Origin of the sequence: Streptomyces sp. NPDC018610 (genome assembly GCF_044391765.1) — a bacterium.
Taxonomy (GTDB): domain Bacteria; phylum Actinomycetota; class Actinomycetes; order Streptomycetales; family Streptomycetaceae; genus Streptomyces.
In genome coordinates, this window is record NZ_JBISAL010000021.1 from 1 (window position 1) to 54046 (window position 54046).

The window sequence follows — 54046 nt, forward strand, 5'->3', positions numbered from 1 at the left end:
CTGCGTTGTCGCCCCTCGCTGTGGGTGTGTCTCATGGGTGTGGGGTTGGGGGTGGTGCGCGGTGCTCGCCGTCGCCGGCGAACGGGCCCGGGCGCGCGCCGGGTCAGGAACCGGATGCCGACGCCTCCGGCGGCTCGGGTGTCGCGAGCCGTTCGGGTGTCTCCGACACCTCGCCGGCCCCGAGCGGTTCGAGCTCGTCGGGCCGGAAGTAGTGGAAGCGGCCGTACCAGGTGTGCAGTTCGGCCGCCGGGTCGTCCTCCAGGGTGACGGCCAGGTGTGTGCTGCCGTCCACGTCGTGGAAGACGGCGGCGACCCGTGCGCTGCGTCCCGCGAGGAACATGTCCTGGGCGTCCGCGCCACGGCCCCGCGGCCGCAGCAGCACCCGGCTGCCGCCGCCCAGGCGAACCCCGTCCACGAGCACCGTGTCGGTCGACGGGGACAGGCCGTCGTCACCGCCCTCCTGCCACCAGGCGGGCCGCTCGGCGCCGACGGCGGCCTCTCCCGCCGGTCCGGCCGGAGAGGCCGGTCGGGCCGGGGCCAGCGAGCGGATGGCGCCGTGCAGACGGGCGAAGACCTCCGGGGGCATGCTGTCGACGCGGTCGATGATCTCGGCGGCGCGCGGGTCGGTGGCGCGGGCCTCGGCCTTCTCCTCGTCGGTCAGGAGCATCGTGCGCAGCGTCAGGATCTCGTCGATCTCCCCGGCGTCGTGCAGATCGCCGGGGCTCTCCGGCGCGATCCGAGGACGGTCGGGCAGGATGATCGGCGCGGACAGCAGCGCCGGCCCCGTGCTCCCGTCCGCCGCCGCGGGGACGTCGTACGGCGGCTCTCCGTGCGGGGCCGGGGGGCCGCCGAGGACCGGGAAGGTGAACTCGCTGCGGCACTCGGCAGCCTGCCGCGCCAGTGCGCCGGGCGGGTCGATCAGCGACACGAACTCCACGTCCGTACCGCCGACGAGCGTGTGTGTGGCGATGAGCGACCGGCGCAGCACCTCGTCCCGCAGAGCGCCGGGCTCCGTCGCCCGGCCCGTGTTCTCGGTCCGCACCCGCAGCCGCACCAGGCCGTCGGCGAGCCGCTTTGCCGTGAGCGTCGTGCCCGCCCGGATCTCCTCCCGCCGCCGCACCACCCGCCCGGCGCCCGAGGGCAGCGGCTCGGTCGTCTCGCCGGCCGGCGCCCCGGACCAGGTGGTGTGCTCCCGCCCGAGCAGGTCGTCCACCGCGACGGCGAGGTCCGTCTCGCAGGGCACCGCCTCGTCGAAGGTCAGCCACGTCGTGCCGTCGTCCGCCCGCAGCGACGCGACCGGGCGGTGACTCCCGTCCGAGCCGGCGGCCTCCACCTGCTTGTGCTGCATCTGCAGGTACCGCACCCGCACCCGCAGGACGGCACCCGCCCGCCGCACCCGCACCAGGCACTCGGTCTGCTGGTACCAGGAGTCGGCGGAGCCGGACACGCCGACCGTGACCGGGCCGTCCCGTTCCACCCAGTCGCGCGGCAGCAGCACCCCGAACTGCCACCGCACCCGGTTCTTGGGCGACGAGCGGCGGTAGGGGTACAGCAGATAGCCCTCGTAGAGGACGGCGTCGGCCACCGCGCTCAGCTGCTCGAATCCCTCCGGGCCGCCGTCGCTCCCCGGGTCTTGGCCGGCCACGGGGGCACGGTCCTCGCCGGCGCGGGCGACGTCGTCCTCGGCCACGGCATCGGGCATCCGGCCTCCTCGGGTTGGCGTGTGCGCCATCCCTTCCCCCACCGCCGCACCGCTCACGCGCCCCGCCCCCCTTGGGCCCAGCGGGTTCGACCGGGCGGCGCAACGCCACACGCACACGTGCCGCGTACGCCGGCCCGCCACCGGGTGTGAGCCGCCCGTTCGGCCCCGGGTGCGGGCACTCCTCCGCTCAGTCCCCGGGTGTGACCGCCTCACGGTCCGACGCCGGCCACACGTACGGCAGGTCGTCCGGCACACCCGGGAACAGCGGGGCGTACCGCTCCGGGTCCTTGCGCACCAGGGCCGACCGGTGGCTCAGGTGCAGGGCCTCGTCGCCCAGCCAGGGCGGCAGCTCGCCCGCCGCCTCCAGCTCCCTCTGGCCGCGCACCTGCGCGCCGGGCCGGTGGACGGCGAGGTCGGCGACGAGCGTGGCCGCGCAGCTGTCCTGGTGGCCGTGATCACGCCAGACCCGGCACACGTCCAGCCCGTACCGCACCAGCGCCTCCTCGTAGCCGGCCCACATCCGCACCGCCGGATGGTGACGCCACCCGTAACCGGGGACGGTCAGGCCGCGCAGCACCTGCAACGCCTCCACCCGCTGCTTGCCGAGGCGCCGGCGGTCGAGCACCAGCGCGGAGTCGGTGAAGCCGGGATACGGCAGGAAGGTCTGCATGGTTCCGCCCGCGACGCGTCGAAGGGTGGGGGGAGGGGGCCGGGCGCCGCCGACCGGAGACGACGTGAGGCGCCGACCGGAGGCGACGGAAGGCGAGGAGCGGAGGCGACGGAAGGCGAGGAGCGGTGGCCCGGGGGGCGGGGAACGGAAGCGGTGGTCCGGGGGAACGCCAGCCCGTCAGTCCTCGCCGTCGTCGTCCCCCGTCCCCGGCTCGGCCATCCTCCGGTGCGCGGCGGCCTTGGCGCTGTCCGGCAGCACCTTGTTCGCCGCGCCCTGCGCCTTCGTCTTGAGCGACCCGGTTACCACCTTCTTGCGGCCCTTCACCACCGCCTCGTACGCCTGCTCGGCGACCTGCGCCGGGTCGTCCTTGGGGCCGCTGCCGATCTTGGTGTCGCCCATGTCGGCCCGCCGGAAGAAGTCCGTCTCGGTCGGCCCCGGCATGAACGCGGTGACGGTCACCCCGGTGTCCTTCACCTCGTCCTGCAGGGCCTGCGCGAACGACTGCACGAAGGACTTGGAGGCGTTGTAGACCGACTGGAACGGGCCCGGCATGGTGGCGGCGATGGAGGACGTGAAGACCACGCTGCCCTCGCCCCGCGCCACCATGTCCCGCAGCAGCGGCTTGGCGAGTCGGACCGTGGAGGTCACGTTCAGGTCGATCACGGACAGGTCGTCGGCGAGGTCGGTGTCGACGAAGGCGCCGCCCTGTCCCACCCCCGCGTTGAGCGCCGCCACGTCCACCGTCAGTCCCGTCGTGGCGGCCACCAGGTGGTCCACCCCCGCGGGGTCGCTGAGATCGCAGCGCACGGCCCGCACCTCGGCCCCGGTCTCCCGCAGCCGCTGCGCCGCGTGGTCGAGACGGTCGTCCTCGGCGTTGACCAGGAGATCGTATCCGTGCTCCGCGAACTGCCGGGCCAGTTCGTATCCGATACCGCTGGATGCGCCGGTCACCAGCGCGAGCGGCCTGCTGTCGTCATTGGCGTCCATGGGGACGGAGTAACCGCGTACACCGCGTCCAACCACCCCCCACCGGCCCGCCGCCCAGCCCGCGGCACGCACGGAACGCCCTGGCCAGGACGCATGGAACGCCCTGGCCAGGGCACCTGGAAGCGGTGGCGACCGGCGCGAGCGGCGCCACGGCCGACGGCGTGGGAGAGCCGCATGGACGTGCTGGCCCGACTGGATGCCTACCAGCGGCGGCACCGCTGGGCGGGACTGCCGCTGGCCGTCGTCTACAAGTTCTACGACGACCAGGCCGCCTACCTGGCCGCGCTGCTCACGTACTACGGGTTCCTGGCGCTGTTCCCGCTGCTGCTGCTCCTCGTCGCGGTCCTCAGCGCCGTCCTCAGCAGCAGCCCGCACCTCCAGCAGGCCGTGCTGAACTCGGCCCTGAGCGAGTTCCCGGTGATCGGGGACCAGATCGGCCACAACATCCACTCCTTCCGCGGCAACACCGTCGCCGTCGCGGTGGGTGTGGCCGGCAGCGCCTACGGAGCGCTGAACGTCGCCCAGGCCGCCCAGCACGCCCTGAACAAGATCTTCGCGGTGCCCCGGCACGCCCGCCCCGACCCGTTCCGCTCGCGTCTGAAGGGGCTGAAGTTCCTGACCCTCCTCGCGGCCGCGCTGCTCGTGACCACCGGCCTGTCCACCGCCGCGGAGTGGGCCTCCGGCCTGTTCGGCGCCCGGCTGGAGTCGGGGGTGCAAGTCGCCGCAGGGCTCCTGTCCGTCCTGCTCTACGCCGCCCTGCTGGTCGGCAGCTACCGCGTGCTGACCCGCCGCCGGCTGCCGCTGCGCGTGATGTACGGCCCGGCGCTGGGCGCCGCGTGCGCCTGGCAGGGCCTGCTGTGGGGCGGCACGTACTACGTCGGCCACGTGCTCCAGGGGGCCACCGCCACGTACGGCCTGTTCGGGATCGTGCTCGGCCTGCTGGCGTGGATCTACCTGGGGGCGCTGGTGTACGTCTTCACGGCCGAGGTCAGCGCGGTACGGTGCATGCGGCTGTGGCCCCGCAGCCTGCTCACCCCGTTCACCGACCGCGTCCACCTCACCCCGGGCGACCAGCGGGCCTACCGCTCCTACGCCGCCACGGAGTCCTTCAAGGGCTTCCAGAAGGTCACCGTCCACTTCGACCCGCCGCCGCACGCGGACGCGGGAGACCGGCCGGACTCCCGCGGCAGGCCGGACGCCGGAGACGGACCACAGACCGGCGGCCGATCGGACCCCGGGGACCCCGGCTGTCCCTACTGACGACCGCCGCTCCGACGACCGCCGCCCACCGACCGGACGAACGGAGGCACCCCATGGCCGAGGACATCACCTACCGACGCGTCTACGAGGACACCTCGCCGCAGGACGGCAAACGCGTGCTCGTCGACCGGGTCTGGCCGCGCGGGATGCGCAAGGAGGACGCCCACCTGGACGAGTGGCTGCGCGACGTCGCGCCCTCCACCGACCTGCGCCGCTGGTACGGCCACGAGCCCGCCCGGTTCGACGAGTTCCGCCGCCGCTACCTCGCCGAACTGCGCGACGCCGGACACCGCGAGGCGGTCGGACACCTGCGCGACCTCGCGGCCCACGACCGGCTCACCCTGCTGACCGCCACCAAGGACGTGGACCACAGCCAGGCCGCGGTCCTGGCCGAATGGCTCACCACCGGCAGGCGCTCCCCGGCCTGACGCGTGCGGTCGGCCCGCTCCGACCCGGCCGAAGCGTGTCCGCGGGCGTACCGCCTCCCGCCGGCGACGGCCACTCGGGCCGGCCGGTGGGGACGGCCGTCGAGGGGAGGGCAAGGGCGGACCGCTGGGGCGGTCGGCAAACGCCTGCGAGGGCCGGCTGTCGTGGGGATCCGCCGTTCGCGCGCCGATTCGCGCGATTGGCCGCTTGCGACCGCGCGGCAGGCGGCCAAAACTGGCCATGGCCGGTTTCACCCCCGTCCGGCGGGCTCCCCGCGGCGCCGGCCTCCGCCCGGCCCGCGGATCCCCTTCACGACATGCGTCCACGAACTTGCGGCACCGCGCGTCCCACGCGTCATGGCGCAGAGAGGCGAGGGTGTGAGCACCGACCGCTCTGGTGAGGCGCTGGACCGGCTGATGCGTTCGGCCCAGTACTTCTTCCCCGGGAGGCAGTCGCCCGACCGGCGGGTCCTGTACCGGGACGGAGGCCGGTCGGCGGAGGAGTTCTACCGGGAGCGGTGGCGGCACGACCGCGAGGTGCGCTCCACCCACGGGGTGAACTGCACCGGCTCGTGCTCCTGGCGGGTGTTCGTCAAGGACGGCATCATCACCTGGGAGACCCAGGCGACCGACTATCCGAGCGTGGGACCCGACTCGCCCGAGTACGAGCCCCGGGGCTGTCCGCGGGGCGCCTCGTTCTCCTGGTACACCTACTCGCCCACCCGGATCCGCTACCCCTACGTGCGCAGCCCGCTGCTCCAGCTGTGGCGGCAGGCCCGCGCCCGCCACGCCGACCCCGTCGAGGCCTGGCAGTGGCTGACCTCCGACCCGGAGCGGTGCGCCACGTACAAGCGGGCCCGCGGCAAGGGCGGCTTCGTGCGCTGCACCTGGCCGGAGGTCACCGAGCTCGTCGCGGCGGCCCAGGTGGACACGGTCAAGCGGTACGGCCCCGACCGCATCGTCGGCTTCTCCCCGATCCCGGCGATGTCGATCGCCTCGTACGCGGCGGGCACCCGCTACCTGTCGATGATCGGCGGGACCATCTCCTCGTTCTACGACTGGTACGCCGACCTGCCGATGGCCTCGCCGCAGGTGTTCGGCGACCAGACGGACGTGCCGGAGGCCGGCGACTGGTGGAACGCCGGGTACCTGATCGTGTGGGGCACCAACCTGCCGATCACCCGCACACCCGACGCGCACTTCATGACCGAGGCCCGCTACCGGGGCCAGAAGGTCGTCGTGGTCTCCCCGGACTACGGCGACCACACCAAGTTCGCCGACGACTGGCTCGCCGCGGCCCCCGGCACCGACGGCGCGCTGGCCATGGCCATGGGCCATGTGATCCTCGCCGAGTTCTACCGCGACCGGCAGGTGCCCCGCTTCACCGAGTACGCGAAGACCTACACCGACCTGCCGTTCCTCGTCCGGCTGCGCGAGCGGGACGAGGACGGGGCCAAGGCCGGCGGCGCGTACGTGCCCGACAGGTTCCTCACCGCCGCCGACCTGCCCGGCGCCGACGGGGAGGCGGCCGAGTTCAAGACCGTGCTGCTGGACGCGGCCACCGGCGAGCCGGTCGTGCCGAACGGCTCGCTGGGATTTCGCTGGACCTCGCCCGAGGACGCCCCGCGCTGGAACCTGAGACTGGACGGCGTCGACCCGCTGCTGACCCTGTACGGCCGCCCGGGCGGTGAGGCGGTGGCGGTGGACCTGCCGCGCTTCGACGCCGGACCGGGGGAGTCCGGCGGCTCCGTCCGGCGCGGCGTGCCCGCGACCCGGATCGGCGGACACCTGGTGACGACGGTGTTCGACCTGGTCATGGCCCAGTACGCGGTGGCACGCGAGGGGCTGCCCGGCCGGTGGCCCACCGGCTACGACGACGCGAGCGCGCCCTGCACACCCGCCTGGCAGCAGGCGATCACCTCGGTGCCCGCCCGGGCCGCGGCCCGGGTGGCCCGCGAGTTCGCGCGCAACGCCGAACGCACCGGCGGCCGCTCCATGATCGCGATGGGCGCGGGCACCAACCACTGGTTCCACTCCGACCAGATCTACCGCGCCTTCCTCTCCCTGACCATGCTGACCGGCAGCCAGGGCGTCAACGGCGGCGGCTGGGCGCACTACGTCGGGCAGGAGAAGGTGCGCCCCCTCACCGGCTGGTTCCACCTCGCCTTCGGCCTGGACTGGCAGCGCCCCACCCGGCACATGGTGGGCACCCCGCTGTTCTGGCTCGCCACCGACCAGTGGCGCTACGAGGCGTTCCCCGCCGACGTGCTCACCAGCCCGCTCGGCCCGGGCAGCCTCGACGGCCGCACCCTGCCCGACCTCAACGCGCTCGCCGCCCGCCTGGGCTGGATGCCCTCCCACCCGGCCTTCGACCGCAACCCGCTCGACATCTGCGACGACGCCCAGCGGGCCGGCAAGGAGGTCGCCGACCACGTCGTGGACGAACTGAAGGCCGGCCGGCTGCGGTTCGCCGCCGAGGACCCCGACGATCCGGCCAACTTCCCCCGCGTGCTGCTCATCTGGCGCGCCAACCTCTTCGCGTCGTCCATGAAGGGCCACGAGTACATGCTCCGGCACCTGCTCGGCACCGACGACGCGATGACCGCCCCCGAGACCCCGCCCCACCTGCGGCCCAGGGACGTCACCTGGCGCGAGCGGGCGCCCGTGGGCAAACTCGACCTGTCGGTCGCCGTCGACTTCCGGATGACCAGCACCTGCCTGTTCTCCGACGTGGTGCTGCCCGCCGCCACCTGGTACGAGAAGTTCGACCTGTCCACCACCGACATGCACCCCTTCGTGCACGCCTTCAACCCGGCCATCGCACCGCCCTGGCAGACCCGCAGCGACTTCGACACCTTCCACACCATCGCCGCGGAGTTCTCCCGCCTGGCCACGACACACCTGGGGGTGCGCCGCGACGTCATCGCCGCCCCCCTCGCCCACGACACCCCCGACGAACTGGCCCAGCCGCACGGCGCGGTGCGCGACTGGAGGGCCGGCGAGTGCGAACCCGTGCCCGGCCGCACCATGCCGAAGCTGACCGTGATCGAGCGCGACTACACCAAGGTCGCCGAGAAGATGGCCGCCGTGGGCCCGCTGCTCGACACCCTCGGCACCGCCACCAAGGGCGTCACCTGGAACCCCGGCGAGGAGATCGATCACCTGCGCGCCCGCAACGGCACCGTGCGCGGCGGTGTCGCCGACGGCCGGCCCTCCATCGCCCGCGACGACCAGTTCTGCGAGGCGGTCCTCGCCCTGTCCGGCACCACCAACGGCCGCCTGGCCGTCGCATCGCTGCGGGCGCTGGAGAAACGCACCGGCCTCCGCCTCGCCGACCTCGCCGAGGAGCGCTCCGGCGACCGCATCACCTTCGAGGACACCCGCACCCAGCCCCGCGCGGTGATCACCTCGGCCGAGTGGTCGGGCACCGAGTCCGGCGGCCGGCGCTACTCGCCGTTCACCGTCAACGTCGAACGCCTCAAACCCTGGCACACCCTCACCGGCCGCCAGCACTTCTTCCTCGACCACGACTGGATGGCCGAGTTCGGCGAACAACTCCCCGTCTACCGGCCGCCGTTGAACATGCTCGCCCATGTCGGCGACCCCCGCCGCAGCCCGGCCGGGCGCCCCGAGCTGGTGGTGCGCTACCTGACCCCGCACTCGAAGTGGTCCATCCACTCCGAGTACCAGGAGAACCTGCACATGCTCACCCTCTTCCGCGGCGGGCCGGGCATCTGGATGAGCCCCCTGGACGCCGAGAAGATCGGGGTCGCCGACAACGACTGGATCGAGGCGTACAACCGCAACGGCGTGGTCGCCTGCCGGGCCGTGGTCACCCACCGCATGCCGGAGGGCACCGTGTTCATGTACCACACCATGGACCGGCACCTGAACGTGCCGCGCACCGAGACCTCCGGACTGCACGGCGGCGGCGACAACTCCCTCACCCGCCTGCTGATCAAACCCACCCATCTCATCGGCGGCTACGCCCAGTTCACCTACGCCTTCAACTACATCGGTCCCACCGGCAACCAACGGGACGAGATCACCGTCATCCGCCGCCGCGCCCAGGAGGTCGACTTCAAGTGAAGGTGATGGCCCAGGTGGCCATGGTGATGAACCTCGACAAGTGCATCGGCTGCCACACCTGCTCGGTGACCTGCAAACAGACCTGGACCAACCGGCCGGGCGCCGAATACGTCTGGTTCAACAACGTCGAGACCAAGCCCGGCTCCGGATACCCGCGCCGCTACGAGGACCAGGACAGGTGGAAGGGCGGCTGGACCCTGGACCGCCGGGGCCGGCTGAAGCTCAGGGCCGGCGGCCGGTTGCGCAAGCTGCTCACCCTCTTCCACAACCCCGACATGCCCTCGCTCGACGACTTCTACGAGCCGTGGACGTACGACTACCGGGGCCTGACCACCGCGTCGCTGTCCGACTCCTTTCCCAGCGCCCGCCCCAAGTCGCAGCTCACCGGCCGCGACATGCGTCCGGTGCACGGCCCCAACTGGGACGACGACCTCGCCGGTGCCGCCGAGTACGCCGCCGCCGACCCGAACCTGAGGGGCCTGGCCGAACGGGTGCGCCTGGAGTTCGAGCACACCTTCATGTTCTACCTGCCGCGCATCTGCGAGCACTGCCTCAACCCGTCCTGCGTGGCCTCCTGCCCCTCGGGCGCGATGTACAAGCGCGAGGAGGACGGCATCGTCCTGGTCGACCAGGACCGCTGCCGCGGCTGGCGGTTCTGCGTCTCCGGCTGCCCCTACAAGAAGGTCTACTTCAACCACCGCACCGGCAAGGCCGAGAAGTGCACCTTCTGCTACCCGCGCATCGAGGCCGGGCAGCCCACGATCTGCTCGGAGACGTGCGTGGGCCGGCTGCGCCACCTCGGCGTGCTGCTCTACGACGCCGACGCCGTCCTCGACGCCGCCTCCGTCAAGGACGACAAGGACCTCTACGAGGCCCAGCTGTCCGTCTTCCTCGACCCGCGCGAGGAGTGGGTGCGCGAGGCCGCCGCCCGGGACGGCATCGCCCACGACTGGATCCTGGCCGCGCAGCGCTCCCCGGTGTACGCCCTGATCAAGGAGCACCGGGTGGCACTGCCCCTGCACCCGGAGTACCGCACCATGCCCATGGTCTGGTACGTGCCCCCGCTCTCCCCGGTCGCCGACGCCGTGCACGCCACCGGCTACCACGACGACGACCCCGACCGGATCTTCGCCGCCATCGACGCGCTGCGCATCCCCGTGGAGTACCTGGCGAACCTGTTCACCGCGGGCGACACCGCGGTGGTCGAGACGGTGCTGCGCAAACTCACCGCCATGCGCGCCCACATGCGGGCCGGACAACTCGGCGACCCGGTCGACCACGGCCTGCTGGAGCGGGCCGGCGTCACCGCCGACGGCATCGAGGACCTCTACCGGCTGCTCGCCGTCGCCAAGTACGACGACCGCTACGTCGTCCCCAAGGCGCACGCCGAAGGCTCCGGCGCCCTGATGGCCCAGCACTGCTCCCTGGACCGCCCGGGCGGCGTCGGCGACCTCGCGTCCCACGACGAGACCGGCCCCGTACCTCCCGCGCTGCCCGGCCTGGCCGCGCCGGGCGGCGGCGGCCACTTCCGCGACAGCGACGGGCAGGTCCGCTTCAACCTCCTCGGCTGGAACGGCAGCGGCCCGGCCCCGGGCCTCTTCGGCTCCGGGGGGAACGCCCCGTGAACCGCCGGCCCGCCCCCGACACCCCCGCGCTGCACCGCGTCGCCGCCGTCCTGCTGCGCTACCCCGACGCGGTGACGCGGGCCTGCCTCGACGACGTCGGCGCCGCGCTGCCGGCCGTCCACGACGCCGCCGACCGGGCCCGGCTCGCCGCCGTCGCCGAGCACCTGCGCGGCCTTTCCGCGGCCGAGGCCGCCGAGCGCTACGTCGACACCTTCGACCACACCCGCCGCCGCTGCCTGCACCTGACGTACTACCGGCACGGCGACACCCGGGCCCGCGGCATGGCGCTGCTCGCCCTCAAACACACCTACCGGCAGGCCGGACAGGAACCGCCCGAGGACGAACTGCCCGACTTCCTGCCGCTGGTGCTGGAGTTCGCCGCCCTCGCCCCCGAGCCCGGCCGCCGGGTGCTGCTCCAGTGCCGGGCCGGACTCGAACTGCTGCGGGAGGCGCTGGCCGAGCGCTCCGATCCGTACACACCGGTCCTGGACGCGGTCTGCGGACGCCTGCCCCGGCCGGGCCGCCGCGAACGCGACACCTGGCGACGGCTGGCCGCCGAGGGACCCCCGCGCGAACACGTGGGAGCGGGAGGGGCGGGCACGGAGCCCTTCGCACCGCCCGCATACCTGGCCTCCGCGCACATGACACCGCCGACGACGACCGGAGAGGACCGATGAACTCCTGGGACCTGTGGTGGTGGGTCATCCTGCCCTACCTCGCCCTCGCCACCTTCGTCGTCGGCCACGTCTGGCGCTGGCGCTACGACCAGTTCGGCTGGACCAGCCGCTCCACCCAGCTCCAGGAGGGCCGCCTGCTCAAATGGGGCGGTCCGCTCTTCCACTACGGCACCTTCGCCGCCATCGCCGGACACGTGCTCGGCATCCTCGTCCCGGAGTCGTTCACCCGCCGGCTCGGCATCCCGGAGGAGACCTACCGCTGGTTCTCCTCCGTCGGCGGCGCCGTCGCCGCCCTCGCGGTGCTCGCCGGGGTCGCCGTGCTCGCCTTCCGCCGCACGACGGTGCCCCGGGTGCGCGCCACCACCAGCCCGGTGGACTGGCTCGCCCTGATCCTGCTGGCGGTCGTGATCGTACTGGGCATCATCCCGACCATGGGCGTCAACCTGTTCGGCACGGGCTACGACTACCGGCAGAGCGTGTCCCTGTGGTTCCGCGGCCTGTTCGCCGGGGACCCCGACGTGGCGGCGATCTCCCACGCGCCGCTGATCTACCGTGTCCACGCCACCGCCGCCTGGGCCATCCTCGCCGTATGGCCCTTCACCCGGCTCGTGCACGCCTGGAGCGTGCCGCTGTGGTATCTGTGGCGTCCCTACGTCCTCTACCGCCGCCGCGTCCCCGCCCACCCCACCGAGCCGGGCACCGGCGGACGCCGCTGGCGCCGCATCGGCGTCCGCTACTGACGCCGTCGCCGCCTGACCGACCGAGGAGCCGAAGTCATGCAGAAGATCTCCCTCGACGCCCGGGCCCGTGAGCACCTGGAACGCGCCGGGACGGCGAGCACCGGCCGCAGCGCCGAGACCGTCTACGGCGGTCACGAGCACGTCCTGCGGCAGACCCTCATCACCCTGCGCGCCGGCACCGCCCTCACCGAGCACGAGAACCCCGGCGAGGCCACGGTCCTGGTGCTGCGCGGCCGGGTCCGGCTGCGCAGCGGCGAGGACTCCTGGGACGGCAGGGCCGGCGACCTGCTCGTCGTGCCCGAGGCCCGGCACAGCCTGGAGGCCGTCGAGGACGCCGCGACCCTGCTCACCGTCGCCGAGAAGCCCTGACCGCCGGCGTCGGAGGCGGTGAGGAGGCCGAGATGGGCGGCACGGACGGACCGGACCGGGAGAAGGAACCGGCACGACGGCTGCGCGCGGCGGCCGCCGAGGTGTTCGGCTGGGACACGCTGCGGCCGGAGCAGCTGACGGCCATGCGGTGGGTGCTGGCCGGCGACGACGCCCTGGTGGTGATGCCGACCGGGTCCGGCAAGTCCGCCGTCTTCCAGGTCCCCGCGGTGCTGCTGCCGGGGCCGGTCGTGGTGGTCTCGCCGCTGCTGGCCCTGCAACGCGACCAGATCGCCGGGCTCCCCGAGGAGGCGCCGGGCGCGGTCGCGCTGAACTCCGCCCTCACCGCGGCCCAGGAACAGGCCGCCTGGCAGGCGGTGGACGAGGGTGCCGCACGCCTCCTCTACCTCGCGCCCGAGCAACTGGCCAAGGACGAGGTCGTGGAGCGGCTGGCCGAGGCGCACCCGGCCCTGTTCGTGGTGGACGAGGCCCAGTGCGTCTCCTCCTGGGGCCACGACTTCCGGCCCGACTATCTGCGCCTGGAACAGGCCGTACGCCGCCTGGGCCGCCCGCCGCTGCTGGCGCTGACCGCCACCGCGGCCCCGCCGGTGCGCCGGGAGATCGTCGAACGGCTCGGCATGGAGCGGCCGAAGGTGCTGGTCACCGGGTTCGACCGGCCGAACATCCGGTTGGAGGTGCGCCGTTTTCGAAGCGAGGACGAGCGGCGCCGCGCCCTCGTCGAGCGGGCCGCCGCCGAGCCCAAGCCGGGCCTCGTCTACGCGGCGACCCGCAAGGACACCGAGCACTGCGCGCGGGAGCTGGCCGCCCTGGGCTTCGCCGCCGAGGCCTACCACGCGGGACTGCGCGTCGCCGAACGACGCCGTGTCCACGAGGCGTTCCAGTCCGGCGAGGCGGACGTCGTGGTGGCGACCTCCGCCTTCGGCATGGGCATCGACAAGGAGGACGTGCGGTTCGTGCTGCACGCGGCGCTGCCCGGCTCGCTGGACGCCTACTACCAGGAGATCGGCCGCTCGGGCCGGGACGGGGAGCCGGCCCTCGCCGTGCTGCACTACCGGCCCGAGGACACCGGCATGCGGGTATTCTTCGCCTCCCGCACGACCGGCCGGGACACGCTGGACGAGGTCGCCGACGCCGTGCACGAACACCGCGACGACCCGGCAGATCTGGCCGGACTGCGCGAGGACACGGGCCTGTCCCGGCCCCGGGTGACGGCGGCCGTCAACCTGCTGGAGGAGGCCGGCGCCGTCACCACGGGCGAGGAGGGCGAGGTGCGTCCCGTTCCGGGCACACCGCCGGACGAGGCGGCCGACGAGGCCGAGCGGACCGCGGAGGCGCACCGCCGGACCGACCGCTCCCGCGTCGACATGGCCCGCGCCTACGCCGAGACGACGGGCTGCCGGCGCCACTTCCTGCTCGGCTACTTCGGCGAGGCCTACGAGCCGCCGTGCGGCAACTGCGACCGCTGCGAGGCGGCCGCGGCCGACCCGGACGCCGCTGCCGCCGGCCGTCGGCCCGTCCATCCCGCCGCCGCCCGCTATCCGGTGGGAACCGAGGTCCGGCACGAGCGGTGGGGCGGGGGCACGGTGCTCAGCGAGGAGGGCGACCGCATCACCGTCCTGTTCGACGAGGCCGGCTACCACACCCTGTCCCTCGACGCGCTGGCCGGGCGCGACGACCTCCTCACGGTGGTGCGCCGGCCCGGCCAGGACGAGGTCTCCGGCTAGCGGGCGGGGAGCGCCGGTGTCAGCAGGCGCCCTCGTCCTCCCAGGGACCCCACTGCGAGGCCCCGGGGGTCTCGTTCTGGGTCCACCACTTGGCCTTCCAGTTGTGGCTGTTGTACGAGACCTCGCTGCCCCCGGTGTACGCGGTGCTCGCGTTCCAGGCCGTTTTGCACTGGGTGCTCGGCGGCGGCGTGGGGCTGGAGGGCGGCGGGGTGGTCGGGGGAGTGGTGGGCGGGGTGACGCCGGCGAACTTCACCGAGTACTTGGCGAAGTCCCAGGAGTTCTGCGCGACGCTGGAGCACGTGCCGGACGTGCGGCCGCCGTTGTCGGCCGGGGTGCACTGGCGGTCGCGGTTGAGGGACCAGAAGGTGAAGCGGTCCATGTTGTGGCCGGTGGCGTAGTCCAGCACGGTCTGGAAGTCGGCCTGGGTGAAGATCTCGCCGGTGTCGCTGCGGCCGTTCATCCCCGAGAAGCCCTCGTGGGCGTAGGCGGTGGCCTCGTTCCAGCCGAAGGTGGACTGGAGGATCTTGTTGAAGTTGGTCAGCGCGCTGGTCTGCGAGGCCGCCCCGTTGAAGCCGCCGTCGAAGGGCATGATGGAGAAGTTGTTGGGCGTGAAGCCCTGCGACTTGGCCTCCAGCAGCATCTGCTTGCCGAACCAGCCCGTGCCGTCGGCGGTGCCCGCGGTGGTGACGGAGACGTAGAGGCCGGGGTTGTTCTGCTGGAGGATCTTCGCGGCGCCGATCTCGTTCTTGATGGCCGCCGTGTTCTCGTACTCCGGCTCTTCCAGGTCGAAGTCGATGGCGTGCAGGCCGTACTTGGTGATGACCTGCTGGTAGGCCGCGGCCGTGGAGGCCGCGTCGGAACAGGCCTGGCCGAGCTTGGTGCCGCCGTAGCCGCCGATGGAGACGGAGACGTCGCCGCCCTTGGCGCGGATCGCGTCGATCACCGACTTCACGGCGGTGTCCGAGGAGACCGCGGCCGAGCCGTCCCAAGTGGGCGAGCAACCGCCGCCGTTGGGCGCGAGGATGAAGGCGAGCTGGAAGGCCTTCAGACCGGTGGCGTCCATGATGGCGCTCGCGCTCGGCGGGTCGTTGTCGAGCGGCATCAGGTACGGGGCCGCGGCGTACCAGCGATTGCTCAGCGCGTCCGCGGAGTTGGTCGCGCCCGAGGCGCTGCCGGCGACGAGAGCGGTGGTGCCGACGGCGGCGAGACCGACGGCGGTGGCAGCGCCCAGACATGCGCGAAGACGTCTCACTGCGTGCCCTCCAGGGGGTGGGGGTGGGGAAGTGGCCCCAAGCTTCCTGACCCTGTTGCGAGCACGTCAATGGATTGGTCTGGACCAGATGATTCTTTGGACTAGACCATACGATCCCTTTACCTGAATCCCCCTGGCGGCGAGCCGATCCCCCGCGGCTGCCTGGCGCCCCCCGGAAAACGCCGTACGCCCGGCACGAAGCCGGGCGTACGTCTGGGACCACCGCGGACGGCGGGCACCGGCCGGTCCGTGGCCGTCACCAGCGGTACCAGCGACCCCTCCGGCCGCCACCGCCGGCCGGCCGCACGATGAAGCCGAGCAGCCACACCACGAGCACGACGAGCGCCACCCACCACAGGATCTTCAGCGCGAACCCGGCGCCGAAGAGGATCAGGGCGAGCAGGAGAACCAGCAGCAAAGGAACCATGATTATCGACCTCCGCACCACCGAATGCCCTCGATTCCCAGGAAAACGCACACACGCTTCGATGTTTCAAAGACACCTGTGGGGGAACCCGGTGGTGCTGTGACGGTGCGCCGGATCGGCCTGGTCGTCCACGGCGGACGCCCGCAGGCCCGAGCCGCTGAGCGGGTCGTGCACGCCTGGTGCGACGAGCGCGCCGTGCGGTGCACCGACATCGACGTGTGGCACGACGGCGGCCGGCGCGACGCCGGCGCGGAGGTCGAGGCCGCAGGCGACCCCGACCTCATCGTCACCCTCGGCGGCGACGGCACGTTCCTGCGCGGCGCCCGGCTCGCCGCGGAGAACGACGCCCTCGTCCTCGGCGTCGACCTCGGCCGGGTCGGCTTCCTCACCGAAGTGCCCGTCACCTACGTGCGCACCGCCCTCGACGCCGTGCTCCAGGACCGGCTGACCGTCGAGAGCCGGATGCTGCTCACCGTGCGCGCCTCCCGCCGCCTGGAAGTCCCCGCGGGCATCGAGGAACTGATGCGCTACGGCCGCCGCCCCATGCTGCCCCCGCCGCGGGTGCGCGCCGACTGCGAGTCCGGCGGCGACTGGGGCGTCGCCCTGAACATCACCGCGCTCAACGAGATCGCCGTCGAGAAACTCGCCCGGGACCGCCAGGTGTCGGCGGGCGTCTACCTCGCCGGCCGGCTCCTCGCGTCGTACTCCGCGGACGCCCTGCTCGTCGCCACGCCGACCGGCTCGACCGCCTACAGCTTCGCCGCCGGCGGCCCGGTCGTCTCCCCGCGCGCCGACGCCCTCGTGTTCACGCCGGTGGCCCCGCACATGGCGTTCAACCGCTCGGTCGTGGCCGCCCCGGACGAACCCGTCGCCCTGCGCGTGCTCGACCGCTCCGGCCAGGCCGCCGTCAGCGTCGACGGCCAACTGCGCGGAGTGCTCGACCCCGGCGACTGGATCGGCGTGTACGCCGCCCCGCGCCGGCTGCGGGCCGTACGGCTCGGCCCGATGGACTTCTACGGACGTCTGCGCGAGCGCATGAACCTCACCGACGCCCCGGCCGCGGTCGCCGACGGAACCCCGGCGCCGCTGTGGCCGGTGAGCAGCCCCCGGCCCGGAGACCTCGCTCATCTGGCCCTGCCGCCGGGCCCCGACGGCACGCCCGGGCGGGCGCCGGACCCCGCTCCCTGAACCACCCGCCGGGTGGGCACGAATTGCAGGCGCACCGATGACCGGCGAGTCTTGAACCGGTTCGCTCCTTGCGCGCCGTTCGCCCCGCGGCACGCCGGCTGACCGGTGCGGCACGCGGGCACCCGGCCGTGACCGGCCGGCGGTCACCGACCCGCGGAGGCATGCGTGGCAGTACGTCACCGGCTGATCAGGACCAGCCCCGAAGTGGTGTGGACCCTCCTGGCCGACGGCACCCGGTACGCCGAGTGGGTGGTCGGCACGGCGGCGTCCCGGCCCGTGCGCGGACAGTGGCCGCACGTGAACTCGGCCATCGAGTACCAGGTCCGCCTCGGCCCGCTGCGGCTCACCAACCTGACCGTCGTGCGCAACTGCGAAGAGGGCTCGCTCCTCGAACTCGAGGCCCAGGCCGGCTTCCTCGGCACCGCGCGGATCGCCATCGAGGTGCGGCCCTGGGGCGAGCACTGCCTCGTGATCGTGGACGAGCACCCGCTCCAAGGGGCGGGCGGCGCGGTGCACAACATGGGCGTGGAGACCCTGATCCAGCTGCGCCACCGCGCCATGCTGGCCAGGCTCGCCAAGGTCTGCGAGACCGACGCCGAGAACGGACGCCGCCGGTCCCGGACCGGGCACCGCACGGACCTGCCGGAGACCGGAGGCGGACATGCCTGACGCCGTGGTGATCGGGGCCGGCCCGAACGGCCTGGTGGCGGCGAACCTGCTCGCCGACGCCGGCTGGAGCGTGACGGTCCTGGAGGAACAGCCCGAACCGGGCGGCGCGGTCCGCCACGACCGGGGCGTGCACCCCGACTACGTCAACGACCTCTTCAGCTCCTTCTACCCCCTGGCCGTGGCCTCCCCCGTCCTGGCCGCCCTCCGGCTCCAGGACCACGGCCTGCGGTGGAGCCACGCCCCGCACGTGCTGGCCCACCCCCTCACCGACGGCCGCTGCGCCGTCCTCGACCGCGGCGTCGACGTCACCGCCGCCTCCCTCGACGCCTTCGCGGCGGGCGACGGAGCGGCCTGGCGCCGGCTGCACGGGCTGTGGGAACGCCTCGGCGGCGACCTGATGGACGCCCTGTTCGCCCCCTTCCCGCCGGTGAAGGCGGGCGTCCGGCTGCTCGCCCGGCTGCGCGGCGCCGGCGGCCTGCGCCTGGCCCGCACCATGCTGCTGCCCGTGCGCCGCATGGGCGAGGAGGAGTTCCGCGGCGAGGGCGGCCGGCTCCTCCTGGCCGGCAACGCGCTGCACGCCGACCTCGCCCCGGAGTCGGCCGGCAGCGGCGGCTTCGGCTGGCTGATGTCCATGCTCGGCCAGAGCCACGGCTTCCCCGTGCCGGTCGGCGGCTCCGGCGCGTTCACCGCGGCCCTGGCCCGGCGGCTGCGCACGCAGGGCGGCACGCTGCGCTGCGGGGAGCGCGTCGACCGCGTCGTCGTGCGCGACGGCCGGGCCACCGGCGTGCGCACGGCCGGCGGGGACCTGGTGACCGCGCGGCGCGCCGTCCTCGCGGACGTCTCCGCGCCCGACCTGTACGGCCGGCTCGTCGACCCCGCCCACCTGCCCGACCAGCTCCTGGCCGACCTGCGCCGCTTCCAGTGGGACTTCGCCACCTTCAAGGTGGACTGGGCGCTGGACGGGCCCGTGCCCTGGCGGACCGAGGGGCCCGTGGGCGCCGGCACCGTCCACCTGGCCGACGGCTTCGACGAACTCACCCGCTTCACCGCCCAGATCGCCATGCGGCAGGTGCCCGACCGCCCCTTCAGCGTGTTCGGCCAGATGACGACCGCCGACTCCACCCGCTCACCGCTGGGCACCGAGTCCGCCTGGGCGTACACCCACGTCCCGCGGGAGATCACCGGCGACGCCGGGGAGGAGGGGCTCACCGGCGCCTGGGACACCGGGGAGCAGGAGATCATGGCCGACCGGATGGAACGGCAGGTCGAACGGTTCGCGCCCGGCTTCCGTACGAAGATCCTCGCCCGCCGGATCCTCGCCCCGCCCACGCTCCAGTCGCTCGACCGCAACCTCGACACCGGTTCCATCAACGGCGGCACCACGGCCGTCCACCAGCAGCTCGTGTTCCGCCCGGTGCCCGGCACCGGGCGCCCCGAGACACCGGTGGCGGGCCTCTTCCTGGCCTCCGCGGGCGCCCACCCCGGCGGCGGCGTCCACGGCGCGCCGGGCGCCAACGCCGCCCGCGCCGCGCTCCGCCGGCGCCTGCCGCCCGGCCTGGCCCGCGCCCAGCGGGCCCTGGCCCGCCGCGACCGCACGGGCGACCGCACTTCGCCGGCTCCCTGACCCGGCCGGCCCCTGACCTCGCCGGCTCCCCGCCATCACCGGGCCCCTGCCATCACATGCCCATGACCTCGCCGGCCCGCTGACGCCCGGGCCCGTCGGCCGACGACACCCCGGCCCGGGCGGGACCGGCGGCCGAGGCGGGACCGGTGGGCCTCGGAGCCCCGAGGCCGCGGCGAGCCGGCCGGCCGGTCGGCACGAGGGCCGACGCCGTCAGGGCCGGCCCGCGCCGGGCCGGCCGGGCAGGCGGAAGGCGGCGAGCGCGGCGATGTCGTCGTCGAGCTGCCCGTCGCTGTAGTCGAGCAGATCGGCGTGCAGCTGGTCGAGCAGCTCGCGCGGCGGTCGCAGCGCCCACGTCCCCACCCGCTCGGCGAGCGGGTAGAAGGCGCCGTCGGGCCCCCGGGTCTCGGTGACGCCGTCGGTGTACAGCAGCAGCTGGTCGCCCGGGCCGAAGGACACCACGTCCACGTGGTAGCCGTTGCCGACCAGCACCCCCAGGTTGATCGGCGGCGAGGGCGCGGTCGCGTGCAGTTCGGTGACCCGGCCCCCGTGGATGAGCAGCGGCGGGGGATGACCGCAGTTGACGATGCGGACCACGGCCTCGTCGTCGGGGACTTCCGCGAACACCGCCGTGACGAAACGCTCCTCCGCCTCCCCGCCGGGCAGCTGCGCGGCATGGCGGCTCATGCTGCGCTCCATGCGCCGCGCCACGCCGGTCAGATCGGGCTCGTCGTGGGCGGCCTCCCGGAAGGCGCCCAGTATGGTCGCGGCCGTCTCCACTGCCACCAGGCCCTTGCCCCGGACGTCGCCGACGAGCAGCCGTACCCCGTAGACCGTCGGGACCGCCTCGTACAGGTCGCCGCCGATGCGGGCCTCCGCCGCGGCGGACAGGTACAGGGTCTCCACCAGGACCTGGCCGAGCCGGCGCGGCACCGGGCGCAGTAACACCCGCTGCGCGGTCTCCGCCACGGAACGCACCGTGGCGAGGGTGCGCTCGCGGCGCAACCGGTGCACCGCCAGGATCGCGCCGAGGATCCCGACCAGGCTGGTGCACGCGTAGTTGGCCACGTAGTGGCGGTCCCAGAGGTAGCCGACCGAACGCCCCGCGCAGCACGGGGTGCCCGCCAGCACGCCTTCGAAGACGATGGCGAAGACGGTGAAGGCGGCCACCGCGGCCGGACCGTAGGCGTAGGCCGCCACCAGGGGCAGTGCGATGAGCAGGAAGCTCACGGGCCAGTCCACCGGTGTCATCGGTTCCAGGGCGAGGACGCCCGCGACGTACAGCACGGGCAGCCAGCGCAGCCAGGCCGGGGGAGCGGGGACCTGCGGCCGGGACGCCCCCGGCGCCGGCGGCGTCCTCGCGTCCGGGTGCCGGCCGGGCCGCGTCACCGCTCGCCCCCGGGACGCCCGGGCCCGGCCGGCCGCGGCGCCGGCGGACCGGGCGGACACACGGGCGGGCGGTCCGCCGGAGGGCGACGGTCCTCGCGAAGACACTCGGGCGGCCTGTTCACAGGAACTCCAGACGGGCTTGATCAAGACCACCAGCCTGCTGCGGCCGACCGCCCCGACCGTGCCATTGCTCCAGGCAAGGGCATGTCCGTCGCGCGGGCCCCGGTGAAGCGGACGATCTCGGGCATACGGCGGATGAGTGATCTTCGTCAGTCACCGAGGAGGGGGACCCGCCGTAGTGACCGTGCCCGAACGCCGCGTACGCCGGAGTGGACGCGGACGTCCCTTCGATCTTCGCGCCACCGCCCTCTTCTTCACGCTGCTCGCGCTCGTCCTGGTCGTCCTGAGCTGCACCGCCCGCGCGGCGCTGGCGGCCGCCGAGCGGCGGCCGGCCTGGGCCGCCGTGCTGTGCATGGTCGGCGCGGCCGCCGCCGCCCTCGCCGTACGGCGCCGCCGGCGGCGCGGGCACCTCGCCCGGCGCACCGCGCGCCGGGCCGCCGCCGCGCTGGAGGAGGCGACCAGGACGGCCCTCGACGCACTGGAGACACCGCCCGGGCCGGCGCTCGCCGCCGTGCCGGCCCAGGCCGGCTCCGGACGTCCGCCGGTCGACCCCGGCGCCGTGGCGCCGGCCGGGCCGGTGGCGGACGTCGCTCCGACGGCCGGCCAGGTGGCCGCCGGCGAGGCCGCGGTGGTCACCGAGGTCACGGTCGTGGACGGTGAGGCGGAAGTGGTCGACGAGGTCACGGTCGTCGACTACGACGTGCTCGGACCCGACGAGTTCGAGCAGGCCGTGGCGGCGCTGTGCGAGCGGGACGGCTGCCGCGGTGTGGAGGTCGCCGGAGGGGCCGGGGACCTCGGCGCGGACGTGCTGGCCCTCGCCCCGGACGGGCGGCGCCTGGTCGTCCAGTGCAAGCGCTACCGCGCCACCAACCGGGTCGGCTCCGAGGACCTGCAGCGCTTCGGCGGCACCTGCTACACCGTGCACGAGGCCGACGTCGCGGTCTTCGTCACCACCAGCGACTTCACCGCTCCGGCCCTCGAGTACGCGCAGACGTGCGGGATCGTCTGCGTGGACGGGCAGGACCTGCGGGCGTGGAGCGAGGGCACGGGCCCGGTGCCGTGGGCGACCGTCAGCGCCGGTCCCCGGCCGGCGTGGCCGTCGCCCGGAGCGCGTGGTCGATGAAACCTCGGGAGACCGGCGGCAGCGTGCGCCCGGTCAGCCAGGCGATCCCGATGTCCCGGGCGCCGTGCACATCGGTGATCTCCAGGTAGCGGATGGGGAAGTCGGGCGTCGCCGCGGTGTCCGGCGACGACGGGATCAGGGACACCCCGAGGCCCGCCGCGACCAGGCCGCGCAGGGTGTGCACCTCCTCGCCCTCGAACCCGACGAGCGGGGCGAACCCGGCCTCACGGCACAGCGTCTCGGTGACGCTGCGCAGTCCGTAACCCGGTTTGAGCAGGATGAACGGCTCCGCGGCGACCTCGGCCAGCCGGACCCGGCGGCGCTCGGCCAGGCGGTGCCCGGTGGGCACGGCCAGCCACAGGGGTTCGACCAGCAGCCGCCGCCAGGTGATCAGCGGATGCCCCGGGTCCCCACTGGTGATCATCAGGTCCGCGGTGGCGTGCAGGAGGTGCTGGACCAGGCCGTTCTCCTCGTGCTGGTGCAGCTCGAACCGGACGTGGGGGAGGATCTCGCGGAACCCGGTGACCAGCTCGGGCACCAGCCAGGTGCCCAGTGTGTGCAGGAAGGCCAGCGACACCACGCCCGCCTCGGGGTCGACGACCTCGGCGACCGCCCGCCGGCCGCGGTCGTAGCTGTCGAGGGCGGCGTCGACGTACTCCTTGAAGACCCGTCCCGCCGGGGTCGGGCGCAGCACGCGGCCGACCCTCTGGAGGAGTTCCGCGCCCACCTCCTCCTCGAGCCGGCGCAGCGCCCGCGACAGGGCGGGCTGGGTGACGCGGGCCTCCGCCGCGGCCTCCGTCACCGTCATGCCCTCGGCCACCGCCCGGAAGGAGCGCAGCACCTGGAGATCCATCGCGCTCATCCTGTCACCGCGCAGCCGGCGGTGCACCGAGAGGCCGGTGCCCCCGGTTCCCGGCGCTCCGCGCCCGGCCCGGGCCGACGGGACGGCGGCGTCGTGCCGCAGGACCCCGGCCCCCGGGACGACCGCGGGCCGGACGTCTTCGGTCCGCAGGACTCCGGTCCGGGCGACGCGGGCCCCCGGCCGCCCAGGTTCCGCGCGCTCACCGCGTCGCAGAGGCGTTCCGCCGCGGTGATGGCGTCCTCCCAGGCCGGCAGCGACCGGCCGGGGCGGCCCGGCTCCTCCTGGGCGTGGGCGACGGCCCGCCGGGCCTCGGCGAGCCGGTGGTAGGCGGCCCGGCGCAGCGCGTGCCGCTGGCCCGGGGCGGCGTCCGCCGCCAGGTCCCGGTACCGGCGGGCGGCGGCCAGCGCGGCCTCGGTCTGCGCGCCGGCCCGGCCCCTCGCCGAGTCGGGCCACAGCGCGAAGTGCGCGACGAGCACGATCCCGGCCGCCAGCGCGGTGTCGAGGATGCGCGCCGAGTACAGCGCCCGGTGGTCGCCGAGCATGTCCACGAGGACGAACACGACCGCCGTGAGCGCCGTCGTGGCCAGCGCGTAGTGGTGGCGCACGCCCACGGCCATCACCGCGCCGAAGGCCGCGACGGCCCCGATCAGGACGTAGGTGTCGGTCGTCAGCTCGGTCACCGCGCCGATGGCCGCCACGCCCACGACCGTGCCGACGCAGCGGTGGAGGGCGCGGCGCAGCACCGGAGCGAAGTCGGGCTTGTAGACGAAGGCCACCGTCATGGGCAGCCAGTAGCCGCGCGGACCGTGCAGGAACTGGGCACACAGCTGCGCGACCAGCACGCACACCGCGAGCAGCACGGTGTAGCGCACCTGCGCCGCCCGGTCGTGCCAGGGGTACGCGGGCAGGCGCGCCGCCGACTCGGCGGGACGCGCCCGGTGGGACTCGGCGGCCAGCGCGGCGAGCGCGCGCAGAGCGGGGGAGTCGGCGGAGCCGGGAACGGCCGGCACGGCCGCCGGGGCCGTGTCCGGCGCGGCCGTCCGTCGGGCGGCGGGCGCGGTGGCCCCGTCCGGCAGCAGGCGCGCGGCCATCAGCGGCGGTACGTCCCGCACGTGCCGGGGCAGCGGGCGCGCCTCCCACACCAGGGCGGACGTCACCTCGCCCAGCCGCAGCGCGATGTCGAAGGCGCCGCGCAGCGCGTTCAGCCGCGTCCCGGGCCGGGTGCGCCGCGTCAGATGGCGGCCCATGACCTGGTGGGCGTGATCGAGTGCCGCGGTCAGCCGCCGGCGCGCGGCCTCGGCGCCGGGAGAGCCCGCCGCCGACAGGGCCTCGGAGGCGGCACGGTACACGGCGAGGACGGCGTCGCGCTCGATGGAGTGCCGACGCCACAGCCACGGCGTCGCGGACAGCGCGATCACCAGGACCACCCCGGCGAGCAGCGCGAGCGGCGGCTGCCACCACGGCCCCGGCACGGGGATGCCGGTGCCGATGGTGACGCCGAGCAGCAGGTGCATCCCGGACACGGAGGCCGACCGGCCGCGCAGACTGACCGAACCGGCGAGCAGGGCGGCGGCGACCAGGCAGCCCGGCACCGCCGCCGGATGCCCGCTGCGGAGCGCGAGCTCCCCGGCGAGCAGGCCGAGCGCGGCGGCCAGGCCCATGCGGCCCAGCCGCCGCGCCCGCAGCCGGTAGGGGTCGGAGCCGTCCTGGCCCACGCCCCACAGGGCGCCGATCCCCGCGAGCACGGCGGGGACCACGGAGCCGGTCCAGACGCCGACGAGGAGCGGCAGGGCGAGCGCGACGGCGCCCCTGGCGGCCGCCGCTAGGGGCACCGGGGTGAGACGGACGCCGCGCGATGCCTTCATGGACGGATCGACTCCTCGGAGGTGGGGGACAGGAGAACGTCCCTCAATCGTCCGTCGGGAGGAAGCATGCGTCCAATGCCTGTCACACCTCGAACCCATGCGCACAGGACATGGACGGAGGGACGGACAGGCATGGGGCCCGAACGCCCCCACCGACGGCACGACGGTCTCCGAGCTCACCTGTCGCGGGAGCATGACCCGGCGGACGGACCGTCAGGCGGTCCACGGCTCCCGCCGAGGGAGCGCTCAGGCAACTCTCTGTCCGTGTGCCGTCATTTTCCGTACACCGCACAAGCCGCGGGGCGGCAGCTCCTCCGCGCCGGCCTCCGACACCGCGAAGCTGCGCTCCGGCTACCTCTGCGCCGAGGGCGCCTAAGTTCGGCAGGGCTTCGGCGCGACCGGCTGACGACGTGCCGCCGCATCGGCCCGTGCGGGCCCGCCGTCCGGGTCGGGCGCGGTCCGGACGGCGAGCCCGCGCCGTCAGGACGCCGTGCAGGCGCCGACGGCCGGGAGCGCGGAACTGCCGTTCTTCATGACGGTGAAGCCGAAGCTGGTCGACGCGCCGGCCGCCAGACTGCCGTTGTAGGTGGGCCGCACCGTCGCGACGGTGCCGCCGGCGTCCCAGGTCGGGCTGCCGTTCCACAGCGCGGTCACCTTCTGCGGGGACGGGAAGGTGACCGGCACGCTCCAGCCGGTGATGGGGGAGGAGCCCGCCTTCACGGTGACCTCGCCGTTGTAACCGTCGTTCCAGTCCGAGGTCCTGCTGAAGGTGACGGTGCACGTGGCGCCGGTGCCACCGCCGCCACCGCCGTTGTCACCACCGCCCCCGCCGCCGCTGCTCGAACCGCCGAGCGCGGCGAGGACGGCGTCGTAGGCCGGCTTCTTGGCGTAGTTGGAGTCGAACAGCAGCGGGGTGCCGCTGGAGCGCCAGGAGTACTTGTCGGTGATGCCCCACACGGTCATGCCCGTGCAGCGCGTGACCGCGAGACAGGCCTTGACGACGTTGCCGTAACTGGTGGCCTGCGCGCTGCCCGAGCCCTCGATGTCCAGCTCGGTGATCTGCACGTCGACGCCGAGGTCGGCGAAGCGCTGCAGGTTGGCCTGGTAGTCGGAGGGGACCGGTGAGGCGCTGTTGAAGTGGGACTGGAAGCCGACGCAGTCGATCGGCACACCACGGGACTTGAAGTCCTTGACCATGGCGTAGACGGCGTTGCTCTTCGCGTTGACGCCGTCGGTGTTGTAGTCGTTGTAGCAGAGTTTGGCGTCGGGATCGACGGACCGGGCGGTGCGGAAGGCCTCCTCGATGAAGCCGTTGCCGAGCTTGTCCTGGAAGGGCGAGCTGCGCCGGGCGCCGCTGGAGCCGTCCTGGAACGCCTCGTTGACCACGTCCCAGGCGTAGATTTTGCCCTTGTAGTGCTGCATGACCTGGGTGATGTGGTTGTTCATCGCCGTGCGCAGGTCGGTCGCGCTCAGTCCGGAGACCCAGGAGGGCAGCTGGGAGTGCCACACCAGCGTGTGACCGCGGACCTTCATCCCCTTGCTCTGCGCGTGGCTGACGATCTGGTCGGCCGCGGAGAAGGTGAAGGTGCCCCGGGTGGCCTCGGTGGCGTCCCACTTCATCTCGTTCTCCGGCGTCACCGCCCCGAACTCCTGGTCCAGCGTGTTGGCGTAGGCCGATTCGCCGAGGTGGCCCGCCGCCACCGCCGCACCGAAGTAGCGGCCCTTTCCGGCCGCGGCCGAGGCGAGGGAGTCGGCGGCGGCGGCGCTGTGCGACAGGGCCGTGACCGTGGCCGCGGCGAGCAGCGCGGACGTGAGCGCCTGCGCGGCCGGCCTCCACCTTCTAGGCGTGAGCATGTCAGCTCCTTGTCTCGAAAGTTTCGCTTGCGAGATCGAATGTGACGCGCAGATTACGAACAGAAGCGACGGTGGTCAACGGTTCGCGCAGACTCTCGGGGCGGATGGCCGAAAGGTCGACCCGGGTCCAGTGCCCGCGCTTTGAAAGAACTCTGCGCTGGTTGACGCGACCGAACGGCGCCCCTAACGTGGCCCGACGTCATGCCGAAAAAGTTTCGAAACATTCGAACGCGGGCGATGGCGTGATCGAAGAGGGCCGGTGCTCCGACCGGTGCCGCCACCGCCCTCGGCTACCAGGCCACCCACGCCGACGCGCCCGTGTTCTCCACCGTCGGCGGCGCTGCCCGCCGCATCGGCCGAGCGCCCGTCGGCGCGCTCGCGTCCTTCGGTCTCGACGGCGCGGCCCGCGGGACCGGCTGAGCGCGCGCCGGTCCGCGGCGATGGCGCCGCGATGACGGCTACGGTCACGGTGACCGACGGCGACGGTGGCGGAACGTGTGTTCGTCACCCGTCCGTCCGGGGCTCGCTCTTCCGTGGGGATCATGGTGTACCGGCCGCCGCGGCGGCCCCCGGATCTGCCAGCCTCCCTGATGCCGGGCGCACGGTGCGTCCCGCGCGGGGAGGTGGGCGTTTGTCCGGGCTCGGACGCATCGGCGGGCGGCAGGTCGTGGCGGTTCTGGCGCTGGGAGGCGGACTCCTGCTCGGCCCGCTCCTGCCCGCCACGGCGGCCGAGGCGGGCACGCAGGGGCCGGCCGACAGCGGCACCGTCCCGACGACGCCGGACACCCTCCACGACCTCGCGCCCCCGGTCCTGGTGCCCGCGACCGGCCGGCCCGCCGGCCGGACCGTCGGCCACGGGTACGGGAGGCGCTGAGGCGCCGGCCGGCCGGGTGGTCAGGGACGCAGGATCAGACGGACGGGGTCGCCCTCCTTCTTCTCCAGGCGCTCGACCGCCCGCGCCGCCTCCGCGAGCGGCAGCACGCCGCTGACGGAAGCGGAGAAGTCGACCCGGCCGCCCTCGATCAGTCGCAGCAGCTGCGGCAGGGCCACCGGCATGTCGGAGCCGTAGTGACCGAGGATCTGCTGCTGGAGGTAGCTGAAGCGGGTGCCGTCCGCGACGCTGAGCGGCTGGTCCGTCAGTCCGGCCAGGACCAGCCGCCCCTTGGGCGCCAGCACCGACAGGGCCTGCGCCCGTACGGCGGGCACGCCGGCGAAGTCGAAGGCCGCCGCGAGCCCCGCACCGGCGGTCACCGCGCCGATCCGGGCGCGCAGTTCGGGGTCGGACGAGTCCAGCGCCAGGTCGGCCCCGGCGGCCAGGGCGCGTTCGCGGGCCACCGGGTTGGGGTCCACCGCCACGATCGGGCAGGCGCCCACCGCGCGCAGCAGCTGCACGGCGTGCACGCCGAGCCCGCCCACGCCCCACACGCCGACCGCCTCGGCGGGCCGCACCGCGCCGGTGGCGGTGACGGCGCCCCACGGCGTCGACACCGCGTCCGGGATGATCGCGCCCTGCTCGAAGGGGATGGAGTCCGGCAGCGCGGTCAGGGCGGCGGCCGAGGACAGGGCGTACTCGGCCCAGCCGCCGTCGTAGTCCACGCCTCGGGTGTAGGTGACGCCGTCGCGCACCTCGCCCGCGTGCAGCACCACGCGCTGTCCCTCCATCCAGGCGGTGACGCCCGCTCCGGCCTCGGCGACCGTGCCCGCCACCTCGTGGCCGAGGGTGACCGTGTCGCCCTCCAGCAGCAGCGGCGTCAGGGTGCCGTCGATCAGGTGCACGTCGGACAGGCACACCCCGGCCGCCTCCACCTTCACCAGCACCTCCCCGGGCCCCGGCTGCGGCCGGGGCACCTCCTCCAGGCGCAGCGTGCGGCTGGGGACGTGCAGCCGGGCGGCGAGCATCCGGTCCATGGGGCGACCTCCTCGGGGTGGCGGTGACCTCCCGCTTCTATCGCAGGTCACCTTGCTTTGCACCGTACGACGGGCCATCGCTCAACGCAAGCCGACTTGCGTTAGCATGTGCGCATGACGGGCATGACCTCAGACCGGGCCCCGGACGGACCCGTGGCACCGCCCCTGCGCCGCCGGGGCGAGCGGATGCGCCGGGCGGTGCTCGCCGCCGCGGTCGACCTGCTGTCCGCCGAAGGACTGGCCGGTGCGACCGTCGCCGCCGTCGCCCGCGCGGCCGGCGTGCACGAGACCTCGGTCTACCGGCGCTGGGGAAGCCGCGAGAACCTGATCCTGGACGCGCTGGCCACGCAACTGGACACCGCGCTGCCGATCCCGGACACCGGCGCCGTGCGCGGCGACCTGGTGCGCTTCTTCACCTGCCTGGCGCACCTGCTGGAGACCGCCCAGGGCCAGGCCCTGCTGCGACTGAGCGTCGAGCGCGACGACACGCTCGAGGACCGCAGGGGCCCCTACTGGAGCGAGCGCCTGGACCGTGCCGCCGCCATGGTGCAACGGGGCGTCGAGCGGGGGGAGCTGGCCTCCGGCACCGACGCGGGTCTGCTCGTCGAGGCCGTCAGCGGACCGCTGTTCACCCGCGTCCTGCTCAGCGGCGCACCGCTCGGCGACGCCTATGTGGAGCGTCTGGTCGACCTGGCGCTGAACGGCGCCCGGCCTCGACAGCACCCCTGAGCAGCGCCGTCCCGGCGTTCGGGTGACGCCGCGCGCGCCCCGTGAGGCGCGGCCGCGGCGCGCGGGCTACGGTGGAGGCACAGCGGAAAGCACCGGAACTCCGGTTCTCAGGCCGTGCGTTGGTGGTCCAAGGAAAGACACCCCGCTTCCCGCGGGGAGATGCAGGTGCAAGGCCTGCCCAACGCTCACGACGCCTCGGCCCCCACCCGGCATGTCGGGTGGGGGCCGAGGCGTGGCCGGCGCGCGGAGGCCGGCGTCAGCCGAGGCTGCCGGTGCGCGCCTCGCGCCACAGGTCCACGCCGCCGTCGGTGGCGTACTCGTCGATCTCGGCCAGCTCCTTCGCGGTGAACTCCATGTTCCGCAGCGCGGCCACGTTCTGCTCCAGCTGCTGCACGCGCGAGGCGCCGATCACCAGCGAGGTGACGCGCTCGTCGCGCAGCGCCCACGCCAGCGCCATCTGGGCGAGGGTCTGCCCGCGGCGCTCGGCGATGCCGTTCAGCGCCCGCAGCCGCTCCAGCATGTCCGGCGTCAGCCACGAGGCGTCGAACGAGGTGCCCCGCGCGGCCCGCGAGTCCTCGGGCACGCCCTGGAGGTAGCGCCCGGTCAGCAGCCCCTGGGCCAGGGCGGTGAAGCCGATGACGCCGAAGCCCTCCTCCTGGGCGGCGTCCAGCAGGCCCTCCGTCTCGATCCACCGGTTGACCATGCTGTACGACGGCTGGTGGATCAGCAGCGGGGTACCCAGGTCGCGCAGGATCGCCGCGGCCTGCCGGGTGCGCTCGGCGTCGTAGGAGGAGATGCCGACGTACAGGGCCTTGCCCTGGCGGACGGCCGTGTCCAGCGCGCCCATCGTCTCCTCCAGCGGCGTGGTCGCGTCCAGCCGGTGGGAGTAGAAGATGTCGACGTACTCCAGGCCCATCCGCTCCAGCGACTGGTCGAGCGAGGCGAGCAGGTACTTGCGGGAGCCGCCGCCCTGCCCGTAGGGGCCGGGCCACATGTCCCAGCCGGCCTTGGTGGAGATCACCATCTCGTCCCGGTGGGGCGCCAGGTCCTGCCGCATCAGCCGCCCGAAGTTGATCTCCGCGGAGCCGTAGGGCGGGCCGTAGTTGTTGGCCAGGTCGTGGTGGGTGATGCCGAGGTCGAAGGCGCGCAGCGCGATCTCGCGCTGGGTCTCGAACGCGCGGTCGTCGCCGAAGTTGTGCCAGTAGCCCAGGGACAGGACGGGCAGGTCCAGTCCCGAGCGACCGGTGCGCCGGTAGCGCATGGCGCCGTCGTAGCGCGCGGGGTCCGCGACGTAGGTCATCGGGTGTTCTCCGGGTCGTGCGGCGGGGCGTCCCGTCAGGTTCGGCGGGACGCCCCTACCTTGCTCCTCGGTGATCCTGAAGTCCAACCGCCGGCCTCCATCGGATTCAGCGGCGGCGCTTCTGAATCGGGCCCGCGCGCTCGGGCCGGTCCGACGAATCCCCGTCGTTCGCCCGTAGGGCGGGCCTGGCGGTGCCCGGTGCGTGCGATCACAAGGCGCCGGACGCCGCGAAGCGGGCGGGAATGCGTCGGACAGGCCCTACGCCTCCAGCCGGACCGGCAGCTCGAAGAGGTCGTTCTGCGTCACCACCGGCTTGTTGCGCAGCTGATCGGCCGGCACCGCCAGGTCCAGGCCGGGGAAGCGGGCGTACAGCGCCGGCAGCGCGACACCGGCCTCCAGACGGGACAGGGCCGCGCCCGGGCAGACGTGCGGGCCGTGGCCGAAGGAGATGTGCCGGTTCTTCGACTCGCGCGTGATGTCGAAGCCGCCCGCGCTCGGCCCGTGCGCGTTCTCGTCGCGCCCGATCGCGCCGTAGGACACGATCAGCGCGTCGCCCGCCGGGATCACCTTGTCGCCGACCGGGACGTCCTCGGTGGCGAAGCGGATCAGGACGTGCGAGGTGGGCGTGGAGAAGCGCAGCGTCTCCTCGATCACCGCCGACCAGTCGGCCGCGCCGGAGAGCACCAGATCTCGCTGGTCGGGGTGGGCGGACAGGTTGACCACCGCGTTGACGATCAGCGAGATCGTCGTCTCGTGGCCGGCCGCGACCATCAGCTGCAGGGTGGAGACGATCTCCTCGTCGGTGAGGTGGTCGCCGTCCTCGGACGCCAGGATCAGCGCGCTGGTCAGGTCGTCGCCGGGCGCCTTCCGCTTGGCGGCCACCGTCTCGCCCATGATCTGCGCCAGCTCGGTCAGCGTGGCGACGACCTCCTCGGGCGGTGTCTGGGTGGAGAAGAACTTCTCGAACAGCACCTTCAGCCGGGGCAGCCGGTCCGTGTCGATGCCCATGAGGTCGGCGACGACGTACATGGGCAGCGGATAGGCGAAGGCCGCCTTCAGGTCGACCACGCCGCCGTCGGCCGGAAGGCCGTCCAGCAGGTCCTCCGTGAGCCGCTCGATGCGCTCGCGCATCCGCTCCACCCGGCGCGGGGTGAGCGCCTGCGCCACCAGCGCGCGCAGCCGGCGATGCTCGGCGCCGTCCACGGTGAGCATCGAGCGGCCCGGGTTGGCGAGCCCGATCAGCGGCCAGTCGGCGGGGATCTCACCGCGCCGCCAGGCCCCCCACACCTCGATGTCCTTCACCAGCCGCGGGTCCGTGAGCAGGGCCCGGGCCTCGGCGTGGTGGGTGACCGCCCACACCGGGACGCCGCCGGGCAGCTCCACCGCGGCCAGCGGACCGGCCGCGCGCAGCCGCGCGCTCTCGCCGTCCAGGTCCGTGACGAAGGGATCGAGGGCGATACGGGTGCTCTCGGCGCCGGTGGTCTCTTCTGTGCCGGTCGTCATCGTGACGTGCCTCCCAGGGCAGGGGTCGGAAGTACGGGGCCGGTCCGGGGCGCGCCCCGGACCCCCGGCACGGAACCTGCTCGGCCGGGGGGCTGGGGCCTTTCGTCCGGATCGGGCCCGATCCCTGACCCGGCCCGATCCGAACGGAAGACCCCAGGGTCAGAGCGCGGGTACGGGGGTGAACCGGACGGGCAGCCCGGTCAGGCCCCGCAGCCAGGGCGAGGGACGGCGGGTGAGGGACTCGGCGGGCACCGCCAGGTCGACGTCGGGCAGCCGGTCGAGCACGACCTCGATCCCCGTGCGCGCGATCACCTCGGCGATCTCCTGCGCGGGGAACGGACATCGGTGCTCGCCGTGCCCGAAGGAGAAGTGGGCGTTGTTGCCGCCGGTGAGGGCGGAGCCGTGGGTGCGCACCTGCGGGTCGGAGTTGGCGCCCTGCAGACCGAGCAGCACCAGGTCGCCCGCACGGATCCGGCGGCCGCCGAGCCGGGTGTCGCGGGCCGCCCACCGGCCGGCGACGTTCTGCGTCGGCGTGTCCTCCCACAGGACCTCGTTCATCGCCTCCGCGACGCTGTTGCGGCCGCCGAACAGGGAGGCGGCGAACCGCTCGTCGGTCAGCATCAGGCGCAGCGAGTTGCCGATCCAGTCGGCGGTCGGCTGGTGCCCCGCCGCCAGCATCACCATCAGGTCCTGGGCGACCTCCTCCTGGCTGAACCCGCCCGGGTCGGCCAGCATCCGCGAGGCCACGTCGTCGGCGGGACGCGCGGCGCGCTCGGCGAGCAACTGCCCCATGGCGGAGGCCAGGTGCCGCTGGCCCGCGATCGCCCGCTCCCGCCCGTCGATCATGTCGTTGAGGGCGGTGACCAGGTCCGGCCCCTCGTCGTCGGGGAAGCCGTACAGGCGGGCCAGGACCCGCACCGGCAGCAGCATCGCGTAGTCGGCGACGAGGTCGGCCGCGCCCTCGCCGCAGACCGCGTCGATCAGTTCGTCGGCGAACCGCTCGGAGTGACGGCGCAGTTCGGAGGCCTCGACCGCCTCCAGGGCGCCCGAGAGCATCGCCGCGCGCTCGCGGTGCCGTTCGCCGACCGTGTAGAGGATCGAGGGCTGCTTGCGGCCGATCATCGGCAGCAGCGGCCAGTCGTCGGGGATGTTCTCCCACTGGTTCCACAGGTCCGAGTCACGGCTGAACAGCACCGGATCGCCCGTGACCTGGTGCAGCTCGCGGTAGCCGAGCACCAGCCACGCCGGTACGCCGCCGTCCAGCAGCACCGGGGTGACGGCGCCGTGCTCGCGCCGCATCTCCCGGTACAGGACCGCGGGTTCGGTCTGGAAGCGGGGGCCGCTGAGCGGCACCGCGTCGGTGGTCACACGAACTCCTGTCGGGGCACGGCCGCTCGGGCGGCCTGTCCGGCGTACTGCTCCTGGACGTGTCGCACCAGGGTGATCAGGACCTGCTTGCCGGACTCGCGCGAGCGGGCGTCGCAGTCCACCAGCGGCACCCGCGGGTCCAGATCGAGGGCGGCGCGGATCTCGGCGTGGCCGTGCACCGGGCCGCCGAAGTCGTTGCAGGCCACGATGAACGGCGTGCCATGGTGCTCCAGCCGGTCGATGGCGTACCAGGAGTCGTCGATACGGCGCGTGTCGACCAGGACGACCGCCCCGAGCGTCCCGGAGAACAGCCGGTCCCACAGGAACCAGAACCGCTCCTGCCCCGGCGCGCCGAACAGGTACAGCACGTTGTGCGCGTCCAGCGTGATGCGGCCGAAGTCGAAGGCGACGGTGGTGGCGGTCTTGCCGCGCACGCCGCTGACGTCGTCGACGCCCTCGCCGGCCTGGGTCATCGTCTCCTCGGTGTTGAGGGGACGGATCTCGCTGACCGAGCGGACCAGCGTGGTCTTGCCGACGCCGAAGCCGCCCACGACCACGATCTTCAGGCCGTTGTCGGCGGAGGCACCCAAGGGGGTGCGGGCGTCAGAGGTTGCGGAGTCCAACGAGCACCTGCTCCAGGATGTCGGGGTCGTATACGGCTGCCTTGCGCGGATGGCGGGCGCTGACCCGGCCGGCCGCGAGCAGGTCGCACAGCAGCACCTTGGTGATGCTCACCGGCAGACGCAGCTCGGCGGCGAGCTCCACCACGGCCGTGGGGAAAGCGGCCAGCCGCAGGATCGCGGCGTGCTCCGACTGCATCCCCGGCGCCGGCTCCGACTCCGCGACGACCAGGGTGACCAGGTCGAAGGGGCTGTCGGGGCCGGTGCCGGTGCGGCCGCCGGTGATGGTGTAGAGACGGTCGGGGGAGTCGTCCCTGCCGGGCCGGCTCATGACGTGCGGGGCTGCGCGGACAGGTACTCGCCGAGCTGCTCCACGAGTTCGCTCATGTTGTGCCCGACGAGCCCCGCGTCCGCCTCCTCGGTGGTGATCACGGCCAGGTGCGCGCCCGATCCGGCCTCCACGATGAACAGCACACCGCCGTAGAACTCGGTCATCGCCGAGCGCACCCCGCCGCTGCCGTCGCCGAACTCGGCGGACGCGCCGTGCGAGAGCGACTGGATGCCGGCGGCGATCGCGGCGAGCTGGTCGGCCTGGTCGACGGTCAGCTCCGGGGTGCGGCACAGCTTCAGTCCGTCGCGGGACAGCACGAGCGCGTGCCGCGCGCCCGGGGTCCGCTCCAGCAGGCCCTCCAGGAGCCAGGTGAGCTTGTCGTCGGCGGTGCTCTGGCCGGTCATGAAGTGGTGTCGCCTTCCGGGTGCGCGTACGGGTGGGGCTGCGGTCCGGCCGGTTCGGCCGGGGTGACGGCGCCGTCCTCGGCCGGACGTCGTCGGGTGGTCGGTTCGGGCTCGGCCGTGTGGTCGGCGCCGTCCGGCGCCGCCTCGCGGCCGGGGCCGGCGGCGCGCACGGCGCGGCGGAAGCTGCCGAAGCGGGCGGCGCGGATCTTCGCCTCGTCGGCGTCGGCCGCCTCCCGCGGCTCGGGCGCGCGGGTCGCGGCCCGGGCCCGCTCGGCCTCGGCGAGGGTGCGACCGCGGCGCCGTCTGGGCAGTCCGGTCGTGGGGCGCTCGGCCGTGTCGCCGTCCGTGCCGTCGGGCGTGTTCTCGTGCACGGGCGCCGGGCCGGCTGCGGACTCGGCGGCAGCGGTGGGTTCGGCGGTGGACTCCAGCGCCTCGGCGGCCGGGTCCGGCCGTCCGCCCGGGACGTCGTCCTTGGAGGGCGGCCCCGCGGGCCGGGCCGCGGCGGCGACCGGAGCGGTGAGGAGGGCCTGCGGGATCAGCATCAGGACGCCCGTGCCGCCCCGCGCGGACGGCCTGAAGGACACCTTCAGACCGTGCTTGCGGGCCAGGCGGCCGACGACGGCCAGACCGAGCCGGGTGCCGGTGAGGCCGCCGAGTTCGGAGATGTCGCCGGAGACGGCCTGCTCGGCGCGGCGCAGCTGGACCTCGCCCATGACGAGCCCGCTGTCCTCCACGGACACGATGACACCGGCCGGCACCTCCTCGACGTAGACGTGCACCTCGGAGGTGGGCGGCGAGAAGTTGGCGGCGTTGTCGAGGAGTTCGGCGAGCGCGTGCATCACGCCCTCGGCGGCGTGCCCGGCGACGGCGGTCTCGCTCGCCGCGTGCACCCGGACCCGGCGGTAGGCGCCGATGCGTCCCAGCGCGCCGCGCAGGATGGACTCCATCGCGATGGGACGCGCCCAACGGCGGCCCGAACGCGAGCCGCTGAGCACGGCGACCGAGTCGGCGAGCCGGCCGGCCTGCGCGGTGCGGTGGTCCAGGTGGAGCAGATCGGCGAGGACCTCCTCGTCCGTGTGCCGCTCCTCCATGGCCCGCAGGTCGGCGAGCATCGCGGTGGTCAACGCCTGCATGCGGCCGGCCGCGTTGGCCGTCGCCGAGATCGCCGCGTCCCGCCCACGCGCGGCGCGCTCCAGCTCACCGGCGAGGCGGTCGTTCTCCTGCGCCAGGCGGCCGGTCTCCCACGCGCGGGCCTCCTCCAGGCGGGCCCGTTCGTGGGCCAGGGACTCGGCGAACTCCGTTCGCTGGGCGGCGAGTTCACCGACCAGGTGCTGTCGCTCGCGCTGCGCCTCGCGCAGCAGCCGGTCGCGCTCCTGGAGCCGGAACTCGGCGTCCTGCCGCGCCGCGTCCAGGGCGCCCCGGGCGATCCGGGCCCACTGCGCCGCGCGCACGGCCCAGAAGACGGCGATCACCAGGACCACGGCCGCAAGGCCCGTGCCCAGGGCGAGCGGGGCGCGCACCGACGCGGGCGCGGCCGCGGCCGCTCCCGCCACCGCGGCCACGGACACGACGGCGGTGAGTGCGGGAAGGGGAGCGAGAGTTCGGACGGTGGGTCGCTCGCCGCGAGGCGTGGGCGCGGTCATCAATCGGATCCTCGGACGGCCGCCGCTCGGTCGAAGGGCGGCCCTCGGTCTGTTCCCCGGACAGGGCCTGGCTGGTGACAGGTGACACGTGGTGCTCAACTGACGGTCACTATACGAGTCTTGGTGATCATATTGAAAAGACCTCGGTCGGATTACTGGACCAGGTCCGGTACTTCATCGCGCCGGGCGTCCGGCGACCCGTCCCGGACACGCGGGACCAGCGCCCGGAAGAACTCCGTCCGGAACAGCCCGCTGGCAGCGGCCTCTGACCGGGCCGCCCGGCCGCCCTGCATCCCGCCACGCTGCCGCATCACCACCGCAACGCTTGATCACTACGGTCGCGGTGACCCCGACACCGGCCTGTCCCGGTCACCGGCCCGTCCCGGAAACCGACCCGCCCCGGTCACCGGCCCGTCCCGGTCACCGGCCCGTCCCGGTCACCGGCCTGTCCCGGAAACCGACCCGCCCCGGTCACCGGACCGTCCCGGACACCGATCGCGACCAGGGCGACGTCGCCGCCCAGACGCCCGCCGGTGTGGGCGAGCGGATCGCGGTGGACGTGGTCGAGCAGGGCGCCCGGCGGACAGCCGGCCCACCGCGCGGTCCGCTCGGCGAACGGGTAGAAGACGCCCTGCCGGTCGCGGGCCTCGGCGACCCCGTCGGTGCGGAGCAGCAGCGTGTCCCCGGGCCCGAAGGGCACTTCGTCCACCGCGCCGCCGCCCGGTTCCGTCCTCCGCTGCCAGATACCGGCTGGCCAGGCGCAGCGAACCCGTCCGGTCCGGCAGCGGCCACAGCAGCACCCGCCGCGCCGCCTCGGCCACCGACCGCACCTGCGCCGGCTCCCGCCGGCGCCGGTCGCGGACCAGGCACAGCGCCACCACCAGCGCGGACAGCAGCCCCAGGGCGATCACTTGTACGACCACGCTGCGCGAGGGCAGCACCCCCGAACGCCGGCCGATGAACGCCTGCGCCGCCACCGCCGCGGCCCCGACGCGTCCGGTCGTCCAGGGACCCTCCGACCAGGCGGCGATCGAAGGCGCGACCACGAGCGGCGGACCGAGGACGATGTCGGAGGGGGAGACGACGTCGACCACGGTGATCAGGAGGAGAGCGCGGACGGGACCAGCGGCAGCGCATGACCCGACTGCCGTGGCCGTGCCCGGCCGGCGAAGCGTTCCTGCCAGGAACCCACGCCTCCCGCAGTGCACCGCGGTGACCACGACGCGCATCACGGAGGCACCCGTCGCGGGGGCACGCGGCCCCGGCCGGCCCGCCGGGAAGGAACGGCGCGCCAGGGGCGATTCCCGGACAGCGCTCTTTGCGGACGTCCGCTCAGGACGGCCCCGTTGCCTAGCATGAGGCGGAATCACGGACGGCCCGACCCCGGGGAGGACCGGAATGCCGATGTCCCGTCCAGGCGCACGGCCGCCGCGGGCGTGGGCCGCGGCCGGAGCGGCGCTGGCGCTCGTCCTGGCCGGGCTGCTGGTCCTGGTCCGCGCCTCGCACCGGGCGGGCGCCGAACCGGACGGACTGCCGCACACCACCGTCGAGGTGGCGCCCGGCCACTGCGGCCGGGGCTGGGACCGGCCGGTGCCCGGCATCCAGGTCTTCCGGCTGCGCAACACCTCCGGCGGGGCCGTCGAGGCGTACCTGGAGGAGCGCGACGGCGGGGCCGTCCTCGGCGAGACCGAGGGCATCGGCCCGGGCACCACCCGGACCCTGACCGTCCGCCTCGGCACGGGCGCGTACGCCTTTCGCTGCGTGCCCGAGGACGCCGACGCCGTCACCGGGCCCGCCGTCCGCGTCGACGGGGGCCGCACCGGCCCGGCCGCGGCGCCGGTCACCGCGCACGACCTGGTGCCCCCGGCGATCGCCTACCAGAAGTGGGTCGCCGGGGGCCTGGCCGAGGTGGTGCGGCTGACCGGGCGGCTGCGCGACGCCGTCGACCGGGGCGATCTCGAAGGGGCCCGTGCGGCCTGGCTGCCGGCCCATCTGGGCTACGAACGGCTCGGGGCGGCGTACGACGCCTTCGGCGACGCCGACGCACGGATCAACGGCACCGACGCGGGCCTGCCCGGCGGGGTCCGCGACCCCTCCTTCACGGGCTTCCACCGGGTCGAGCACGGGCTGTGGCACGGCGCGGGGGCCGGTGCCCTGCGCGCCCCGGCCGCCGCGCTCGCCGAGTCCGTCACCGCGCTGCGCGACGCGTGGGCGCGGGAGCGGATGGACCCGGCCCAGCTCGGCCGGCGGGCCCACGAGATCCTGGAGAACACCGTGCGGTTCGAGCTGACCGGGCGCACCGACTACGGCAGCGGCAGCAACCTCGCCACCGCCCGCGCCAACCTCGACGGCACCCGTGCCGTCCTCGCCCGCCTGCGCCCGCTGCTCACCTCCCGCTACCCCGGCCTGCCGGCCTTGGACCAGCGGATGAAGCGCGCCGAATCCCTCCTCGACGGCTTCCGCCACGGCGACCGCTGGACGCCGCCGGCCCGGCTGAGCCGCGTCCAGCGGGAGCGGACCGACGCGGCCTTCGGCGACCTGGTGGAACGGCTGGCCTCCGTGGCCACCCTGTGCGAACCCCGGAGGACGGCGTGAACGGCCGGGACCGCGCGGACGGGACCGAGGACGCCGACCGGGCCCCCGCCCCAGCCGGGCCCGCCGGGCCTGCCGAGATCGCAGGGCCTGCCGAGATCGCGGGGCCCGCCGGGCCCTCGGCGTCCGCCGTCACGGCCGGGATCCCCGTTGTCCCCGTGTCCGACGGAACCGCGAGAACTGCCAGGGCCCCGGGGACCGCCGGGACCGCGCGGACGGCCCCGGCCGGGCGCGTCGGGCGGCGTGGGTTCCTGCGCGGCGCGGCCCTGGCGGGGGCGGGGCTCGCCGCCGGCGGCGGGGCCGCCGCGGGCGTCGGCGGTGTCGGCGAGGGCGACCGGGCCTGCGACGACCTATCCGGCCGCGCGGAGGCGGCCGTGTCGGTGGTCCCGCCCTTCCACGGCCCCCACCAGCGCTCCCTGCTCGCCGCACCCCGCCGGGCCGCCGCCTTCGTCGCCCTCGACGTCACGGCCGGCGACCGTGCGGAACTCGCCGATCTGCTGCGCACCCTCACCGCCCGCGCCCGGTTCCTCTCCTTCGGCGGCACCCCCGAACCGGTGGGCATCACGGGTCCGCCCGCCGACTCCGGCATCCTGGGCGGCGAACTGCCGGGCGGCGCGCTGGCGGTGACCGTCGCGGTCGGCGCCTCGCTCTTCGACGACCGGTTCGGGCTGGGCCGCCTGCGTCCACGCCGGCTGACGCCCATGCCCGCCTTCCCCGACGACGACCTGCGGCCCGAGTGGTGCCACGGCGACATCAGCCTGCACCTGCACGCCGACGACCAGGACACCGTCCTGCACGCGCTGCGCGACATCGCCCGGCACACGCGCGGCGGGCTCCAGATCCGCTGGCGCATGGACGGCTTCACCAGCCCGCCCCGCCCCTCCGGCACCCCGCGCAACCTGATGGGCTTCAAGGACGGCACCGCCAACCCGGACCCCACCGACGCCCGCGAGATGGACCGGCTGGTGTGGGTGGGGCGGGGGAGCGGCGAACCCGGGTGGGCGGCCGGGGGCAGCTACCAGGTCGCCCGGCTGATCCGCATGCTGGTGGAGTTCTGGGACCGCGTCTCCCTCGCCGAGCAGGAGCGGATGGTCGGCAGGGCCCGCGACTCCGGGGCCCCGCTGGACGGCGACGCCGAGCACGACAGCCCGCACTACGCCGACGACCCCACGGGCGACGTCATCCCCCTGGACGCCCACATCCGCCGCGCCGACCCGCGCACCCCCGACACCGCGGGCCGGCGCATCCTGCGGCGGGCCTACAACTACGACCGGGGCACGGACGACAACGGCGACCTCGACATGGGCCTGCTCTTCTGCTGTTACCAGCAAGACCTCGTCCACCAGTTCGAATCGATCCAGAGGCGCCTGGCGGGCGAGCCGCTCACCGACTACATCAAGCCGTTCGGCGGCGGTTACTTCTTCGCCCTGCCCGGCGTGCGGGACGAGGCGGACTGGTACGGCCGGTCCCTGCTGACCTGACGGTTTCCCCCCGCGGTCAGGGGCCGTCCGCTCGCCCGACGGGTGCATTCACGGCCAGGCGCGGGCCCGGCCTCCCTGTGCCGGCGGGCACCGCGGCGTCATCATGGCCCGGCACCGAGCCGCCCACGCGGCGGCACGTCCCCCGCCGTACGCCCGTACGCCCGTACGCCCGTACGCACCGCCCCGTCCGCAGGGAGCCTGTCCGCACGGATCCCGTGCGCACGCGGCCGTACGCGAGGACGCCGCACGGCACGGACACGGTCCCGCACGCGACCCGCAGGGAAAGCGAGGCAGCAGCATGGCCGGCAGGGGAAGACGAGCGACGATCCTGAGATGCGGCGCGCTGACCGGCGCCGTGGCGCTCACCGTCCTGGGCGGCGCCGCCCCCGGCCGGGCCGCGCCCGGCCAGGACGGGCGTGCGCGCACGGCCACGCCCATCGAGCACGTGGTCGTCCTCTTCGACGAGAACAACTCCTTCGACCACTACTTCGCCACCTACCCCCACGCCGCGAACACGGACGGCACGAGGTTCACCGCGTCGGGGAAGACCCCCGGGGACGTCGACACCCTCGAACACGCCGGGCTGCTGAAGCGCAACCCCAACCAGTACACGCCGAGACGGCTCACCCCGGCGCAGGCCGTCACCTGCGACCAGAACCACTCCTACGGGCCCGAGCAGTACGCCGCCGACGGCGGCAGGGCCGACCGGTACGTGGAGAACACCGAGGTCGGCAGGTGCAGCGGCGGCCTGTTCGGCGAGCCGGGCCTGGTCATGGACTACTACGACGGCAACACCGTCACGGCCCTGTGGAACTACGCCCAGCACTACGCCCTGGGCGACCGCTCCTTCAGCTCGACCTACGGCCCCTCCACCCCCGGCGCGATCAACCTCGTCTCCGGCCAGACGCACGGCGTCGTCTCCGTGGACCCGGCCTCCGGCACCGAGCACCCCCGGCAGACCGGGGCCCCCGACCCGTACACCGTCAAGTCGCCCGACGCGGACGGCGTCGGCACGATGATCAACGACCCGGACCCGGCCTTCGACGACTGTTCGGGCAAGAACCACACCAGCTCCGACGCGCTCGCGGTGATGAAGGGCCGCAACATCGGCGACCTGCTGAACTCCCGGCACGTCAGCTGGGGCTGGTTCCAGGGCGGCTTCCGGCCGACCACCGCATGGAGCGGCGAGCAGGGCGAGTACGCCCGGTGCGACAGCACGCACACCAACGTGGGCGGCGCCGCGGTGATCGACTACAGCCCGCACCACAACCCGTTCGCCTACTACCGCTCGACGGCCAACCCCCACCACCTGCCCCCGGCGGACGTCGCCGAGATCGGCCACGCCGGCCGGGCCAACCACAACTACGACCTCGGCGACCTGTCCGCCGCGCTCAGGGCGGGCCGGCTTCCTGCCGTCAGCTTCGTCAAGGCGCCCGCCTACCAGGACGGGCACGCCGGCTACTCCGACCCCCTCGACGAACAGCACTTCCTGATCGACCGGATCAACGAGATCCAGAGCGCGCCGCAGTGGCGGTCCACCGCGATCGTCATCGCCTACGACGACTCCGACGGCTGGTACGACCACGCCTACGCCACGGTGCGCAACGGCTCCACGGACACCGAGCCCGGCTCCGACGGCAAGGCCACCGACAGTCCCGCCTGCCAGGCCGGACCGAAGGCGGCCGGCGGCTACCGGGACCGTTGCGGCCCCGGGCCCCGACAGCCGCTGCTGGTGATCTCCCCGTACAGCAGGGTGAACCGGGTCGACCACACGCCGACCGAGCAGACGTCGATCATCCGGTTCATCGAGGACAACTGGCACACCGGCCGCGTCGGCGACCACTCCTTCGACGCCCGCGCGGGCTCGCTCGCCGGCATGTTCGACTTCCGGCACCCCAACAACCGGCAGGTGCTGCTGAACGCGGACGGCTCGGTGAAGTCCGTGGGTCCGATCCGGCAGGTGGCGCCGGTCGCCACGGGGATCGACTCCGGTCCCGCCGTCGAGAAGGCGGGGGCCGGCGGGGCTCCGCGGTTCCCGCTCCGTCCTGCCGGCCTCGCCGTCCTGCCGGCCGCGGTCGTCGTCGGCGCGTACCTGGCCCTGCGCCGCAGGGGCCGGGGCGCCGCCTGACCGGTGCCCGCCATCGCGACGGCCGCCCCGTCGGCGACGGGGCGGCCGTCGCGGTGCGCGACGCGCCGTGCGTGAGGCGCGGTGGGCCGGCGGGTCAGGGCTGGAGCGGCAGCGTCCAGCAGTTGGAGGCGGCGGGCTTGCCGGCCAGCCGGTCGGTCAGCCAGGAGACGGCCGCGTCCTGGTCCGTGAGCAGCGGTCCGAAGTGGTTGAGCAGCGGGCTGATGACGTTCGGCAGGACGACCGGCTTGTAGGTGACGTCCGCGCCCTTCTGGCACCAGTCCACGGCGAGCTGCCGGGCCTGGCCGTGCGGGACGAGGTTGTCGCTGGTGCCGGTGGCCACCCGCACCGGACCGGCCGGCTCCAGCCTGCCGATGCGCTGGGTGTCGAGGAAGTCCTGGAGGGCGGGCGTGGCGGCGATGATGTCGCTCAGCGACCGGCCGTCGGTCGTCCACTTGGTGCTGCGGGAGTAGCCGTAGCGCAGGAGGGCGTCACCGACGCACATGGTCGACAGATCGGCCAGCGCCGCCTTGCCGGCGGCGTTGAGATGGGCCTCGGCGATCGGCTTCAGCTCCGGGTCGGTCTGCAGGAAGCCGTTGAGCGACCAGCCCAGCGCGCCGGTCAGCTCGGTGCCGTCGATGCCCTTGGTGACCGCGGTCAGGTCCGCGGGCGGCGCGCCCGCGTAGGTGCCGGCGAGGGCGACGTCGGGGGCGTACGCCGGCTGGAGTTCGGCGGCGGCCGCGGTGGCGCCGCCGCCCTGACTGTAGCCGTACAGGCCGACGCGGGAGGCGGCGGTGACGGAGGCGCCCTGGACGGAGCGGGCGGCGCGGGCCGCGTCGAGGACGGCGTGCGCCTCGTCGACCCGGTTGACGTAGGTGTGCAGCCGGTCGGTGGCGCCGAGACCCGCGTAGTCGGTGATCACGACCGCGGTGCCCGCGGCCAGCAGCCGGTAGACCGACAGGTCCTCGTAGCCGACCGACATCGTCCGGCCGTTGAGCGTGATCGGGTGCTCCAGGCCCAGCGAGGCCGCGCACTGGTCGCCCTGGCCCATGGTGCCGGGCGCGACGACGACCAGCGGGCGGGGTCCGCCGCCCTGCCAGCGCGCGGCGGGCTCGATGTAGGCGCCGGTGACCGCGACCGGGGAGCCGTTCGCGTCGGTCGACTTGTACATCAGCCGGGTGGCGCGACCGGGCAGCGGGCCGTCGAGACCGGAGACGCTGAGGGCGAGCGGAAGCGGTTCGCTGCGGATCAGGGTGCCGTCGGCGGCCGGCAGCTCGGCGGGCGGGTTGTAGAACTCGGGGATCGTGACGCCCCGGGACACCACCGGGGCGGAGTCCGTCGCGGCGGCGGCCGGCAGGGCCTGGACGCCGAGGCACGAGGCGGCGGCGACCGCCGCGGCGATCAGGTGTCTGCGTGGGGGCATGGGGGACCTCCTGGGATGCGGCCGGGCAGGAGAGACCGCCTCGCCCGCGGGCGGCGGCCGATGACCGGGCCCCGGGCGAGGACATGTCAATGCGAGGGGGCGCGGTCGTCCTCCGGCCCCCTCGCGGCACTGGGGAGTGCGCGAGCTGACGAGAAGTTACCCGTCAGTCTGTTACCGGCGGTAGCGTGCGGTAGGTTACGGTTCAGTAATTTGACTCGGCGTCTGATGACGCGTCCGTTCCCGTCACCGGGCGTCAGCGGACACGGTCGTGCGCCGGCGCCCCCGGGCCCCCGCCCGTCACCAGGCCATCTCGTCCAGCAGCAGTGCCGGGTCCAGCTCCGGGGCGCGGCCCAGCGACTGCTCCGCCCAGATCACCTTGCCCCGGGCCACGTAGCGCGTGCCCCACCGCTCGGCGAACTGCGAGACCAGGAACAGGCCGCGCCCGCCCTCGTCGGTGGTGGTCGCGCGCCGCAGCCGGGGCGAGGTGTTGCTGCCGTCGGAGACCTCGCAGACCAGGGTGCGGCCCAGCAGGAACCTGACCCGGACCGGCGGCGCGCCGTAGCGGATCGCGTTGGTCAGCAGCTCGCTGAGGATCAGCTCCGTGGCGAACGACGACTCCTCCAGCCCCCACTCCGCCAGCCGCTCACTCACCTCCGTGCGCACCCGGGAGACCGCCATGACGTCGAACGGCACCTCCCACACCGCCACCCGGGACGGGTCGAGCAGCCGGGTCCGGGCGACGAGCAGGGCGACGTCGTCGCTCGGGTGCTCCGGCAGCATCGTCCTCATCAGGGCCCGGCAGGTGTCCTCCGGCGTCTGGTCCGGGTGCGCGACGGCCGACGCGAGGAGTTCGAGCCCCTCGTCGATGTCCCGCCTGCGGTCCTCGACCAGACCGTCGGTGAACAGCACCAGACGGCTGCCCTCCGGCAGATCCAGTTCACCCGACTCGAACGGGTGCCCGCCCACGCCCAGCGGCGGCGACAGGGGCAGCTCCGGGAACGTCACCCGGCCCAGGGGGTCCACGACCGCCGGCACGCCGTGCCCGGCGCGCGCGAGGGTGCAGTGCCCGCCCACCGGGTCGTAGATCGCGTACAGGCAGGTGGCCCCGGTCACCAGCGAACCCTCGCCGGCCGCGCCCTCGCTCTGCGTGTCCAGCCGCATCACCATCTCGTCGAGATGGCCCAGCAGCTCCTCCGGCGGCAGGTCGAGCGAGGAGAAGTTCAGCACCGCCGTGCGCAGCCGTCCCATGGTCACCGCCGCGTGCAGCCCGTGGCCCACGACGTCGCCGACGACGAGCGCCACCCGGAACCCCGGCAGCGGGATCACGTCGAACCAGTCGCCGCCCACCCCCGACTGCGCCGGCAGATAGCGTGACGCCACCTCCAGCGCGTCCTGCTCCGGCAGGTCCCGGGGCAGCAGACTGCGCTGCAGCGTCACGGCCATCGCGTGCTCACGGGTGTAGCGGCGCGCGTTGTCGATCGCCACGGCCGCCCGGGCCCCCAGCTCCTCGGCGACCGCCACGTCCTCCTCCTCGAACCGGGGACTGCCGGCCGCCCGCCAGAAGTTGACCATGCCCAGCACCACACCGCGCGCCCTGAGCGGCACGGTGATCAGCGAGTGGACGCCGGAGTCCAGCACACGGCGGGCGCCCTGCGGGTCCTGCGCCCGCCAGTCCCGGGCCGCGTGCAGGTCCGGCACCAGCACGGCCTTGCCCTGGCTCAGCGCCGCCACCATCGGGGTGTCGGCCACGACGAACTGGATCAGGTCACCCACCGGCTGCAGCGGATGCCCCGCGCCCGTGCCGCGCAGGGCGGTGCGCCGCATCCGGTTCAGGGCGCCCGTCGGCTCCTCGCCCCGCAGCACCACCTCCAGCAACTCCACCGTGACGACGTCGGCCATGCCGGGGACCGCGACCTCGGCCAGTTCCCGGGCCGTACGCCGTACGTCCAGCGTCGTGCCGATCCGCACGCCCGCCTCGTACAGGAGGGTCAACCGGCCCCGCGCCAGCTCGGCCCGGCCGGTCAGCGCCTGCAGTTCGGTGGTGTCGCGGAAACTGGCCACCAGGCCCGGCGTGCCGCCGTAGGGGGCGGTGCGCCGGGCGTTGACCGCCAGCAGCCGTTCCCCGACCGGGCACACCGCGTCCGAGACGGCCTCGCCCGACACCAGCAGCCCGGTCAGCTCCGGGCCCAGGCCGAGCTCCGTGACGTGCCGCTGGTCGGCGTCCGCGGGCAGGTTCAGCAGGCGGCGCGCCTCGTCGTTGGCGAGCAGCAGCCGGCCGTCGCCGTCGAGGATCAGGACGCCCTCGCGCACCGCGTGCAGAACCGCGTCGTGGTGTTCGTACATCCGGGTCATCTCGACCGGGCCGAGGCCGTGCGTCTGGCGGCGCAGCCGCCGGGTGACCAGGGCGGTGCCCGCCGTCGCCAGCGCGAGGGCCAGCGCCGCCGAACCGACCACCATGGGCACCTGCTGGTCGAGCAGGTGCCCCAGGTTCTCCACCTGGATCCCCGCGGTGACCATGCCGATCACCCGCCGGCTCCCGTCCAGGACCGGCACCACCGCGCGCACGGCGTCCGACGGCCTGCCGTGGAACCTCTCGGTGAACGTCTCGCCCGCGGCGGCCCGCTCGATCCCCGGCGACTTGGTGCCGATCAGCCGCGGCTCGGTGTCACTGAGCCGCACCCCGGCCTTGTCCAGCACCGAGATGAAGTCGACCCCGGAACCCGCCTGCGCCTGCATCGTCGCCGGCTGGAGCGCGGCGGTGGGATCCGGCGACTGGAGCGCCCGCACCGTGCCGGGCGCGTGCGCGAACGCCTCCGCGGTGGCCAGCGACCGCACCCGGGCGCTGTTCTCGCCGTCGTAGCGCCCCTGCAGCACCAGGGCGGCGGCCGCCGCGGCGACGAGGATCAGCACGACGACCACCTGGAGCAGGAACACCTGCGCGGCGACCGTGCCGAGGTTCCAGGAGGACGGCGAGAAGGGGCGCCCCGGAGAACGCCGGGGCCCCGCACGGCGGGACGCGGCACCTGACCGCCGGTCGTTGGACGGCGGTGCCGCTGGGGAACGGGACCGGCGGGAACGTCCGACCATGCTCCCAGTTCTAACACCGCGGTTCCCCGGCGGGCGACCGGTATGTCCGTCCAGACCGTTTTCGGGGCGTCGCCGCCCTCGCGGGAATGCGCGCCCCCGCGCCCCTGTTGACGACCACGGCCGACATGCCCGGGTCAATCCGGAAAGCGGCCGAAAGGAGGACCCCCCATGGCACGCAGCACCGTGCGTCCCGTAGTCCGGCTGAAGTCCACCGCCGGAACCGGAGTCACCTACGTGACCCGCAAGAACCGCCTCAACGACCCCGACCGGCTGGTCCTGCGCAAGTACGACCCGGCGGCCGGTCGGCACGTCCTGTTCCGTGAGGAGCGCTGAACATGAAGGTGCGCAAGTCGCTGCGCTCGCTGAAGTCCCGGCCGGGCGCCCAGGTGGTGCGCCGCCGGGGTGTGGTCTTCGTCGTCAACAAGAAGAACCCCCGCCTCAAGGCACGTCAGGGCTGACGGACGCCGAGCGGTCGGGCGGCCCAGCCCCCGCCGACGCGGGGGCCGGGCCGCCCGTGCGTCTCGCGGGGCCGCCGTGCGCGGCCGTGGCGTCTCGAGGCCGCCCGGACGTCCGGCTCTCGCCCTCGCGGGTCCGCCGGCGGGGGAGCGGGGGCGCGACGGCCGTCCTCGGTCCGTCCGGCACGGTGTGCCGGGCGGACTCCAAGGGCTGTTCCGCCGGGGACTGCGGGACAGCGTTCAGGCCCGGCTGCCCAGGGTCTTCAGCGCGTCGTCCGTGAGCCGGTAGACCGTCCACTCGTCCTGGGGGCGGGCGCCGAGGGCCTCGTAGAAGTCGATCGAGGGGCGGTTCCAGTTCAGGACCGACCACTCCAGACGCTCGTAGCCGCGGGCGACGCAGAGGCGGGCCAGCTCCGTCAGCAGCGCCTTGCCGTGGCCTCCGCCGCGGGCCTCGGGGCGCACGTACAGGTCCTCCAGGTAGATGCCGTGCACACCGCGCCAGGTGGAGAAGTTCAAGAACCACAGAGCGAACCCGACGATCTCGCCGCCGGCGTCCTCGGCCACGTGCGCGTAGGCGGCCGGGTGCTCGCCGAAGAGGGCTTCGGCGAGCTGCGCCCGCGTCGCCCTGGCCTCGTCGAGCGCCTTCTCGTACTCGGCGAGCTCGCGGATCAGGGTGTGGATGACGGGGACGTCGGCGGGGGTCGCGCTGCGGATCATGCGCGCAGTCTCACACACCGGGCCCGCCGCGCCCCGGCCGGGTCGCCGGGAGCGACGCCTCGGGGCCCGGCGTTCCCGTGCGGGGGACGCCGGGCCCCGAGCGCCGCGCAGGGCCCGGGCGGGATCAGACCGCCGGCGCCGGGAAGGTCGGGTACTCCACCCCGGAGACGTGCTGCACGACGCGGATGACCTGGCAGGAGTAGCCGAACTCGTTGTCGTACCACAGGTACAGGATCGCGTTGTCGCCCTCGACCTTGGTCGCGCCGGCGTCGACGATCGAGGCGTGGCGCGAGCCGATGAAGTCGCTGGAGACCGCGTCGGGCGCGCTGATGAAGTCGATCTGCCGCTTGAGCGGCGACGTCAGCGAGACCTCCCGCAGGTGGTCGAGGACCTCCTCGCGGGTGGTCTCGCGGGCCAGCTGGAGGTTGAGGATCGCGATCGAGACGTCCGGCACGGGCACGCGGATGGAACTGCCCGTGATCCGCGCCCGGAGGTCCGGCAGCGCCTTGGCCACGGCGGAGGCGGCGCCGGTCTCGGTGATCACCATGTTGAGCGGCGCGGAGCGGCCCCGGCGCTCGGACTTGTGGTAGTTGTCCAGCAGGTTCTGGTCGTTGGTGAACGAGTGGACCGTCTCCACGTGGCCCCGCCGCACGCCGAACTCGTCGTCCATCGCCTTCAGCGGCGGGACGATCGCGTTGGTGGTGCAGGAGGCGCAGGACAGGATCCGCTCGTCCGGCTTGATGCTGTCGTGGTTGACGCCGTGCACGATGTTGGGGACGTCGCCCTTGCCGGGGGCGGTCAGGACGACCTTGTCGATGCCCGGACGCAGGTGCTTGGACAGGCCCTCGCGGTCGCGCCACTTGCCGGTGTTGTCGACGAGGATGGCGTCCTTGATGCCGTACGCCGTGTAGTCCACCGCCGTCGGGTCGTCGGCGTAGATCACCTTGATCTCGTTGCCGTTGGCGACGATCGTGCTGTTCGCCTCGTCGACGGTGATCGTGCCCTGGAACTGGCCGTGGATGGAGTCGCGGCGCAGCAGCGAGGCGCGCTTGACGATGTCCCGCTCCCCGCCCCCGCGCACGACGATCGCGCGCAGCCGCAGACCGTTGCCCGAACCGGCCTTCTCGATCAGCAGCCGGGCGACGAGACGGCCGATGCGGCCGAAGCCGTAGAGGACGACGTCCCGTCCCTCGCGGCGCTCGATCTTGTTCGCGCCCGTGGCCCCGGCGACGGCCTCGGCGGTGAACTCCGCCACCGACAGGCCGCGGTCGTCGGCGCGGTAGGTAGCGGCCAGCATGCCGATGTCGATCTGGGACGGACCGAGGTCGAGCGCGGTGAGCGTCTCCAGGAACGGCAGCGTCTCGGTGACCGAGAGCTCCGCGCCCGCGATCTGCCGGGCGAACCGGTGGGTCTTGAGGATGCTCACCACCGACTTGTTCACCAGCGAGCGGCTGTGCAGCAGGACGGTGACGTCCCGCTCGCGGTGCAGCTTCCCGATCATCGGGATCATCGACTCCGCGATCTCCTCGCGGTTCTTCCAGTTGGTGAACGAGTCGTCGTTGACAGTCACAGGTTTCTCTTTCGAGCTAGGTGGCGCTCATATGCTAACCCCATGGCAAGTCGATCACGGCACCGGTAGGGGAACGGACTATGAATTCTGGCCAATGGCGGCCCGCGCGTGCGTAGTTGAACGATCCGCGCCCTTGGCGTCCGACCCGCCCCCACTGGACGGCACGAGTCGCGCCCGTCCGTGAGCCGCGCCCTGACGGCCCCCTCGGGCCGGGGGTTTGGCACGGCGGTCCGGCGTGGGTTAAGACAGCGTCGACGACCGATCAAGACTTGGGGAGGGTCTGTGACACGGCCAGAGGCGCCCGACGAGTATCTGACGGCCTACACCCGGATCCTGGCCGACGTGTGCGCCACCGGCCGCCGGCTGACCCGGGACGAACTGGAGTCGCTGCGCGCCCAGGGGGAACGCGCGGCGGAGGCGGGCCACGGACTGCGCACCCTCGTGCGCCGGCACCTGTCGGCGGCCCGCGCGTTCTCGCCCAGCCTGGCCGCCGCCGGCGTCGACCGGGTCCTCGCCGCCGTCGAGCAGGCCGTCGACGCCTTCGCCGAGGGCCATGAGCGGGCGCAGAAGTTCGCCATGCGCCAGGAGGAGGCCGACCGCCGCGAGTTCATCGACGACCTGCTCTACGGACGCAGCGACCTCGGCCGGCTGGCCGAGCGCGCCGAACGCTACGGACTGCTCTTCTCCCGCGCCCACGCGGTCGCGGTCGCCGAGGGCACCCGCCCCGTCGACGACACCCACCCGGCCACCCGGCACGTGGAGACCTCGCTGCTCGGCCGGTTCGGCGACCGACGCGTCCTGCTCACCACGAAGGACGGCCGGCTCGTCTGCGTCGCCCCGGGCGACCAGGACGACGTCCTCGCGTTCTTCGCCAAGCACGCCTACGCCGCCACCGACGGCGGCCGGGTCGCCATCGGACGCCCCCACCCGGGCGCCGGGGGAGTGGTCCACTCCTACGAGGAGGCGCTCAACGCCCTGGAACTCGCCGACCGCCTCGACCTCAAGGAGCCCGTGCTGCGCGCGGCGGACCTCCTCGTGTACCCCGTGCTGGCCCGTGACCGGCAGGCCATGGCCGATCTCGTCCAGGACACCCTCGGACCGCTGCGGACCGCCCGCGGCGGCGCCCAGCCGCTCCTGGACACGCTCATCGCGTACTTCGACGCCGGCTGCACGGCCGCGGAGGCGGCGCGCCGCCTCAGTCTCAGTGTGCGCGCCTTCACCTACCGCCTGGAACGCATCCACAAGCTGACCGGCGCCGACCCGTCCGACCCCGTGCACCGCTACACGCTCCAGACCGCGGTGATCGGCGCCCGGCTGCTGGCCTGGCCGGACGACGGGGTGTGACCCACCGCCGGGCGCGGCCCGGCGGTCCGGCGGCCGGCCGGGAAGGACGGTCAGCGGGCACACGAGTTCCACGGTGGAGAGAAAGACGCGGCCCGGCGTGCGTGTTCCGGCGCGCCCGCCGACAGCGGGGTCGCCGACAGGGATGCGGCGGCACGGATGCGTGCGGCTCAGGCGCCGGGCTCGGGGGCTTCCGGACCCGGGGTGGGCGGGCCGGACCGTATGTCGTCCGCCTCCTTCTCCAGCGCCTCGGCGGTCACGTCGGCGGCCGCGCCGACCCGGTCGCGCGCCGCCAGGGCGAGGACCACGGCGCCGGAGCCGTAGAAGCAGGTCAGGAGCGCGGCGGCCCGGCCGCGCGGCATGACGGACTCCAGCGCCCGCAGCACCGTCTCGTGGGCCGTGCACAGCGCCAGGATCCCGCACACCCCCGCCCCGGCGAACAGCGCGCCGCCCGCCGCGGACTCGCGCAGTCCGGCCATGAGGTCGCCCCGCATCGCCCTGACCTCGCGGCGCGCCAGTTCGGCGGCGTCCTGTCCCAGCCGGGCGGCGGCGTCACCCACCCGGGCCGTACTCGATGACGTGTCCTCGCGCGGTGTGCGCATCGTCGCCTCCTGTCCTCGTCCCCGCGCCGCCCGGTCGCCCGGGGCGGGCGCCTTGCCGCGGCCCGGGGCGCACGGAACGGGCCCGGCCCGGGGCACAGGGATCGACCGCCGCACGGGTGCCACGGGAGGCGGCGGGAAAACACCTGGGAGGGCGATGGAAACACCCGGGTGGACGGGACAACACCCGGGAGGGCGAAGGAAGCACCCGGGGGACGGGGCAACGCCCGGGTGGGCGAAGGAGACACCCGGGGGCACGGGAGGACGCCCGGGGGCCGCGCCTGCGTCCGCCCCCCACAGGTCGGGCCCGGACGTTCACTCCGCCGACCGAGCACAACGCGCGAGTCCGGGCGTCCGGTGCGAGCCTGGTGCGGGGACGGACGGTCCGCCCCGCACCGGGCGGCGTCCGCCGCGGGCCGCACGGCCGTTCCCGTCGACGTCCTCTCGGCCGCGGCACCGGCCCGCGGGCCCGCCGGCCCCCACCACGTCCGCCCCGACGAGCGGCGGCCACGGGCCGCCGCCTGGGACGAGGAAAGGTGCGATGGACGCCATCGAGTTGTTGAGACACGACCACCGCATGGTGGAGCAACTGTTCCGCGACTACCACGCCGCGGCCTCCGAGACGCAGCGGCGCGGGGTGATCGAGCTGACCGTCCGCGAGCTGTCCAAGCACGCGGCGCTCGAGGAGATGATGGTCTACCCGATGGCCAGGAAGGTCCTCCCGGACGGCCCGCGGAAGATCGACGAGCACCTGAGCGAGCACATGGCCGTCAAGAAGCTGCTGCTCGCCCTCGACCGGCTGCCGGCCGGCGACGACCGTGAGGGCGACCTCATGGCCCAGCTCAGGCGCGAGGTCGAGGAACACGTGCGCGAGGAGGAGGGCGAGCTGCTGCCCGAACTGCGCGAGCACGTCTCCCGACAGGACCTGGACGAGCTGGGCCGCCTCCTCGACCAGGGCAAGCGGAGCGCCCCGACCAGGCCCCACCCGAACGCGCCCGACCAGCCCCCGGCGCTGACGGTCCTCGGCCCGGTGGCCGCCGCCTACGACCGATTCCGCGACCGTCTCCAGGGAAGGCCGAGCACATGACCATCGACAGTGGCACCAGCCGCGTCAGCCAGGACCCCGAAGGGGCCCACGATCGGGCCGGCTTCGACGAGATCTCGATCCTCTGGATCTCCGAGGGCATGAGCTGCGACGGCGACACCGTCTCCATGACCGCGTCGGACCAGCCGTCGATCGAGGACGTCGTCCTCGGGCTCATCCCCGGTCTGCCGAAGGTCAACCTCTACAACAAGGTGCTCTCGCCGAGCCTGGGCGGGGAGGACTACCTCGCGCCGTTCCGCGCCGCGGCCCGTGGCGAACTGACCCCGTTCATCCTGGTCATCGAGGGCTCGATCCCCAACCAGAACATCATCGAGGGCGACGGCTACTGGACCTCCTTCGGCAACGACCCGGAGACCGGCGAGCCGCTCACCCTCAACTGGTGGATCGACCAGCTCGCCCCCAAGGCATGGGCCGTCGTCGCGGTCGGCACCTGCGCGACGTACGGCGGCATCCACGCGATGGCCGGCAATCCCACCGGCTCCATGGGCCTCGCCGACTACCTCGGCTGGGACTTCAGGTCGCAGGCCGCCCTGCCCATCGTGAACGTGCCCGGCTGCCCGATCCAGCCCGAGAACTTCATGGAGACCCTGACCTGGGTGCTCTACCACGCCGCGGGTTCGGCGCCGCCCCCGCCGCTGGACGAGATGCTGCGCCCGCAGTGGCTGTTCGGCAGGACGGTGCACGAGGGCTGCGACCGGGCCGCGTACTACGAGCAGGGCGACTTCAGCCGGGACTACAACTCGCCCAAGTGCCAGGTGAAGGTCGGCTGCTGGGGCCCCGTGGTCAACTGCAACGTGCCCAAGCGCGGCTGGATGGCGGGCATCGGCGGCTGTCCCAACGTCGGCGGCATCTGCATCGGCTGCACCATGCCGGGCTTCCCCGACGCCTTCATGCCCTTCATGGACGAACCCACCGGCGGCAGTCTGTCCTCGGTCCTCATCCGGCCCTACGGCGCCTTCATCCGGCGGATGCGCGGCATCACCAGCATGGCCGTCAACAAGGAACCCAGGTGGCGCCACAACCGCTCCGAGCTGACCAGCGGCTACGACCCGCACTGGCGCGCCGGGCAGAAGAGCGGGGTGCGCTGAC

The 54046-nt window shown here is 74.0% G+C and carries 45 protein-coding genes; 22 read left to right on the forward strand and 23 right to left on the reverse strand.

Going from position 1 to position 54046, the window contains the following annotated elements; all coding sequences use genetic code 11:
* Positions 1 to 103 precede the first annotated feature (103 nt).
* The 3 genes from ACH5A8_RS34255 to ACH5A8_RS34265 form a co-directional block, all read right to left on the reverse strand.
* Positions 104 to 1702, reverse strand: coding sequence for a hypothetical protein (locus ACH5A8_RS34255; RefSeq protein ID WP_399007899.1), 1599 nt, complete (start codon positions 1700 to 1702; stop codon positions 104 to 106).
* A gap of 187 nt (positions 1703 to 1889) precedes the next feature.
* Positions 1890 to 2372: an MSMEG_6728 family protein gene (locus ACH5A8_RS34260; RefSeq protein WP_399007900.1), complete on the reverse strand. Its 483-nt coding sequence runs from the start codon at positions 2370 to 2372 to the stop codon at positions 1890 to 1892.
* 177 nt (positions 2373 to 2549) lie between these two features.
* Entirely contained in the window at positions 2550 to 3359 is an 810-nt protein-coding gene (locus ACH5A8_RS34265) for an SDR family NAD(P)-dependent oxidoreductase (RefSeq protein ID WP_399007901.1), read from the reverse strand.
* 174 nt (positions 3360 to 3533) lie between these two features.
* Between ACH5A8_RS34265 and ACH5A8_RS34270 the strand changes: the two genes are divergently transcribed.
* From ACH5A8_RS34270 to ACH5A8_RS34305, 8 genes are all read left to right on the forward strand, one after another.
* Positions 3534 to 4619: a YihY/virulence factor BrkB family protein gene (locus tag ACH5A8_RS34270; RefSeq protein ID WP_399007902.1), complete on the forward strand. Its 1086-nt coding sequence runs from the start codon at positions 3534 to 3536 to the stop codon at positions 4617 to 4619.
* A 53-nt stretch (positions 4620 to 4672) separates the two neighbouring features.
* A complete protein-coding gene (locus ACH5A8_RS34275) occupies positions 4673 to 5047 on the forward strand; it encodes a DUF488 domain-containing protein (RefSeq protein WP_399007903.1) in 375 nt (124 codons plus the stop codon).
* Between the two features lie 414 nt (positions 5048 to 5461).
* Positions 5462 to 9133 carry a nitrate reductase subunit alpha gene (locus ACH5A8_RS34280; RefSeq protein WP_399007940.1) on the forward strand — a complete coding sequence of 1224 codons (3672 nt, stop codon included), beginning with the start codon at positions 5462 to 5464 and terminating at the stop codon, positions 9131 to 9133.
* On the forward strand, positions 9130 to 10758 hold the full coding sequence (gene narH / locus ACH5A8_RS34285) for a nitrate reductase subunit beta (protein ID WP_399007904.1): 1629 nt from the start codon (positions 9130 to 9132) through the stop codon (positions 10756 to 10758). The genes ACH5A8_RS34280 and narH overlap by 4 nt, the downstream gene beginning before the upstream one ends.
* On the forward strand, positions 10755 to 11435 hold the full coding sequence (gene narJ / locus ACH5A8_RS34290; RefSeq protein WP_399007905.1) for a nitrate reductase molybdenum cofactor assembly chaperone: 681 nt from the start codon (positions 10755 to 10757) through the stop codon (positions 11433 to 11435). Before narH ends, narJ begins: the two co-directional genes overlap by 4 nt.
* Positions 11432 to 12175, forward strand: a complete 744-nt coding sequence (gene narI / locus ACH5A8_RS34295) for a respiratory nitrate reductase subunit gamma (protein ID WP_399007906.1) — start codon at positions 11432 to 11434, stop codon at positions 12173 to 12175. The genes narJ and narI overlap by 4 nt, the downstream gene beginning before the upstream one ends.
* 36 nt (positions 12176 to 12211) lie before the next feature.
* On the forward strand, positions 12212 to 12544 hold the full coding sequence (locus tag ACH5A8_RS34300) for a cupin domain-containing protein (RefSeq protein ID WP_399007907.1): 333 nt from the start codon (positions 12212 to 12214) through the stop codon (positions 12542 to 12544).
* Between the two features lie 32 nt (positions 12545 to 12576).
* A complete protein-coding gene (locus tag ACH5A8_RS34305) occupies positions 12577 to 14286 on the forward strand; it encodes a RecQ family ATP-dependent DNA helicase (RefSeq protein WP_399007908.1) in 1710 nt (569 codons plus the stop codon).
* Positions 14287 to 14305: 19 nt separating this feature from the next.
* On the opposite strand, the gene ACH5A8_RS34310 is transcribed toward ACH5A8_RS34305, so the two are convergent.
* Together ACH5A8_RS34310 and ACH5A8_RS34315 are read right to left on the reverse strand one after the other, a co-directional pair.
* Positions 14306 to 15538 carry a chitinase gene (locus ACH5A8_RS34310; protein WP_399007909.1) on the reverse strand — a complete coding sequence of 411 codons (1233 nt, stop codon included), beginning with the start codon at positions 15536 to 15538 and terminating at the stop codon, positions 14306 to 14308.
* A gap of 256 nt (positions 15539 to 15794) precedes the next feature.
* A complete protein-coding gene (locus ACH5A8_RS34315; protein WP_399007910.1) occupies positions 15795 to 15965 on the reverse strand; it encodes a hydrophobic protein in 171 nt (56 codons plus the stop codon).
* Positions 15966 to 16064: 99 nt separating this feature from the next.
* Between ACH5A8_RS34315 and ACH5A8_RS34320 the strand changes: the two genes are divergently transcribed.
* The 3 genes from ACH5A8_RS34320 (at position 16065) to ACH5A8_RS34330 (ending at position 19446) form a co-directional block, all read left to right on the forward strand.
* Positions 16065 to 17153 carry an NAD(+)/NADH kinase gene (locus ACH5A8_RS34320; RefSeq protein WP_399007911.1) on the forward strand — a complete coding sequence of 363 codons (1089 nt, stop codon included), beginning with the start codon at positions 16065 to 16067 and terminating at the stop codon, positions 17151 to 17153.
* A 165-nt stretch (positions 17154 to 17318) separates the two neighbouring features.
* On the forward strand, positions 17319 to 17822 hold the full coding sequence (locus tag ACH5A8_RS34325) for an SRPBCC family protein (protein ID WP_399007912.1): 504 nt from the start codon (positions 17319 to 17321) through the stop codon (positions 17820 to 17822).
* Complete coding sequence (locus tag ACH5A8_RS34330; protein ID WP_399007913.1) at positions 17815 to 19446, forward strand: phytoene desaturase family protein; 1632 nt, start codon at positions 17815 to 17817, stop codon at positions 19444 to 19446. Before ACH5A8_RS34325 ends, ACH5A8_RS34330 begins: the two co-directional genes overlap by 8 nt.
* A 210-nt stretch (positions 19447 to 19656) precedes the next feature.
* On the opposite strand, the gene ACH5A8_RS34335 is transcribed toward ACH5A8_RS34330, so the two are convergent.
* Positions 19657 to 20832, reverse strand: a complete 1176-nt coding sequence (locus ACH5A8_RS34335; protein WP_399007914.1) for a PP2C family protein-serine/threonine phosphatase — start codon at positions 20830 to 20832, stop codon at positions 19657 to 19659.
* A 298-nt stretch (positions 20833 to 21130) separates the two neighbouring features.
* Here ACH5A8_RS34335 and ACH5A8_RS34340 point away from each other — a divergent pair, with 298 nt between their 5' ends.
* Positions 21131 to 22075: a restriction endonuclease gene (locus tag ACH5A8_RS34340; RefSeq protein ID WP_399007915.1), complete on the forward strand. Its 945-nt coding sequence runs from the start codon at positions 21131 to 21133 to the stop codon at positions 22073 to 22075.
* Here ACH5A8_RS34340 and ACH5A8_RS34345 read toward each other — a convergent pair.
* The 3 genes from ACH5A8_RS34345 to ACH5A8_RS34355 form a co-directional block, all read right to left on the reverse strand.
* Entirely contained in the window at positions 22023 to 22928 is a 906-nt protein-coding gene (locus ACH5A8_RS34345) for a LysR family transcriptional regulator (protein ID WP_399007916.1), read from the reverse strand. The two genes, ACH5A8_RS34340 and ACH5A8_RS34345, sit on opposite strands and share 53 nt — an antisense overlap.
* A gap of 5 nt (positions 22929 to 22933) precedes the next feature.
* Positions 22934 to 24802 (reverse strand): FUSC family protein, encoded by a 1869-nt coding sequence (locus ACH5A8_RS34350; protein ID WP_399007917.1) that lies wholly within the window; start codon positions 24800 to 24802, stop codon positions 22934 to 22936.
* 480 nt (positions 24803 to 25282) lie between these two features.
* Positions 25283 to 26656, reverse strand: a complete 1374-nt coding sequence (locus ACH5A8_RS34355; protein ID WP_399007918.1) for an endo-1,4-beta-xylanase — start codon at positions 26654 to 26656, stop codon at positions 25283 to 25285.
* A 631-nt stretch (positions 26657 to 27287) separates the two neighbouring features.
* Here ACH5A8_RS34355 and ACH5A8_RS34360 point away from each other — a divergent pair.
* The gene (locus ACH5A8_RS34360; protein ID WP_399007919.1) at positions 27288 to 27530 is read left to right on the forward strand and encodes a hypothetical protein; all 243 of its coding nucleotides are present in this window, start codon (positions 27288 to 27290) and stop codon (positions 27528 to 27530) included.
* Positions 27531 to 27550: 20 nt separating this feature from the next.
* On the opposite strand, the gene ACH5A8_RS34365 is transcribed toward ACH5A8_RS34360, so the two are convergent.
* Positions 27551 to 28564, reverse strand: coding sequence for a zinc-binding dehydrogenase (locus ACH5A8_RS34365; protein WP_399007920.1), 1014 nt, complete (start codon positions 28562 to 28564; stop codon positions 27551 to 27553).
* 123 nt (positions 28565 to 28687) lie between these two features.
* Here ACH5A8_RS34365 and ACH5A8_RS34370 point away from each other — a divergent pair, with 123 nt between their 5' ends.
* On the forward strand, positions 28688 to 29293 hold the full coding sequence (locus ACH5A8_RS34370; RefSeq protein ID WP_399007941.1) for a TetR-like C-terminal domain-containing protein: 606 nt from the start codon (positions 28688 to 28690) through the stop codon (positions 29291 to 29293).
* Between the two features lie 256 nt (positions 29294 to 29549).
* Here the strand turns inward: ACH5A8_RS34370 and mgrA are convergent, their stop codons facing one another.
* From mgrA to ACH5A8_RS34410, 8 genes are all read right to left on the reverse strand, one after another.
* On the reverse strand, positions 29550 to 30593 hold the full coding sequence (gene mgrA / locus ACH5A8_RS34375; protein WP_399007921.1) for an L-glyceraldehyde 3-phosphate reductase: 1044 nt from the start codon (positions 30591 to 30593) through the stop codon (positions 29550 to 29552).
* Positions 30594 to 30851: 258 nt separating this feature from the next.
* Complete coding sequence (locus tag ACH5A8_RS34380; RefSeq protein WP_399007922.1) at positions 30852 to 32096, reverse strand: cytochrome P450; 1245 nt, start codon at positions 32094 to 32096, stop codon at positions 30852 to 30854.
* A 159-nt stretch (positions 32097 to 32255) separates the two neighbouring features.
* A complete protein-coding gene (locus ACH5A8_RS34385; RefSeq protein WP_399007923.1) occupies positions 32256 to 33464 on the reverse strand; it encodes a cytochrome P450 in 1209 nt (402 codons plus the stop codon).
* Positions 33461 to 34087 carry a GTP-binding protein gene (locus tag ACH5A8_RS34390; protein ID WP_399007924.1) on the reverse strand — a complete coding sequence of 209 codons (627 nt, stop codon included), beginning with the start codon at positions 34085 to 34087 and terminating at the stop codon, positions 33461 to 33463. Before ACH5A8_RS34390 ends, ACH5A8_RS34385 begins: the two co-directional genes overlap by 4 nt.
* Positions 34068 to 34415, reverse strand: coding sequence for a DUF742 domain-containing protein (locus tag ACH5A8_RS34395; protein WP_399007925.1), 348 nt, complete (start codon positions 34413 to 34415; stop codon positions 34068 to 34070). The genes ACH5A8_RS34390 and ACH5A8_RS34395 overlap by 20 nt, the downstream gene beginning before the upstream one ends.
* Positions 34412 to 34819, reverse strand: a complete 408-nt coding sequence (locus ACH5A8_RS34400) for a roadblock/LC7 domain-containing protein (RefSeq protein ID WP_399007926.1) — start codon at positions 34817 to 34819, stop codon at positions 34412 to 34414. Before ACH5A8_RS34400 ends, ACH5A8_RS34395 begins: the two co-directional genes overlap by 4 nt.
* Positions 34816 to 36462, reverse strand: coding sequence for a sensor histidine kinase (locus tag ACH5A8_RS34405; RefSeq protein ID WP_399007927.1), 1647 nt, complete (start codon positions 36460 to 36462; stop codon positions 34816 to 34818). The genes ACH5A8_RS34400 and ACH5A8_RS34405 overlap by 4 nt, the downstream gene beginning before the upstream one ends.
* A 403-nt stretch (positions 36463 to 36865) precedes the next feature.
* On the reverse strand, positions 36866 to 37171 hold the full coding sequence (locus ACH5A8_RS34410; protein WP_399007928.1) for a SpoIIE family protein phosphatase: 306 nt from the start codon (positions 37169 to 37171) through the stop codon (positions 36866 to 36868).
* A gap of 689 nt (positions 37172 to 37860) precedes the next feature.
* On the opposite strand from ACH5A8_RS34410, the gene ACH5A8_RS34415 reads away from it, so the two are divergent.
* The 3 genes from ACH5A8_RS34415 to ACH5A8_RS34425 all read left to right on the forward strand — a co-directional run bounded on the left by ACH5A8_RS34415 (position 37861) and on the right by ACH5A8_RS34425 (position 42663).
* The gene (locus ACH5A8_RS34415) at positions 37861 to 39057 is read left to right on the forward strand and encodes an EfeM/EfeO family lipoprotein (protein WP_399007929.1); all 1197 of its coding nucleotides are present in this window, start codon (positions 37861 to 37863) and stop codon (positions 39055 to 39057) included.
* A 155-nt stretch (positions 39058 to 39212) separates the two neighbouring features.
* Entirely contained in the window at positions 39213 to 40535 is a 1323-nt protein-coding gene (gene efeB, locus ACH5A8_RS34420) for an iron uptake transporter deferrochelatase/peroxidase subunit (RefSeq protein WP_399007930.1), read from the forward strand.
* A gap of 298 nt (positions 40536 to 40833) precedes the next feature.
* Positions 40834 to 42663, forward strand: coding sequence for a phospholipase C (locus tag ACH5A8_RS34425; RefSeq protein WP_399007931.1), 1830 nt, complete (start codon positions 40834 to 40836; stop codon positions 42661 to 42663).
* 94 nt (positions 42664 to 42757) lie between these two features.
* Here the strand turns inward: ACH5A8_RS34425 and ACH5A8_RS34430 are convergent, their stop codons facing one another.
* On the reverse strand, positions 42758 to 44083 hold the full coding sequence (locus ACH5A8_RS34430) for a lipase family protein (protein WP_399007932.1): 1326 nt from the start codon (positions 44081 to 44083) through the stop codon (positions 42758 to 42760).
* 297 nt (positions 44084 to 44380) lie between these two features.
* Positions 44381 to 47170 (reverse strand): SpoIIE family protein phosphatase, encoded by a 2790-nt coding sequence (locus ACH5A8_RS34435; RefSeq protein ID WP_399007933.1) that lies wholly within the window; start codon positions 47168 to 47170, stop codon positions 44381 to 44383.
* Positions 47171 to 47338: 168 nt separating this feature from the next.
* Here ACH5A8_RS34435 and rpmG point away from each other — a divergent pair, with 168 nt between their 5' ends.
* Both rpmG and ykgO read left to right on the forward strand, forming a co-directional pair.
* Complete coding sequence (gene rpmG, locus ACH5A8_RS34440) at positions 47339 to 47503, forward strand: 50S ribosomal protein L33 (RefSeq protein ID WP_009193041.1); 165 nt, start codon at positions 47339 to 47341, stop codon at positions 47501 to 47503.
* A gap of 2 nt (positions 47504 to 47505) precedes the next feature.
* The gene (ykgO, locus tag ACH5A8_RS34445; protein WP_103547485.1) at positions 47506 to 47628 is read left to right on the forward strand and encodes a type B 50S ribosomal protein L36; all 123 of its coding nucleotides are present in this window, start codon (positions 47506 to 47508) and stop codon (positions 47626 to 47628) included.
* A gap of 237 nt (positions 47629 to 47865) precedes the next feature.
* On the opposite strand, the gene ACH5A8_RS34450 is transcribed toward ykgO, so the two are convergent.
* Both ACH5A8_RS34450 and ACH5A8_RS34455 read right to left on the reverse strand, forming a co-directional pair.
* Complete coding sequence (locus ACH5A8_RS34450; protein ID WP_399007934.1) at positions 47866 to 48342, reverse strand: GNAT family N-acetyltransferase; 477 nt, start codon at positions 48340 to 48342, stop codon at positions 47866 to 47868.
* Positions 48343 to 48466: 124 nt separating this feature from the next.
* Entirely contained in the window at positions 48467 to 49912 is a 1446-nt protein-coding gene (locus ACH5A8_RS34455) for a glyceraldehyde-3-phosphate dehydrogenase (protein WP_399007935.1), read from the reverse strand.
* 282 nt (positions 49913 to 50194) lie between these two features.
* Between ACH5A8_RS34455 and ACH5A8_RS34460 the strand changes: the two genes are divergently transcribed.
* A complete protein-coding gene (locus tag ACH5A8_RS34460; RefSeq protein WP_399007936.1) occupies positions 50195 to 51256 on the forward strand; it encodes a PucR family transcriptional regulator in 1062 nt (353 codons plus the stop codon).
* Positions 51257 to 51423: 167 nt separating this feature from the next.
* Here the strand turns inward: ACH5A8_RS34460 and ACH5A8_RS34465 are convergent, their stop codons facing one another.
* On the reverse strand, positions 51424 to 51855 hold the full coding sequence (locus tag ACH5A8_RS34465) for a phage holin family protein (RefSeq protein WP_399007937.1): 432 nt from the start codon (positions 51853 to 51855) through the stop codon (positions 51424 to 51426).
* Between the two features lie 538 nt (positions 51856 to 52393).
* Here ACH5A8_RS34465 and ACH5A8_RS34470 point away from each other — a divergent pair.
* Entirely contained in the window at positions 52394 to 52939 is a 546-nt protein-coding gene (locus ACH5A8_RS34470) for a hemerythrin domain-containing protein (protein ID WP_399007938.1), read from the forward strand.
* Positions 52936 to 54045 carry a hydrogenase expression protein HypE gene (locus tag ACH5A8_RS34475; RefSeq protein WP_399007939.1) on the forward strand — a complete coding sequence of 370 codons (1110 nt, stop codon included), beginning with the start codon at positions 52936 to 52938 and terminating at the stop codon, positions 54043 to 54045. The genes ACH5A8_RS34470 and ACH5A8_RS34475 overlap by 4 nt, the downstream gene beginning before the upstream one ends.
* Position 54046 lies beyond the last annotated feature (1 nt).

Bases quoted from the DNA above. Each gene is read 5' to 3' on its own strand.
- ACH5A8_RS34255 (WP_399007899.1), bottom strand. From the start codon at position 1,702: ATGCCCGATGCCGTGGCCGAGGACGACGTCGCCCGCGCCGGCGAGGAC.
- ACH5A8_RS34260 (WP_399007900.1), bottom strand. From the start codon at position 2,372: ATGCAGACCTTCCTGCCGTATCCCGGCTTCACCGACTCCGCGCTGGTG.
- ACH5A8_RS34265 (WP_399007901.1), bottom strand. From the start codon at position 3,359: ATGGACGCCAATGACGACAGCAGGCCGCTCGCGCTGGTGACCGGCGCA.
- ACH5A8_RS34270 (WP_399007902.1), top strand. From the start codon at position 3,534: ATGGACGTGCTGGCCCGACTGGATGCCTACCAGCGGCGGCACCGCTGG.
- ACH5A8_RS34275 (WP_399007903.1), top strand. From the start codon at position 4,673: ATGGCCGAGGACATCACCTACCGACGCGTCTACGAGGACACCTCGCCG.
- ACH5A8_RS34280 (WP_399007940.1), top strand. From the start codon at position 5,462: ATGCGTTCGGCCCAGTACTTCTTCCCCGGGAGGCAGTCGCCCGACCGG.
- narI (WP_399007906.1), top strand. From the start codon at position 11,432: ATGAACTCCTGGGACCTGTGGTGGTGGGTCATCCTGCCCTACCTCGCC.
- ACH5A8_RS34300 (WP_399007907.1), top strand. From the start codon at position 12,212: ATGCAGAAGATCTCCCTCGACGCCCGGGCCCGTGAGCACCTGGAACGC.
- ACH5A8_RS34305 (WP_399007908.1), top strand. From the start codon at position 12,577: ATGGGCGGCACGGACGGACCGGACCGGGAGAAGGAACCGGCACGACGG.
- ACH5A8_RS34315 (WP_399007910.1), bottom strand. From the start codon at position 15,965: ATGGTTCCTTTGCTGCTGGTTCTCCTGCTCGCCCTGATCCTCTTCGGC.
- ACH5A8_RS34330 (WP_399007913.1), top strand. From the start codon at position 17,815: ATGCCTGACGCCGTGGTGATCGGGGCCGGCCCGAACGGCCTGGTGGCG.
- ACH5A8_RS34345 (WP_399007916.1), bottom strand. From the start codon at position 22,928: ATGGATCTCCAGGTGCTGCGCTCCTTCCGGGCGGTGGCCGAGGGCATG.
- ACH5A8_RS34350 (WP_399007917.1), bottom strand. From the start codon at position 24,802: ATGAAGGCATCGCGCGGCGTCCGTCTCACCCCGGTGCCCCTAGCGGCG.
- ACH5A8_RS34355 (WP_399007918.1), bottom strand. From the start codon at position 26,656: ATGCTCACGCCTAGAAGGTGGAGGCCGGCCGCGCAGGCGCTCACGTCC.
- ACH5A8_RS34365 (WP_399007920.1), bottom strand. From the start codon at position 28,564: ATGGACCGGATGCTCGCCGCCCGGCTGCACGTCCCCAGCCGCACGCTG.
- ACH5A8_RS34370 (WP_399007941.1), top strand. From the start codon at position 28,688: ATGACCTCAGACCGGGCCCCGGACGGACCCGTGGCACCGCCCCTGCGC.
- mgrA (WP_399007921.1), bottom strand. From the start codon at position 30,593: ATGACCTACGTCGCGGACCCCGCGCGCTACGACGGCGCCATGCGCTAC.
- ACH5A8_RS34380 (WP_399007922.1), bottom strand. From the start codon at position 32,096: ATGACGACCGGCACAGAAGAGACCACCGGCGCCGAGAGCACCCGTATC.
- ACH5A8_RS34395 (WP_399007925.1), bottom strand. From the start codon at position 34,415: ATGAGCCGGCCCGGCAGGGACGACTCCCCCGACCGTCTCTACACCATC.
- ACH5A8_RS34400 (WP_399007926.1), bottom strand. From the start codon at position 34,819: ATGACCGGCCAGAGCACCGCCGACGACAAGCTCACCTGGCTCCTGGAG.
- ACH5A8_RS34405 (WP_399007927.1), bottom strand. From the start codon at position 36,462: ATGACCGCGCCCACGCCTCGCGGCGAGCGACCCACCGTCCGAACTCTC.
- ACH5A8_RS34415 (WP_399007929.1), top strand. From the start codon at position 37,861: ATGCCGATGTCCCGTCCAGGCGCACGGCCGCCGCGGGCGTGGGCCGCG.
- ACH5A8_RS34425 (WP_399007931.1), top strand. From the start codon at position 40,834: ATGGCCGGCAGGGGAAGACGAGCGACGATCCTGAGATGCGGCGCGCTG.
- ACH5A8_RS34430 (WP_399007932.1), bottom strand. From the start codon at position 44,083: ATGCCCCCACGCAGACACCTGATCGCCGCGGCGGTCGCCGCCGCCTCG.
- ACH5A8_RS34435 (WP_399007933.1), bottom strand. From the start codon at position 47,170: ATGGTCGGACGTTCCCGCCGGTCCCGTTCCCCAGCGGCACCGCCGTCC.
- rpmG (WP_009193041.1), top strand. From the start codon at position 47,339: ATGGCACGCAGCACCGTGCGTCCCGTAGTCCGGCTGAAGTCCACCGCC.
- ykgO (WP_103547485.1), top strand. From the start codon at position 47,506: ATGAAGGTGCGCAAGTCGCTGCGCTCGCTGAAGTCCCGGCCGGGCGCC.
- ACH5A8_RS34450 (WP_399007934.1), bottom strand. From the start codon at position 48,342: ATGATCCGCAGCGCGACCCCCGCCGACGTCCCCGTCATCCACACCCTG.
- ACH5A8_RS34465 (WP_399007937.1), bottom strand. From the start codon at position 51,855: ATGCGCACACCGCGCGAGGACACGTCATCGAGTACGGCCCGGGTGGGT.
- ACH5A8_RS34470 (WP_399007938.1), top strand. From the start codon at position 52,394: ATGGACGCCATCGAGTTGTTGAGACACGACCACCGCATGGTGGAGCAA.
- ACH5A8_RS34475 (WP_399007939.1), top strand. From the start codon at position 52,936: ATGACCATCGACAGTGGCACCAGCCGCGTCAGCCAGGACCCCGAAGGG.